At 44.3% G+C, this 45,872-nt stretch carries 37 protein-coding genes, 1 rRNA gene and 1 riboswitch (1 of these 39 only partly in view); of the genes, 27 read left to right on the top strand and 11 right to left on the bottom strand.

Annotation, left to right across the window (positions count from 1 at the left end; genetic code table 11):
• Nucleotides 1–164 precede the first annotated feature (164 nt).
• Both rrf and A3KS_RS0105955 read left to right on the top strand, forming a co-directional pair.
• Nucleotides 165–281, top strand: a 5S ribosomal RNA gene (rrf, locus tag A3KS_RS0105960).
• 438 nt (nt 282–719) lie between these two features.
• A complete protein-coding gene (locus A3KS_RS0105955) occupies nt 720–1,310 on the top strand; it encodes a hypothetical protein (protein ID WP_026394141.1) in 591 nt (196 codons plus the stop codon).
• Nucleotides 1,311–1,630: 320 nt separating this feature from the next.
• Here the strand turns inward: A3KS_RS0105955 and A3KS_RS0105950 are convergent, their stop codons facing one another.
• The 9 genes from A3KS_RS0105950 to A3KS_RS0105910 form a co-directional block, all read right to left on the bottom strand.
• A complete protein-coding gene (locus A3KS_RS0105950; RefSeq protein WP_026394140.1) occupies nt 1,631–4,057 on the bottom strand; it encodes a glycogen/starch/alpha-glucan phosphorylase in 2,427 nt (808 codons plus the stop codon).
• A gap of 148 nt (nt 4,058–4,205) precedes the next feature.
• The gene (locus tag A3KS_RS20255; RefSeq protein ID WP_035355433.1) at nt 4,206–6,089 is read right to left on the bottom strand and encodes a glycoside hydrolase family 13 protein; all 1,884 of its coding nucleotides are present in this window, start codon (nt 6,087–6,089) and stop codon (nt 4,206–4,208) included.
• Between the two features lie 7 nt (nt 6,090–6,096).
• The gene (glgA, locus tag A3KS_RS0105940) at nt 6,097–7,512 is read right to left on the bottom strand and encodes a glycogen synthase GlgA (RefSeq protein ID WP_026394139.1); all 1,416 of its coding nucleotides are present in this window, start codon (nt 7,510–7,512) and stop codon (nt 6,097–6,099) included.
• Nucleotides 7,513–8,625 (bottom strand): glucose-1-phosphate adenylyltransferase subunit GlgD, encoded by a 1,113-nt coding sequence (gene glgD / locus A3KS_RS0105935; RefSeq protein WP_026394138.1) that lies wholly within the window; start codon nt 8,623–8,625, stop codon nt 7,513–7,515.
• Nucleotides 8,626–8,640: 15 nt separating this feature from the next.
• On the bottom strand, nt 8,641–9,765 hold the full coding sequence (locus tag A3KS_RS20250; RefSeq protein WP_051355688.1) for a glucose-1-phosphate adenylyltransferase: 1,125 nt from the start codon (nt 9,763–9,765) through the stop codon (nt 8,641–8,643).
• Nucleotides 9,766–9,777: 12 nt separating this feature from the next.
• On the bottom strand, nt 9,778–12,204 hold the full coding sequence (locus tag A3KS_RS0105925) for a glycogen/starch/alpha-glucan phosphorylase (RefSeq protein ID WP_026394137.1): 2,427 nt from the start codon (nt 12,202–12,204) through the stop codon (nt 9,778–9,780).
• A 39-nt stretch (nt 12,205–12,243) separates the two neighbouring features.
• Complete coding sequence (gene glgB / locus A3KS_RS20245; protein ID WP_035355430.1) at nt 12,244–14,166, bottom strand: 1,4-alpha-glucan branching protein GlgB; 1,923 nt, start codon at nt 14,164–14,166, stop codon at nt 12,244–12,246.
• Between the two features lie 136 nt (nt 14,167–14,302).
• On the bottom strand, nt 14,303–15,157 hold the full coding sequence (locus A3KS_RS0105915) for a YihY/virulence factor BrkB family protein (RefSeq protein ID WP_026394136.1): 855 nt from the start codon (nt 15,155–15,157) through the stop codon (nt 14,303–14,305).
• The gene (locus A3KS_RS0105910; RefSeq protein WP_026394135.1) at nt 15,154–16,005 is read right to left on the bottom strand and encodes a YihY/virulence factor BrkB family protein; all 852 of its coding nucleotides are present in this window, start codon (nt 16,003–16,005) and stop codon (nt 15,154–15,156) included. Before A3KS_RS0105910 ends, A3KS_RS0105915 begins: the two co-directional genes overlap by 4 nt.
• A 210-nt stretch (nt 16,006–16,215) precedes the next feature.
• On the opposite strand from A3KS_RS0105910, the gene A3KS_RS0105905 reads away from it, so the two are divergent.
• Nucleotides 16,216–18,138 carry an aconitate hydratase gene (locus A3KS_RS0105905; protein ID WP_026394134.1) on the top strand — a complete coding sequence of 641 codons (1,923 nt, stop codon included), beginning with the start codon at nt 16,216–16,218 and terminating at the stop codon, nt 18,136–18,138.
• A gap of 89 nt (nt 18,139–18,227) precedes the next feature.
• Nucleotides 18,228–18,908: a TIGR00266 family protein gene (locus A3KS_RS0105900; protein ID WP_026394133.1), complete on the top strand. Its 681-nt coding sequence runs from the start codon at nt 18,228–18,230 to the stop codon at nt 18,906–18,908.
• Between the two features lie 91 nt (nt 18,909–18,999).
• Here the strand turns inward: A3KS_RS0105900 and A3KS_RS0105895 are convergent, their stop codons facing one another.
• Nucleotides 19,000–19,887 carry a DegV family protein gene (locus A3KS_RS0105895; RefSeq protein ID WP_026394132.1) on the bottom strand — a complete coding sequence of 296 codons (888 nt, stop codon included), beginning with the start codon at nt 19,885–19,887 and terminating at the stop codon, nt 19,000–19,002.
• Nucleotides 19,888–20,085: 198 nt separating this feature from the next.
• On the opposite strand from A3KS_RS0105895, the gene A3KS_RS0105890 reads away from it, so the two are divergent.
• The 16 genes from A3KS_RS0105890 to A3KS_RS0105815 all read left to right on the top strand — a co-directional run bounded on the left by A3KS_RS0105890 (nt 20,086) and on the right by A3KS_RS0105815 (nt 36,162).
• Nucleotides 20,086–22,227: a Tex family protein gene (locus A3KS_RS0105890; protein ID WP_026394131.1), complete on the top strand. Its 2,142-nt coding sequence runs from the start codon at nt 20,086–20,088 to the stop codon at nt 22,225–22,227.
• Between the two features lie 117 nt (nt 22,228–22,344).
• Nucleotides 22,345–22,830: a CarD family transcriptional regulator gene (locus A3KS_RS0105885; protein WP_026394130.1), complete on the top strand. Its 486-nt coding sequence runs from the start codon at nt 22,345–22,347 to the stop codon at nt 22,828–22,830.
• An 89-nt stretch (nt 22,831–22,919) separates the two neighbouring features.
• A complete protein-coding gene (locus tag A3KS_RS0105880; protein WP_026394129.1) occupies nt 22,920–24,032 on the top strand; it encodes a PIN/TRAM domain-containing protein in 1,113 nt (370 codons plus the stop codon).
• Nucleotides 24,033–24,386: 354 nt separating this feature from the next.
• Nucleotides 24,387–25,787, top strand: a complete 1,401-nt coding sequence (locus A3KS_RS0105875) for an RsmF rRNA methyltransferase first C-terminal domain-containing protein (protein ID WP_026394128.1) — start codon at nt 24,387–24,389, stop codon at nt 25,785–25,787.
• Nucleotides 25,788–25,798: 11 nt separating this feature from the next.
• Nucleotides 25,799–26,203 carry an LbetaH domain-containing protein gene (locus A3KS_RS0105870; protein ID WP_026394127.1) on the top strand — a complete coding sequence of 135 codons (405 nt, stop codon included), beginning with the start codon at nt 25,799–25,801 and terminating at the stop codon, nt 26,201–26,203.
• Nucleotides 26,204–26,226: 23 nt separating this feature from the next.
• Nucleotides 26,227–26,718 (top strand): 2-thiouracil desulfurase family protein, encoded by a 492-nt coding sequence (locus A3KS_RS0105865; RefSeq protein ID WP_051355687.1) that lies wholly within the window; start codon nt 26,227–26,229, stop codon nt 26,716–26,718.
• A 98-nt stretch (nt 26,719–26,816) separates the two neighbouring features.
• Nucleotides 26,817–27,866 (top strand): D-alanine--D-alanine ligase family protein, encoded by a 1,050-nt coding sequence (locus tag A3KS_RS0105860; protein ID WP_026394125.1) that lies wholly within the window; start codon nt 26,817–26,819, stop codon nt 27,864–27,866.
• Nucleotides 27,867–27,985: 119 nt separating this feature from the next.
• Complete coding sequence (locus tag A3KS_RS0105855) at nt 27,986–28,417, top strand: YwiB family protein (protein WP_026394124.1); 432 nt, start codon at nt 27,986–27,988, stop codon at nt 28,415–28,417.
• 127 nt (nt 28,418–28,544) lie between these two features.
• Nucleotides 28,545–30,221, top strand: coding sequence for an arginine--tRNA ligase (argS, locus tag A3KS_RS0105850; protein ID WP_026394123.1), 1,677 nt, complete (start codon nt 28,545–28,547; stop codon nt 30,219–30,221).
• Between the two features lie 2 nt (nt 30,222–30,223).
• Nucleotides 30,224–30,931 carry a tRNA threonylcarbamoyladenosine dehydratase gene (locus tag A3KS_RS0105845; RefSeq protein WP_026394122.1) on the top strand — a complete coding sequence of 236 codons (708 nt, stop codon included), beginning with the start codon at nt 30,224–30,226 and terminating at the stop codon, nt 30,929–30,931.
• 308 nt (nt 30,932–31,239) lie between these two features.
• Nucleotides 31,240–31,725 carry a 2-C-methyl-D-erythritol 2,4-cyclodiphosphate synthase gene (gene ispF, locus A3KS_RS0105840; protein WP_026394121.1) on the top strand — a complete coding sequence of 162 codons (486 nt, stop codon included), beginning with the start codon at nt 31,240–31,242 and terminating at the stop codon, nt 31,723–31,725.
• Complete coding sequence (locus tag A3KS_RS0105835) at nt 31,722–32,417, top strand: 5'-methylthioadenosine/adenosylhomocysteine nucleosidase (protein ID WP_026394120.1); 696 nt, start codon at nt 31,722–31,724, stop codon at nt 32,415–32,417. The genes ispF and A3KS_RS0105835 overlap by 4 nt, the downstream gene beginning before the upstream one ends.
• Nucleotides 32,414–33,601: an alanine racemase gene (alr, locus tag A3KS_RS0105830; protein ID WP_026394119.1), complete on the top strand. Its 1,188-nt coding sequence runs from the start codon at nt 32,414–32,416 to the stop codon at nt 33,599–33,601. Before A3KS_RS0105835 ends, alr begins: the two co-directional genes overlap by 4 nt.
• Nucleotides 33,602–33,614: 13 nt before the next feature.
• Nucleotides 33,615–34,424 (top strand): transketolase, encoded by an 810-nt coding sequence (locus tag A3KS_RS0105825; RefSeq protein WP_026394118.1) that lies wholly within the window; start codon nt 33,615–33,617, stop codon nt 34,422–34,424.
• Nucleotides 34,425–34,426: 2 nt separating this feature from the next.
• Nucleotides 34,427–35,365 (top strand): transketolase family protein, encoded by a 939-nt coding sequence (locus A3KS_RS0105820; protein ID WP_026394117.1) that lies wholly within the window; start codon nt 34,427–34,429, stop codon nt 35,363–35,365.
• Between the two features lie 197 nt (nt 35,366–35,562).
• Nucleotides 35,563–36,162 carry a nitroreductase family protein gene (locus tag A3KS_RS0105815; RefSeq protein WP_026394116.1) on the top strand — a complete coding sequence of 200 codons (600 nt, stop codon included), beginning with the start codon at nt 35,563–35,565 and terminating at the stop codon, nt 36,160–36,162.
• Nucleotides 36,163–36,345: 183 nt separating this feature from the next.
• Here A3KS_RS0105815 and A3KS_RS0105810 read toward each other — a convergent pair whose 3' ends face one another.
• Nucleotides 36,346–37,908: a DUF2284 domain-containing protein gene (locus A3KS_RS0105810; protein WP_026394115.1), complete on the bottom strand. Its 1,563-nt coding sequence runs from the start codon at nt 37,906–37,908 to the stop codon at nt 36,346–36,348.
• Nucleotides 37,909–38,278: 370 nt separating this feature from the next.
• Here A3KS_RS0105810 and A3KS_RS0105805 point away from each other — a divergent pair, with 370 nt between their 5' ends.
• The 7 genes from A3KS_RS0105805 to A3KS_RS0105775 form a co-directional block, all read left to right on the top strand.
• The gene (locus A3KS_RS0105805) at nt 38,279–39,133 is read left to right on the top strand and encodes a sce7726 family protein (RefSeq protein WP_026394114.1); all 855 of its coding nucleotides are present in this window, start codon (nt 38,279–38,281) and stop codon (nt 39,131–39,133) included.
• A gap of 4 nt (nt 39,134–39,137) precedes the next feature.
• Nucleotides 39,138–40,088, top strand: a complete 951-nt coding sequence (locus A3KS_RS0105800; RefSeq protein WP_026394113.1) for a sce7725 family protein — start codon at nt 39,138–39,140, stop codon at nt 40,086–40,088.
• Between the two features lies 1 nt (nt 40,089).
• Nucleotides 40,090–41,178 (top strand): RES family NAD+ phosphorylase, encoded by a 1,089-nt coding sequence (locus A3KS_RS0105795; RefSeq protein WP_026394112.1) that lies wholly within the window; start codon nt 40,090–40,092, stop codon nt 41,176–41,178.
• A gap of 102 nt (nt 41,179–41,280) precedes the next feature.
• Nucleotides 41,281–41,451, top strand: a riboswitch (cobalamin riboswitch).
• Nucleotides 41,452–41,543: 92 nt separating this feature from the next.
• The gene (locus A3KS_RS0105790) at nt 41,544–43,043 is read left to right on the top strand and encodes an ABC transporter ATP-binding protein (RefSeq protein ID WP_026394111.1); all 1,500 of its coding nucleotides are present in this window, start codon (nt 41,544–41,546) and stop codon (nt 43,041–43,043) included.
• Nucleotides 43,031–43,762: an energy-coupling factor transporter transmembrane component T family protein gene (locus A3KS_RS0105785; protein ID WP_026394110.1), complete on the top strand. Its 732-nt coding sequence runs from the start codon at nt 43,031–43,033 to the stop codon at nt 43,760–43,762. The genes A3KS_RS0105790 and A3KS_RS0105785 overlap by 13 nt, the downstream gene beginning before the upstream one ends.
• 55 nt (nt 43,763–43,817) lie before the next feature.
• Nucleotides 43,818–44,375 (top strand): hypothetical protein, encoded by a 558-nt coding sequence (locus A3KS_RS0105780; RefSeq protein WP_035355423.1) that lies wholly within the window; start codon nt 43,818–43,820, stop codon nt 44,373–44,375.
• Between the two features lie 237 nt (nt 44,376–44,612).
• On the top strand, nt 44,613–45,872 hold the 5' portion of the coding sequence (locus A3KS_RS0105775) for a UbiD family decarboxylase (RefSeq protein WP_026394108.1). It continues 102 nt past the right edge of the window; 1,260 of the gene's 1,362 nt are visible here — the first part of the coding sequence; the start codon lies at nt 44,613–44,615; its stop codon lies beyond the right edge, outside the window.

The following is a 45,872-nucleotide window of genomic DNA, read 5'->3' as shown; positions in this document are numbered from 1 at the left end:
CTGGATGTGGAAGTATGGTAACATATGGAGCTGACCAGTACTAATCGACCGAGGTCTTGATCCAAGATTTTATACACTGTGCTGTTTTGAATGATCACTGCGTGATCATAAAAGACACTTGATAAATGCAATCATAATTAAATAATATTAACTAGTTTATCTAGTTCCGTAATGATGGCGGAAGGGCCACACCTGTTCCCATACCGAACACAGAAGTAAAGTCTTCCAGCGCCGAAAGTACTTGGTGGGCAACTGCCTGGGAGGATAGGACATTGCGGGACTTTTATTTTTTTGCGTGAAACAACGAGCCATGCGGCGAAAAATATAAAAATAGAGACGAAAGAGCAAATTTTATTTGTTCTTTCGTCTCTATTTTTTATATTTTAGGAAGGAGCCATCTGGCGACTGACGCGACGCAGGCGCAGCGCAGCGAAGCCGAAGTGCCGCATGAGTGAGTGTAGACGGGATGATTCAAGTACACTTGAAAATCAATATTCATATATCTATTTTTTTATGGGGCGAAGCCCCAAACGTAGGCGTAGTGAAACGGAGCCGGAGTTGCACGGATTCATTAGACGGCAGTAAGCTTAAAATCAGTTATAAGTGTAAAAATCCAGCTGCATCAATTCAGTAAATATATTCACAGCCTACACAAAAACATCACACTGGTTTGTTATACTTTGGAGTTTAAAGTATAAATCAGTGGAGGAATCTAAATTATGAACAACAAACGAATTCAATTAATTGTACTGACAATGATCACCCTGAGCATTTTTGCTTTCGGTGGCTGTTCAAGCTCGAGCACAACCAGTGGAACAGCAAATGGCGCCGCAACGGCTTCAACAAGTGGTACAACTGTTTATGGAAAGGGCACTGGCATCAGCGGATCAGAGATTACCATTGCACTGGGGACAATGAATGAAGGTGGGGGTGAAAAACCAACTGGTGAAGCTCCAACGGGTGATCAGACAAGCGAAACTCAGAGTACAGCAGAAATACCGCCAGCTCAGCCGACAGATGGGACGACACCACCAGCAGGAACAATAGCAGGAGCTCCTGAAATGCTGACACTGACCGGAGAAAGTCAGACAATTACGCTTTCTGACACGATTACAATCACCAGACAGACCATGCCGGAACCGGGAACCCAATCATCCAGTACAAAAGCAAATAACGATGAATCCGCAAGTAGTGCTGACATTGCAGTGGGAAGTATGTTGATGATAGTCTATGCCGGAAGTTCAGAAGAGATTGCGTCGATCCAAATTATGGGAGGCGGCCAGCAAGGTGCTACCCCGACAGTAAATTAAAAAAAAGTTCTAAAACCACCTCGGTTTTAGAACTTTTTTAGTTCAGTCAAAGATTATCCCTTAAAACTAAAGTCTTTGCCGCCGCTTACACAAATGTTCAAGGAAAAAACTGAGAGATTCTATCGGCGATCGATCATTTTTATCTAAACATAAAGCTAGGAGGTTTCCGATTTAGCAATATTATTGTTTTTATTAGTAGTTGTTTGTATGCCGGTGAAATAAAAGCTGATAATTATTACAAATCAAACTGCGAAGGAAACCCAACCCGGGTTGTACTCAGGTTAGGCTTCCAAATAAAGGGGGAAAGGAGGGTGTTTAATCTACAGTGTCTTCCAAATATTCTTTTGATATTCCAGAATCGCGCGATCGCTGGAAAAAAGACCGGAGTAAGCCACGTTGCTGAGGGACATTTCAAACCATTTGTTTTTGTTTTTAAAGAGCTCATTGATATGATGCTGAGCTGTTGCATAAGAATCAAAGTCTTTTAGTACGAAGTAGGTATCATTATATAAAAGTAGGGAATCATAAACACTTTGGAAACTGGCTAAATGACCAAAGGTACCATCAATGAGCTGATGCATAATTTTCTGGATGCGATGATCATTTTCATAGATTTGTACGGAACTGTAACCTCCATGTTTTTCAAAATGCGAAACCTCATCAGAGGATAAGCCAAAGGTAAGGATGTTGTTATCACCGACTGCTTCATGAATTTCAATGTTGGCTCCGTCCATGGTGCCCAGCGTAATAGCACCATTCATCATAAATTTCATATTGCCAGTACCGGAGGCTTCTTTACCAGCAGTTGAGATCTGTTCGGAAATATTGGCAGCAGGATAGATGATCTCACCCAGAGTTACATTAAAATTAGCCAGAAAGACTACCTTAATCTGATCGCGGATATCTTTGTCATTATTGACAAGGTTGGCAATCGCGTTAATCAGCTTAATAACTTCCTTGGCAAAATAATATCCCGGCGCGGCTTTGCCGGCAAAGATAAAGGTCCGGGGTACTATTTCGATATGGGGGTTTGCTTTTAAATGATTATACAAGTGGAGTATCTGCAGGGCGTTTAAAAGCTGTCGTTTATATTCGTGAATGCGCTTGACTTGAATGTCAAAAATGGATTCCGGGTTTACCGAGATATGATTATGTGCGTTAATATAATTTGCCAAATGGATTTTATTGTCCAGTTTGATCCGATTAAAACGATCAAAAAACGGCGCATCATTTTTAAAGGTCATTAGCTTTTCAAGGTCAAAAAGATTGTTGAGCCAATCGGTACCGATGGATTCGGTGATCAAATCCCTTAGACCAGTATTACTGTTAATTAGGAAACGACGGGGAGTAACGCCGTTAGTAACCGAATGGAAACGTTCGGGAAATAGTTTGTAGTATCCATTGAAGGTTTCCTCTTTTAGAATTTTGCTGTGGAGCTCAGCAACACCATTAACAGAGTGGCAGCAGACGATAGCCAGATTAGCCATATTGATTTGCCCATCCTGAATGATCGATAATGAATTGATTTGTAATTCGTTAAGTCCGGATTTACTCCTCAATTCTTCTTGAAATTGGCGGTTAATTTCTTCGATAATCATGTAAATTCGCGGCAGTAGAAATTTCATCATATCCACTGGCCATTTTTCGAGCGCTTCTGGCAGAACGGTGTGATTGGTAAAGGTCAGCGAGTTAACGGTAATCTTCCAGGCATCATCCCAGCTTAAACCTTCTTCATCCATAAAAATCCGCATTATTTCCGGACCGCACAGAGCGGGGTGGGTATCATTGATGTGAATACATATTTTGTCGGCAAACTCATCGAGGCAATCATTGTTATAACGCTTAAAGCGTGTGATCATCCGTTTCAAACCGGCACAAACAAAAAAATACTCCTGCTTCAAACGCAGTTGCTTGCCGTCGAACTTATTATCGTTGGGATATAAAATTTGAGTAATTGCTTCAGCCTCTGATTTATGCCGGACGGCATCGAGAAACTGTCCCTCATTGAAACTGGGCAGATCAAATTCCTCAATCGGTTCGGCGCTCCATAGACGTAAGGAGTTCACGGTATTATTATGGTAACCTTTTAAGGGAATATCATAGGGTACTGCCAGTATCGGTTCATAGTCCTCATAAACAAAGGTCAGAACACCATTGATTTTCTCAGAATGGAGATTCCCATAGAATTTAACAATAACGGCTTCATTGGGCTTTCTTATTTCAAAGGGATAGCCGTGTCGCAGCCAGTTGTCGGCGACCTCAACCTGCTCACCATTGATAATTTTCTGTTCAAAAAGACCGTGTTTATAATGGATACCATTGCCATGGAAGGGTAAACCGAGGGTGGCCGAAGATTCTAAAAAACAGGCCATTAGCCGTCCCAGGCCGCCATTTCCTAAACCGGGATCGGTTTCCTGACTGAGAATGGTTTCATAATCCAGGCCCAATTCAGCCATGGCGGTTTTGACGGTTTCCTCCATATCCAGGCTGTTAACATAGGATTTTAGCAACCGTCCGATTAAAAATTCGATCGAAAACAGATAGACCCGTTTGTGTGGGATCTCATCGTATTGAGATCTTGTTTTAGCCCATTGGGAAGCTATTTTGTCCATGACAAGTTCAGCTAAAGCTTCATATTGATTCAAGAGGGATGACTCGGACAGATATTCACCGGAAACTTCTTCTATTTTTTTGATATAGGCAGATTTAAAATTTTCAATTTCTTCAAGATGTTCTGAGGGTTTCATAAGGTTTCCTTTCAATAAAGTAGTTTAAGAATCAGCGAAACAATTGCTGCTATTTTATCTTAATGAAGTATCTTAATTTAATTACCCCTTCTCAAAAGAATAAAACAAAAAAGATTGCGGATAACCGCAATCCTTTAAGAAGATGAGTCTAAATAATTTGACAGGTGTCAGGTGTTACCAACACAATAGCATATGAAAGGGGCTGTAGAACGATCGGGTTTAAAGAAATAGGTTCTCCAGAGATCAGATCGAAACCCTGACAGCCGGCAAAGTCCGGATGCTTAAACAAATGTACGGCCCGGGAATTGCGGTTAAACAGGCAAAAGCAGAGAGTGTCGTCGTTCCGTCGTTCAAAGACAAAAAGATCGTCGCTGGCTTCGTAGGGTTTCCAGGTACCATTCTGAAAGACCGAATGATCAGTTCGGAGTTTGGTGATCAATTGATACCAGGCAAGTAGATCCTGATCCTCATTGCCCCAGGGATAGGTGCGCCGATTGTAGGGATCTTCAAAACCCTGTACCCCGGCCTCGTCGCCGTAGTATAGGCAGGGAACGCCAGGGAAGGTGAACTGGATCAGGCTGAGCAGCTTTAATCGTTTTACGGCGAGTGCGTATTGGGTGTCATCCAGCCGATAGGTTTTATGGCTATGGTTTCCCAGATATTTATAGGCCTCGCCAAGGACGTTAAGGATCCGCCGTCGATCATGACTGCCAATCAGGTTCATATTGCCCATAAACTGATCTTTGGGATAATGTTCGTAAAGTGACATCATAATCCGGGCAGCCGAGCCGGAGCTTTTGTCACCAATAACAAAGTCGATGAAGGTTTCCCGGAAGGGGTAGTTCATTACGGCATCCAGTTCATAGCCTGAAAAATAGCTGCGCAGTTCTTCATAGGCGACTTTTCGGGAAGCATCTTCCCAGACTTCACCAATCAAAATACTGTCAGGATTTTCCTCGATCATGGCATCTTTCAGACCTTTGATAAAGGGATCTGGCAGTTCATCGGCTACATCCAGCCGCCAGCCCGAAGCTCCGGCTTTCATCCAGTGACGGATAACACTGTCCTTATTTTTATAGATAAAGGCCTGAAAATTGGGATGCATCTCATTGGTATTGGGCATGGCATCGACTCCCCACCAACAGGTGTAGGTTTTGGGATAGTTAGTGAAGGTGTACCAGGGATAGTATTCTGATTCTTGCGACTGATAGGCACCAAGACCGGCATAGTTCCCGTAACGATTAAAATAAAGACTGTCGTCACCAGTATGGCTGAAAACGCCGTCAAGAATAATCGAAATTCCGCGTTTTTTACATTCTGAGGCCAGGGTTTCAAAGCTTTCCTGAGTTCCCAGAACCGGATCGATGGTCATATAATCGCCAGTATCATAGCGGTGGTTACTGCGGGATTTAAAAATAGGATTCAGATATAGGATGGTGATGTTTAAACTCTGCAGGTAGTCCAGCTTTTCGGTAATGCCTGACAGGGTGCCGCCAAAAAAATCCCAGTATTTAATACCGCCGTCCTTTTCACGGAAATAGTGGGGGGTATCGTTCCAGTTGGGATGAAGGATGGCATCTCGATGGAAGTTGGTAAGATCAAAGTCGGTACCCCGATTAAAGCGGTCCGGGAAGATCTGGTACATGATTCCCTGGGAATACCAGGCTGGTGACTGCCGCTTGGGATCATAAACCGTAATTTGATAGGATGGTGGTTTTGATTCATAAATCCGGCCTTCACCGCCCAAGTGGTCGTGCTGGGTGCCATAGGCATAAGCTCGGCCCCGGGATTCAAAACTGAAATCATACCAGAGGATACCGGGCGCTTGAGGCATATCGAGGGTGATTTCCCAATAATTGGATTCCCGGGATTTGATCATTGAATGCATAACTTCCTGATCTTTAAAATAAGCCCGTAGTTTTAACTTCTCAATTTCAGTGGCATAGACCCGTAGCGTAACGGCACTGCCAATGGGCAGCGCTCCAAAGGGGGTGCGAAATACCGGTTCCCATGAATGATGACGAAATTCCATAATCTTATCACTCCATCAATTTATTATAATATGAAAGATAAATATCAGCAGATTGTTTCCAGTCAAAATGAGTGTTATAGGCATTTTTTACCAATTTTTTAAAGGCGGTCGGTGAATTGTGGTATAAGGCGACGGCATGTTGGATGGTGAAAAGCATGTCGTGGGCATTATAGGTTGCAAAGCTGAAACCATTGCCTTTTTTGGTCTTGGCGTTAAAATAACTGACGGTGTCCTTGAGTCCGCCGGTTTCCCGAACGATGGGAACGGCTCCATAACGCATGGCAATCATCTGGGAGAGGCCGCAGGGCTCGAATTTAGACGGCATCAGGAAAAAATCACTGGCCGCATAAATTTTGCGGGACAGCGCTTCATCAAAGTCGATGATGGTCACCATTTTATCCGGGTAGTTGTAGGCGATACTCCGGAACAGATTTTCATAAACTGAATCGCCGGTCCCCAGAATAACCAGCTGAAGATCCTGCTGTAAAATTTCGTGGATCACGTTGGACACCAGATCCAGCCCTTTTTGTTCAACCAACCGGGTAATCATTGATACCATCGGAACATCCCCGCGAACTGGCAGATCGAAATACTCCTGCAGCGCTTTTTTGTTATCCGCTTTCTTTTTCTCAGGATTGTCAAAGGGGAAAAATAGGGCGGGATCAGTTTTGGAATCATAAATCGACTCATCGATACCATTGAGAATCCCCACCACCTGATGGCTGAGATGGCGGATTACGCCATCCAGGCCTTCGCCATAATAGGGATCGGTCAATTCCTTAGCATAGGTAGGGCTGACCGTGGTAATCAAATCAGCGGCATAAAGAGCCCCTTTCATCAGATTGATTTTTCCGTAATACTCCAGGTCCGAGGGTAAGAATCCCAGATGGAGATAGGGACTGATATCGTGAAAACCATAAACCCCCTGATAGCGGATATTATGAATGGTAAACACCACCTTGGTATCGGGAAAAGCCCGGCGATACTGATGTTTGAGCAGATAGGGAACGGCAGCCGTCTGCCAGTCATTGCAGTGAATAATATCCGGGGTAAAATCCAGTAGTGGCATGGAGTCCAGCACCGCCCGACAAAAAAAGCTGAACCGTTCACCGTCATCAAAAAAGCCATAAAGCGAGGGGCGCTTGAAGAAAGCCTCATTGTCGATAAAATAAAAAGTGACGCCTTCATATTCGCAGGACAACAGGCCGCAATAATGGAGGGTGTCAGACATCCACATCTGAAAATGTTTAAGCGGCTTTATTTTTCGACGCAATTCTTCTGGAATGGTGCTGTAATAGGGAAGAATGACCCGGGCATCCACATCTTCGGGAAATGATTTCGGCAGGGCGCCAAGGACATCCCCCAATCCACCACTTTTTGAAAAGGGGTAAGCTTCCGAAGCGACAAATAGGACGTTTAACATTTAAATTACCGTGCCTTTCTTTAAAACAATGGGCGCATGGGGTTTGCCCACTAAGGTGGTGTGATCACTGATTTTGGTATCCTTGTCCATGACCACATAGTTCAAATTAACATTTCTCCCGATTTCGCACCGTTGCATGATAATGCTGTTTTGGATGTGGGAACCAACGTTCATCTGGGTGTCTCTGAAAATAATACTGTGATTAATGGTTCCATCAATGATGCAGCCGCTGCCGACAATGGAATTGGAAACCTGGGCCGGATCGTCATAAAGGGTGGGGTGATTATCTTTTATTTTGGTATGGATGGAATTTTTGCCGAGGAAAAGCTCCTGCATAATCTCATACTCCAGTAAATCCATACTTGTTTTCATATAATTTTCCAGGCAGTTTACCCGTTTAATATAACCGGTATGTTGGGCCCCGAAAACCCGGAGCGTATCGATATTATATTTGATCATATCCATTAAATCCCAGTCGCCGGTGCGTTCACTGAGATCCAACAATTCCTCCAGAATGGACTTTTTGACAAAAAACATCTCCGTAAAAAAATGTCCGGTGGTATGTTCCCGTTTATAGTGGAGACCACTGACCCGGTTCTTGGTAAATTCCAGATAGAGGTCATTGTCCTTGAGATGATACAGTGGATCATCTTTTTTAAAAATCAGGGTAATGTCACTGTCATTTTTTAAATGAATATCATAGGCATTTTTGAAATCAAAGGTGGTGACCAGGTTTGGTGTGGCAATCAGTATATGTTCGGCTCCGGTGGCGTCAAGAAAGCCCCGGTTATTCTGGAGATTACGCAGATTAACCTTGATCAGCCGGCCAATGTGGTAATTATTTGATCCTGAGAGGATCGAAAGATCCTGGGTTTTTCGACTCAGCGACCACTCCTTACCAGTCCCCAGATGATCGACGAGGGAACTGTATTTATGAGAGCCGATGACACCAATATGCGATAAACCGGAATTGACCATATTGGAGAGGGTGAAATCGATCAGTCGATAGCGCCCGCCAAAAGGCAGGGTGCTCAAGCTGCGATGTTGAAGAAAGTCTTTTAAGGAATCATCCTCTCCATCGACATTTAAGATAAGTCCAACAGCATTTTTCATTTGTTCTTACTCCTTTCAGTTATTAATGACATGTATTTCAGGAGTTGTGTCGGCGGGATCAGTAACATATCGGGCATCACCTTTAATTCTGGCCCGGGCTCCTACGATACAATTTTCTAAAATAGCCCCATCTTCGATGATGGCTCCGGTGTGAACGATCACATTTTTTAAACTGGTTTTTTTATGAATCACCACATCATGGGAAAGAATCGAATTCTCAACCTTGCCAAAAATAATACAACCATCACAGATCAGGCTGTTGCTGATCTTGGCCTGGGGGCCGATGAATTGGGGGTGACGGCTGGTATTGTTGGAAAAGACCCGAAAGTTCCGGTCGCTGAGATCAAAATCGCAGTCGGTATCCAGAAGATCCATGTTGGCATCGTAATAGCTCTGAACCGTTCCCACATCCCGCCAGTAGCCGGAATAAGGGTAGGCATAGATCCGCTTGCCGCTTTCGTGGAGCATGGGAATCACGTTGTGGCCAAAATCGTGTTCAGATTCCCGGTTTCCAGCATCGTCCAGCAACGCTTTTTTTAACTCTTTCCAGGTGAAAATATAAATACCCATGGATGCCTTGTTGCTTTTGGGGTGTTCCGGCTTTTCCTGAAATTCTTTAATGCAGTGTTCCTCATCGGTGTTAACGATGCCAAAGCGGTGGGCATCTTCCCAGGGAACATCCATCACTGCGATGGTCAGGTCGGCTTCTTTCTTTTTGTGAAAGGCCAGCATTTTAGAATAATCCATCTTATAAATATGATCCCCGGAAAGAATCAGCACATATTCCGGATCGAAGCGATCAATAAAATCCAGATTCTGGTAAATGGCATCGGCAGTTCCCGAATACCAGCGGCCCCCTTTCTGACCCATATAGGGCGGCAGGATATGAACCCCACCCTGGACCTGATCCAGCGCCCAGGCCGACCCATCACCAATATAATTATTCAGGATATAGGGGCGGTACTGGGTTAACACCCCCACCACATCAATATCCGAATTCATACAATTGCTGAGCGGAAAATCGATGATTCGATATTTCCCCCCAAATAAAACGGCCGGTTTGGCGTTATTAAAGGTCAGCGAGCCTAAACGGCTACCTTGACCTCCCGCCAGGAGCATTGCGACACATTCAGTATTCAAAGTGATACCTCCTTAAATGATTTTCCAGATTTCTCGTTGATAGTCGGCAATCGAACGATCGCTTGAGAAAATACCGGAGTTTGCTACGTTGCTGATGGACATTTTGGTCCAAATGGTCGGGTTGCGGAAGAGATGATCCACCTGATTTTGAGCATCGGCATAGGCATTAAAATCTTTCAGAACAAAGTAGCCATCGTTGTACAAAAGCAGTGAATCATAGATGGCCTGGAAGCTGAGTCCATATCCGAGGGTTCCGTCTATCAGTTGGTGAAGCACCTGCTGAATCCGGGGATCCTGTTCAAAAATATCGATCGATCGGTAGCCGCCGTATTTCTGATAATGATGGACTTCATCGGCAGACAGGCCAAAGCTGACGATATTGCTGGGTCCAACGGCGTCCAGAATTTCGATATTGGCACCGTCCATGGTGCCCAGGGTAATAGCCCCATTCATCATGAATTTCATATTTCCAGTTCCCGAGGCTTCTTTTCCCGCCGTTGAAATCTGTTCGGAAATATTGGCGGCCGGATAGATGATCTCCGCCAGGGAAACGTTGAAATTGGCCAGGAAAACCACCTTCAGCTTGTCATGCAGGGACGGGTCGTTGTTGACCAGCTCGGCAATGGCGGTAATCAGCTTGATCACCTCTTTAGCATAGTAATACCCTGGTGCTGCCTTACCGGCAAAGATAAAGGTTCGCGGCGCCATTTCCAGATTGGGGTTTTCTTTCAGCCGATTATACAGATAAAGGACATGGAGGGCGTTCAGCAATTGTCGTTTATACTCATGAATCCGCTTGACCTGGATGTCAAAAATTGAGTTGGGATCGACCGTTACATTATTGTAGCGGGCCATGTAATTGGCGAGTCGGACCTTATTTGACAGTTTGACCGCGTCGAACTTTTGATAAAAAACCGGATCATTAATGTAATTCAACAGTTTTTTCAGATCGAACAGGTTATGGTCCCAATCCGGTCCAATCGAATCATTAATCAGTGTTTTCAGCTCGGGATTACTGTTCATCAGAAAACGGCGTGGTGAAACCCCATTGGTGACCGAATAGAATCGCTTGGGGAAGACCTGGTAAAAGCCGTTAAAGGTTTCTTCTCTCAAGATTTTGCTGTGGAGGGTCGCCACGCCATTGATCGAATGGCTGGAGACAATGGCCAAGCTGGCCATATGGACATAGTTGTCACGGATGATTGAAAGGCTGTGGTTACGGTCCAGATCATGAGGAAATTCGTTATCCAGATCCAGCAGAAAACGGCGGTTGATTTCTTCAATAATCATGTAAATCCGGGGCAGTAAATCTTTCATCATATCGACTGGCCATTTTTCAAGTGCTTCCGGAAGGACGGTGTGATTAGTGAAGCTCATCGCTGCTACGGTAATCTTCCAGGATTCCTCCCAACCCAGACCTTCTTCATCCATCAGTACCCGCATCAGTTCGGGACCGCATAAAGCCGGGTGGGTATCATTAATGTGGATGCAAATTTTATCGCTGAAGCCGTCCATGGAATTATTGTTGGAGCGCTTAAAATCAACAATGATCCGTTTGATCCCGGCGCAGACAAAAAAGTACTCTTGTTTGAGCCGCAGAAGTTTGCCGTCGAAACCATTATCATTGGGATATAAGATCTGACTGATGGCTTCTGCTTCCGATTTATGACGGACCGCATTTAAAAAATGACCCTGATTAAAAGAGGGGAGATCAAAGGCTTCCAGCGGCTCGGCGCTCCACAGTCGCAATGAATTAACGGTTTCGTTGCGATAACCCTTAATCGGAATATCGTAAGGTACTGCCATAATGGCTTCATAATTTTCATGGACAAAGGTCAGGTTACCATTAATGTTTTCGGAATGAATCTGGCCGTAGTATTTAATGATGACCGACTTATCGGGATTACGGATCTCAAAGGGATAGCCGTTTTTAAGCCAGTTATCGGCTACTTCAATCTGCTCACCATTAATAATGCGCTGCTCAAACAGGCCGTATTTATAACGGATGCCATTGCCGTGGGCCGGCATCCCCATGGCCGAAGAGGAATCCAGATAGCAGGCCATTAATCGGCCCAGGCCACCGTTGCCCAAACCCGGGTCGGACTCCTGGGCAAGAATGGCTTCATAATCCAGCCCCATTTCCGCCGAGCATTCCTGAACAAGCTCTTCAACCCCCAAATTACTGAGGTAGGACTTCATCAGGCGTCCAATTAAGAATTCAATGGAAAAAAAGTAGACCTGTTTGGATTCGTTTTTGTTATAGAGGGTGTTGGTTTTAGCCCATTGGGAGGTGATGCTTTCCATTACCATTTCAGCCAAGGCCTGGTATTGTTTAAGCAGAGAGGCATCAGCCAGACAATTTCCCGAAACCTCTTCGATTTTTTTGGTAAAGGTAGCCTTATAGGCTGCTTTTATGTTTTCTCGTTCTGAAGAATTCATGGTAGTTCCTTTCAGCAAAGCTAGTTTTATAAAGTGTTTTTAATCGTGTGATTTATTTTTGGCTTTTGTTTTTTTAGCCGGTTCCGGTTTCGTATTGGCTTTTGCCCGGGGAACAATACCCTTCAAGACAATTACCGATGAGGGGGGAATATTGATTGAAACCGAATAGTCCTGCCCATGGAGGGGACTGGTTTGAGCCTTCATGGTTTTTTTCATAGTAAAACCGCTACCGCCATAGCTGCGGTCATCGGAATTGAAGGCCAGCCGGTAATTACCCGGGGCAGGAACGCCAATCTGATAATCATTATAGCTAAGCGGACAAAAGTTGATGATGGTAATCAGGGTATCCTTTTCCGTTGAACCAAGGCGTTTAAAAATCAGAATGCTCTGTTCGCTGTTATTTGGTTCCAGCCATTCAAAGCCGGCCCAGCTATGGTCATCGCTCCAGAGTGCTTTTTCTTTACGATAGAACTTATTGAGATCCTTGATATAAGTATGAATCTCCTGATGCTTTTGATAATTGAGCAAAAACCATTCCAGCGATTCGTCCACCCGCCATTCCAGGAAGGGGGCAAATTCATTTCCCATAAACGACAACTTTTTACCCGGGTGGGTCATTAAATACCCGAAGAGGATGCGAAACTGATCAAATTTCATATTATAATCCCCAAACATTTTGTCCAGGATGGTTCGTTTGCTGTGAACCACTTCGTCATGAGAAAGCGGCAGGATGAAATTTTCGTTGAAGGCATAGGCCATTGAAAAGGTTAACAGATTATGGAAGCGATTCCGAAACATCGGATCAGTTTTCATATAATCCAGGGTATCGTGCATCCAGCCCATGTCCCACTTCAAATTAAAGCCAAGTCCGCCCTTATCCACTGGCCAGGTGACCATCGGATAGGAGGTGGAATCTTCGGCTGACATGATGGCAAAGGGGAAATCTCGGAAAATAATCGTATTCAATTCCCGCAGAAAGGCCAGCGCTTCCAGGCGATCGGTACCCCCCTGAGTATTGTGAAAGGGTTCACCATCGAGGCCGTGGTTCAGCTCAATCATGCTGGCCACCCCATCGATGCGCAGGCCATCGATATGGTAGCAGTCAAACCAGAAGTGGGCATTGGAGATGAGAAAATCAAGGACTTCCGGTTTGCCATAATCAAAGACCATCGTGCCCCATTGCTGGTGTTCAGAAAACTCGTATTGACTGGTACCGTCAAAATGTCGTAGCCCCTGATCATCTTTACAGAAGTGACCGGGCACCCAATCCAGAATTACACCAATACCGGCCTGATGGCAGCAATCGATGAAATGCATCAGTCCCTGGGGATCACCGTAGCGGCTGGTGGCAGCGTAATAGCCGGTCAGCTGATAACCCCAGGAACCATCAAAGGGATGTTCCATGATCGGCATCAGTTCAATGTGGGTATAATGCATTTCCACCAGATAGGGTACCAGCTGATCGGCCAGTTCATGGTAGCTCAGGTAATCCCCTTGTTCATTGCGCTTCCAGCTGCCCAGATGGGCTTCATAAATATTTATCGGCATTTTTAGCCAATCGGTTTCGGTTCTTTTTTTGCACCAGTTTTCATCCTGCCAGTCATAGCCTTCAAGGGTCCAGATAATCGAAGCTGTTTTGGGCTTAACTTCGCTGTAAAAACCGTAGGGATCAGCCTTATAGGCTATTTCACCATCCTGCTGGCGAACCGCATATTTGTAAAGCTGGCCCTGCGATAGTGCCGGGATAAAAAGTTCCCAGATCCCATGGCGGCCTGAAACTGGACTCATGGGATGATCATGGATGTTCCAGCCATTGAAATCGCCGACAACGGCAACACCCAGAGCATTAGGCGCCCAGACCCGAAAAGTGACCCCTTTTTCATTGAGATGGGCACCAAAATATTGGTAACTGAGAAAACGCCTGTTATTGGCTAAATCTGTATGGTCATTGATTTTATTCATGATGGTCGTGTCCTTTCAATTTGGTTGGAATCGAGTGCTGATACACCTAACATTTTATCACAATCCTTTGATATTGATAGTGCATCTTTTTAAACAAAGTAAAATCTTTTTAACAATTTCATGCAAAGTGTAACACCTATAACTTAAATGAGAATTCTTTGTCCTGATATAGAGACCAATACAGATTGATCTTTCCGCCCAGATTTAAAATCACACAGATAAAGTAAATCGCCACCATCAGGGCAAAAAGTCCGCCCAGGCTACCATAAAGGGTGCTGTATTTTGTAGAATGATTAATAAATAAGGTGAAAATTCGAAAAGCAATATTAAGTCCCAGGGTTGCAAATAGCGCACCGGGAAGTCCACTTTTAAATTTTAACGGTTGAGCGGGTGCCATCACGTAGATCATATTAAAAATGAGGGTTGACACAATCCATGAAAAAGCAACCGCAAAAAAACTCAGGACGGGATAATAATATGTATATAGCCCGATTTTCTGAAAAATAACAGTACCGACATCAGCACTGAAAATATAGGCAACCGCAATTAATAAAATGGCCAGGGCAAACAGGATCGTAAACAGAAAAGAATAAAACCAGATTTCTCTCAGGGTCCGGCTTTCTTCACGACCATAAGTCTGGTTGATGCCAATCATAATGGCTCTGGTGGCCAGGGATGAAAAGAAAAAGGCGACCAGGATCAGACCGTAATTGGAACCGGAAACCTGACTGATGATGCTGTCCAATAAGCCAGTCACATATTCATAGGAAAGATTAGGCAAAAATGTTTTTAAAATATCGTAGAGATAGGTCTCAAAGGGTTTGATAAAATTCCCGATAAATGAAATCAGAAAGAGCAACAACGGAAAAAAAGCCAGTAACAGGTAAAAAGACATCTGGGTGCAGATTCCAGAAAAATCGGTTTCTTCAAAATCTTCCATCAAAAAGAAGAGCAGCTTGACAATTTTCAAATTCATTATCCGTTCAATCATTTTCCAGCCTCCCGGGGTTCTTTTTTCACTAGTGATTGCTCAGCTCCATAAAGATTGACGACGCCGCCCAGGGTGAGGGTAAAACAGATCAGATAGACCACGAAAAACAGCGAGAAGGGCCCTTGCAGATTAAAGAAAAAGGTGCTGAAATCCAGGGCCGCGTTGGCAAATAAGGCATATAGAAAAAGGATCATAAACCAGCTGATGCTGACAAAAGCACCACCCGGAAGGGCTTCAAAAAAACCAAGATGGTTCTTGGGGGCGTACATATAGATCAGGGTAAAAATAAGGGTGGGTACAATAATGATATAAAGTAGCGTAAAAAGAATGATGAAAATAGCAAAAAACTCGGATAAATTTAAGGCGCTAAAAATAAAGGCGAGCAGTTTCTCCCCGAACAGATAGAAAAAAACCGTAAAAAAGATAATCAGCAGAAACAAAAACAGATAAAGAATGGATTGGATCCAGAGCGCGATAATGCCCCGGGTTTCTTCCTGTCCGAAGATGCGGTTTAATGAAGTGATCAGCGAATGCATGGCGGAAACCGAGACATACAAAATAAAAAAACCAAGGATCAGATTGGTCCCCAATGAAAAAGAAATGGTATTGGCATTTTCCATCGCTAGATTAACGTAATCCATGATCGACTGAGGTAGTATTTTTGAAAGCACAAAAACCAACGTTTCATTCACACCGGCAGAAAACCAGTTGATGAAATTATAAAGCAACATCAAAAAAGGAATAAATGCTGACAGCGTCCGGTAGGACATCTGAGCTGAAAGATTGATGATGTTGTTTTTTCTTCCCTGAGCATATAAAAAGCGGCTGAAGCATTTTAGAAAAGTCATGATCCCCTCCACATCCACTTGCGACAATTGAGTTAATTGAGCCTCAGTATAACATAGTTTCGGTTTAAATTGAAGTGGAACCGCTAAAGTAAAAAAATGGAAAGTTGCGAAAAAAGATGGTATAATAAACCAATCATGATTTATAAGTATAATCAAATCACACCGAGAAAATCAGGAAAATAGCAGTATCGAAAGGAAATAGTAAATTAAATGGGAAAAACATTAACAGAGAAGATTATTGCGGCACACCTTGTAGTGGGAGAAATGGTCAAAGGCGAAGAAATTGGAATTCGCATCGATCAGACCCTGACCCAGGATTCCACCGGAACGATGGCCTATTTGCAGTTTGAAGCAATGGAGGTGCCGCGGGTTAAAACAAAGAAATCCCTGGCCTATATTGATCACAACATGCTTCAGGAAGGTCCGGAAAACATGGATGATCACCGCTATATCCAAAGCGTTGCCAAAAAACACGGCGTCTTTTATTCTAAACCGGGCAATGGCATTTGCCACCAGGTTCAGATTGAACGCTTTGGTGTGCCGGGTGATACCCTATTGGGATCAGACAGTCATACCCCTACCGGCGGCGGCATCGGTATGCTGGCTATTGGTGCCGGCGGTCTGGACGTGGCTGTAGCCATGGCCGGCGACCCGTACTATATCACCATGCCTAAAGTGGTTAAGGTTGAATTAACTGGCAAACTGCGCACTGGGGTATCCTCCAAGGATGTCATTCTGGAAGTGTTGCGCCAATGTACTGTCAAAGGCGGCGTCAACAAGGTTTTTGAATACACTGGCGAGGGGGTCAAAACCCTGACGGTTCCCGAACGGGCGACGATTACCAATATGGGTGCCGAGCTGGGGGCAACGACCTCGGTTTTTCCATCGGATGAAATGACGAGAGTATTTTTGGAAGCCCAGGGCAGAGGTACAGATTACATTGAACTGTCTGCCGATGCTGATGCTGTCTATGACGAAGTGGTTAAAGTTGATATGGATGTGTTGGAACCATTAACGGCCTGTCCCCACAGTCCCGACAAGGTGGTAAAAATTTCGGAGATCGAAGGTCTGGTCGTTAATCAGGTGGCCATTGGCAGCTGTACCAATTCATCGTGGTTGGATCTGATGAAGGTGGCCGCCATCGTTAAAGGCAAAACCGTGGCTGAAAATGTTTCCCTGGTGATTGCCCCAGGATCAAAACAGGTATTAACGATGCTCGCTGAAAATGGTGCTTTGGCTGATCTGCTAAACGCTGGCGCCCGGGTGCTGGAATGCGGCTGCGGTCCCTGTATCGGGATGGGTCAGGCGCCTTCCACCGATGCCGTGTCACTGCGAACCTTCAACCGGAACTTTTTTGGTCGTTCGGGAACGCCATCGGCCGATGTCTATCTGTTAAGCCCCGAAGCAGCAGCTATTTCTGCCCTGGCAGGGGTGCTGACCAATCCGTTAGGCAAGCTTGATCTGCCGGAAATTGTGATGCCGGATAACTTTTTACTCAACGACACGATGGTGATGGCCCCAGCCCCGGAAGGTACCACAGTGGAAGTTGTCAAAGGACCTAACATCAAACCTTTCCCGGCCACCAAACCACTGGAAAATACCGTCGCTGGCAAGGCACTGATTGTCGTCGAAGATAACATCACCACTGACCACATCATGCCTTCCAACGCCAAGCTACTGCCCTACCGTTCCAATATTCCCTACCTGTCAAACTATTGTCTGGCACCCTGTGATGCGGAATTCCCACAACGGGCCCTGGATAACGGCGGCGGCTTTATTGTTGGCGGATCCAACTATGGTCAGGGTTCCAGCCGTGAGCATGCGGCGCTGGCACCGGTTTATCTGGGTATCAAAGGGGTAGCGGTTAAATCCTTTGCCCGGATTCATAAGAATAATCTGATCAATAACGGGATTCTGCCACTGGTATTCGAAACTGAAGCCGATTATGACACCATCGAACTGAATGATGAACTGATTATCGAGAATGCTCTGGAAGCGGTTAAATCGGGTCAGGCTAAGCTGGTTAATAAGACCAAAGGCTTAACCTATACAATGCTACTGGAAGTATCTGAACGGCAAAAAGAAATGCTGTTGGCTGGTGGACTGATCAACCTGATCAAATTAAAAAAATAGTCAGATAAAACAAAATAAATCGCCAATTTTGGGGTAGATATCCATCAATTGGCGATTTTTGTATATCAACATAAAATGAGGAGGAGAAAATGAATTTTGAAATCAAGGGAGGCAATCTCCCGGTGGTGACGGTGACTCTGGATAATGGGGAATCGATGTTTACGGAATCTGGCGGGATGTCCTGGATGTCGGAATACATTCGCATGGAAACAAATACCAAGGGTGGAGTCCTCAAAGGTTTGAGACGTTCGCTGGCCGGCGATTCGCTGTTCATGACCACCTATACAGCTGAACGAGGGAACAGTCAAATTTCATTTTGTTCCAGCTATCCGGGTGAAATCAAAGCACTAACCTTACAAAAAGGACAGTCAATGATCTGTCAAAAGCATAGTTTTTTAGCTGGTGAATCGACCCTGGATGTGGATCTGTACTTTAAAAAGAATATCGGTGTTGGCTTTTTTGGTGGTGAAGGCTTTATTCTGCAAAAAATTTCAGGACCGGGAACGGCCTTTATTGAATTGGATGGATCGATTATGGAATACGATCTGGCAGCAGGGGAAGTATTGAAAATCGATCAGGGCCACATCGGGATGTTTGAAGAATCAGTGAGTTTTGACATTCAGGCGGTTAAAGGGATGAAAAACATCTTTTTAAGCGGTGAAGGTTTATTCCTGGCGACCTTAAAAGGACCAGGTAAGGTCTGGTTGCAGACCATGCCACTGAGCGGATTGGTGCAGCTGGTGGCTGCAAGCCTGCCGCCACGAGGGTAGAACGGATATAAAATACAATTGAAATAACAAAGCGTTTGGCCGGTTCATCGGCCAGACGCTTTATTTTATGACCGCTTAAAATAATCGGATTTTATGGGGTCACATTGACATAATTATCCGGCAGTTCATCAAAAAACATGATCCCCAGACAATTAGTACCGATGTGAACGGTTAGGGTGGAACCGGCTTTTTCAGGCAGCAGGAAGTTTTTGATGCCCAGTTCTTTTTCAAAATATTTCCGGGCCTTATCCTGGAGATCCAGAGCCGTACTCTGGATCATTCCAAGGACCTGATCCTTATTCGTCATTTTTTCTTCAACAATGGCGAACAGGGTTTTTAAGGCTTTTTTCTGACCACGGATTTTTTCATAGACCAGGATCTCGCCGTCTTTAAAGTATAGGATCGGCACGATTTTGAGCATATCGCCAAGCATCGCGGCATTTCGGCTGATCCGACCGCCCTGAGCCAGCCATTTGATATCGCCGACCAGAAAAAAGATCTGGGCGTGCTGGGCCAGAAAGGTCATCGTTTCGACAATTTCTTCATAGGGACGGTTAAGCTTGTTGAGCTTCAGTCCCTGATAAAGAATCAGGGCCGAACCAGTGGTAGCCGAAAGTGAATCGACGATGGATACCTTACGATCGGGGTATTTTTCCAGCAAATCCCGGGCCAGCAGCCGGGCGGTCTGGTAGGTGCCGGAAAGTTTTGAGGAAAGCACCAGATAAATAACATCGTCACCATTCTTAAGGTGTTTTTCAATCGTGTTGGTTATATCCAGAGGCTGGATCTGAGCGGTTTTGGGAAAGAGTTTACTGTTATTATTGACAAAATCCACGACCATTTCGGGGGTGATGTTAATGCCATCGAAGTAGGTTTTATTATCGAGGGTTACGGGAAAGGGTAATATATCAAAATCATAGCGATTCAGAATGTCACTGTTGGTATCACACATGGAATCCACAATAAATTTTATAGCCATTAAGGTGTTGCTCCTTTTCGTTTAGTACAGAATATTCTACCATGAACCGATTTTTTATACAATCAAACGGCGGCTGGTTTTGTATTACTCATTTGATTTTCAGGGATGGTTTGTGATTATATCAAAAAAATGTTAAACTAATCTTTGGAAATTAAAACCCCGACGCTCAATTTATTAAAGTAAGAAATGGAGAATTTTGTGGAACAGATAATCAATCAACTCGCTAAAGAATTTTCAATACGCCCGCAGCAGGTGGAAGATACCATCAATTTAATCGATGGCGGAAATACCATTCCCTTTATTGCCCGATACCGGAAAGAGGTTACCGGGAATTTAAGTGATGCCCTGTTACGGGATCTGGATGTGCGTTTAACATATTTAAGAAAACTGGAAAAACGAATCGAAGAGGTCACCGGTAGCATTGAGGAGCAGGGCAAACTGACCCCGGAATTAAAAAGCGCCATTTTAAAAAGCCAAACCCTGCAGGAAGTGGAAGACCTCTACCTGCCTTACAAACAGAAAAAGAAAACCCGGGCATCGGTGGCCCGGGAAAAAGGACTAGAGCCATTGGCGCTGAAAATTCTGGAGCAAAAACTGACTGAAGCCGAACTGGAGGAAGCAGCACTTCATTATATCGACGCCGAAAAAGAAGTCGACAGCGCCGCAGTAGCCCTGCAATTGGCGATGGATATTATTGCCGAAATCGTGTCGGACAATGGCAGTTATCGGGGCGTGATCCGAAAGTGCACCTATGATAAGGGACAAATCAAATCCACCGTGGTCAAGGGTAAAGAAGTGGAAAACCCGGAACTGGAAATGTACTTCGATCATAGCGAAGCGATTAAAACCATTAAGGATCACCGGATTTTAGCGCTTAATCGGGGTGAAAAGAAGAAAGCCCTGTCAGTAAAATTATTGGCCCCCAGCGAAGAAATTGAAGCCTATCTAAAAAAAGAATTGGTTAAAGCCGAGCCCTCCAGTTTTTTATTAAAAGCCATAGCAGACAGCTATACCCGGTTGATTGCACCAGCCATCGAGCGGGAAATCCGGACTGCTTTAAAAGAACGGGCGGAAGAAGGGGCCATTAAGATGTTTGCCCTTAACCTGAAAAAATTGCTGCTCCAACCGCCCTTTAAAGAAAAGGTCACGATGGGTTTTGACCCCGCCTTTCGAACCGGCTGCAAAATTGCCATTCTCGACAAGGTTGGAAAGGTGCTGGATTACACCACCATCTACCCCACCTTTGGTAAAGGTCAGGCCGAAAAAGCGGAAAAAGAATTTCTGGAATTGATTGAACGCCATCAGGTCGACATTATTGCCATCGGCAACGGCACCGCCTCCCGGGAGTCGGAACAGTTTGTTGCCGAAACTATCAAAAAAACCAAGCTGCCGGTGCAGTACATTGTGGTGAATGAGGCCGGGGCTTCGGTTTATTCGGCATCGGAACTGGGGACCGAAGAATACCCGGACATCAATGTTTCGATTCGGGGGGCTATTTCCATTGGCGGGCGGCTTCAGGATCCGCTGTCCGAGCTGGTGAAAATCGACCCCAAACACATTGGGGTCGGTCAGTATCAGCATGATGTCAATCAGAAAGAACTGGAGCGGGTCCTGGAAGCAACGGTCGAGGACGCCGTCAATAATGTTGGGGTTAACGTCAACCGGGCTTCGGTGGCGCTGCTCAAATACGTGGCCGGCGTCAATAAAACCATTGCCAATAATATAATGGATTATCGTAACAGCGTCGGCCCGATAAAAAGTCGAAAAGAACTGATGAAGGTCAAAGGTCTGGGCGCCAAAGCCTATGAGCAGTGCGCCGGATTTTTGCGGATCGATGACGGGGATAACATTCTCGATAATACCGGGGTTCACCCGGAGGCCTACAAAAGCGTGGAAAAACTCCTGAAGCTAAAAGGAATTAAGAAGGAAAAACTGGGCACTCGGGAACAGCAGGACTTGTTTAACGATCTGAACTATTCCGAAATGGCGGCTCAGCTGGAAATCGGCATCCCAACTCTTTATGATATTGTCAAAGAACTTAAAAAACCGGGACGTGATCCCCGGGAGAATGCCCCCAAGCCCCATCTGCGATCCGACGTGTTATCGATGAGCGATTTGGAAGTGGATATGGAGCTGATCGGCACGGTTCGGAATGTCATTGATTTTGGCGCTTTTGTTGATATCGGTGTCCATCAGGACGGGCTGGTGCATATTTCGCAAATTACCGATCGTTATATCAAACACCCGTCAGAAGCGGTGTCACTGGGGGATGTGGTAACCGTTAAGGTGCTGGCTGTCGATCAGAAACGAAAACGGATCAGTTTAACCATGATTATATAGAGATGAATAATTAAATAAATAAATATTGACACAGGGATAGGTTTTTTATAAAATAAAAGGCTTATTCCTTTTTTATATGTTATAATATAACGAGAATCGATGATAGGAGTGGTTGAAATGTATAAAATTGGGGATAAAATTGTTTATCCGATGCACGGAGCGGGTATCATTGAAGCAATCGAAGAACGAGAAATATTTGAAGAAACGAAACCTTACTACATCATGCAGATCGTATCCGAGGGTTTGCAAATTCTAATTCCCGTTGATAAAGTTGATGATATTGGGGTAAGAACTATCGTGTCCCAGTCAGTAATTGATGAGATGATCGAGTCACTGAAATTACCGATGGATGTGATGGAAAAAAACTGGAACCGGCGGTACCGGGAACACCTGGAACGCTTAAAAACCGGCGATATTTTTGAAGTAGCAAAGGTTGTTAAGAATCTTATCCTATTGGATCGATTAAAAGGCCTCTCAACCGGAGAAAAGAAAATGTTGAATAATGCCCGAAATTTCATCGTTAGCGAAATGGTCTTGATTCAAGATAAAGATAAAGAAGAAATCTTAGATTTGATCAATAGTTCAGTACATAGTGAGGCGTGAATTTCACGCCTTTTGTTGTATTTAATAGTGTAGTCTTAAGAATTGAGTGCTATAATTTCAAGGTATTAATATGAAAGGAGGTGAAGAAGATGATACAAAAGATACTTCGCGTGTCATTTGGAATTGTGGGAATTCTGGTTGGGATGGCTCTGGCCAATGTGTTGGTTACCAATGCGTGGATTTTGAGAAGTCTGAAGATTGACCTGACACCAGAATTGGAAGTTATTCTTTATGCGGCTCTGATTGTTCTATTTGGACTTATTTTTTTCATTCTATTTCCACTGATGCTTAAAGGCGTTAAAAAGCTGTCAAAAGTTGTTGAGACCAGTATGGAAAATGTTCGGCTCATTGACATTGGCCTCGGTATTGGTGGTTTGGTGATTGGTCTGGTGATTGCCATGTTGATCAGTTTCGCATTTTCGCAGATTCCCATTCCCTGGATCGGTGGTCTGCTGACGATCAGCATTTATATTGTGTTGGGTTATATTGGCTTTTCCTTGCCAATCAAAAAACGGGAAGATATTCTCCAGGCTTTTCAGAGCGCCAAGCGGGAAAAGGATGCCAATGTACCGGTTGGACAAAAGCGGCCCGCTAAAAAGAAAGGCGCGGCTATTCCCAAACTACTGGATACCAGCGTGATCATTGACGGACGGATTTTTGATATCTGTAAAACCGGCTTTATTGAAGGCCCCCTAGTGATCCCGGTATTTGTGCTTAATGAGCTTCAGCTGATTTCAGATTCATCCGATGAGCTGAAACGGAATCGCGGCCGTCGCGGTTTGGATATTTTAAACAAAATTCAGACTGATCTGGAAATTGAAGTTCAAATTACTGAAGAAGATTTTGAAGACACGCATGAGGTCGACTCGAAATTGGTAAAACTGGGGAAATCAACAAAAGGCAAGATTTTGACCAACGACTATAATCTTAACAAGGTTGCCACCGTTCAAGGGGTCGATGTGCTTAACATTAATGAGTTGGCCAATGCCGTCAAGCCAATTGTTCTGCCTGGGGAAGAGATGAAGGTTCTCCTGGTAAAAGGTGGTAAAGAGAACGGCCAGGCCGTTGCTTATTTGGACGACGGAACCATGATCGTTGTTGAAAATGGCAAGAAATACATCGGAACGACAACCGCGGTGATCGTTACCAGCATTCTGCAAACAGCAGCCGGACGGATGATTTTTGCAAAACCAAAGAAATAATGAACCAGCAATTATAAGTTCTCACAAAAACATCAACGCCTAAGTTGGTGTCAGACTGTCTAATAAAGCTAACCCAGTACCGACAATTGTTACATCATGTTGTACGCATCGGAGCGGACATGGCAAAGCCTGTCCGATTCCGCGGCGAACAACAGATTAACAATTGGTCGGTACGGTAGTTTATCGACAACCTCACACCAACGCTTGCGCTGGTGTTTTTATTTCGGCGTTTTTTGACAAATTTATTGTAATTAACATGGGCTTTACGTATAATGAAATAAGTATTGCTAACAATCGGTACAGTGCCGGAGACGGCTCTGCCGGAAATAAATTGGGATGAAAATGGGGATCATAATGGAATTACCTGAAGCGTTTAAAGAAAAAATGAAAAATCTGATGGGTGACGACTATGAAAGCCTACTGGACTCCTATGACCAGCCGGAAAGCAAAGGTATCCGAACGAATACCCTGAAGCTATCCCCAGCAGAGCTGGCCAATAAATTACCGTTTAAAACCCAGGGTGTGAACTGGTGTAAAGAAGGGTTTTATATTGATCATGAGGTGCGGCCGGGGAAAAATCCGCGTTATTATGCCGGGCTTTATTATGTCCAGGAACCGACGGCCATGGCAGCAGTCGAAGTACTGGACCCAAAACCTGGCGATTGGGTGCTGGATCTTTGTGCGGCACCCGGCGGTAAATCGACCCAAATCGGTGCTAAACTTCAGGGGGCAGGGGTACTGGTTGCCAATGAGTTGGTTAATTCCCGGGCCGGGATCCTATCCACCAATATCGAACGGATGGGAATTACCAATGCCATCGTCACTAATGAATTTCCGGAACGGCTGGTGGATTCCTTTTATGAAAGTTTTGATAGAATCCTGGTGGATGCGCCCTGTTCCGGCGAAGGCATGTTCCGAAAAGACCCGGGTGCTCTGGCTGACTGGAGTTTGGAACGGGTTGACCGTTGTATGGGCAAGCAGGAAAAAATATTGGAAACCGCCCATCGTCTGTTAAAACCCGGCGGGGTACTGGTCTATTCAACCTGCACCTTTTCGCCGGAAGAAAATGAACAGATGATCGAAGCCTTTATTAATAAATATCCCTATGTTCTGGAAACCATCACGTTACCCGGGATTACTGAGCATGGCCGGGTCGACTGGACCCGGAATCAGGCGGAAGCCATTGCTAAAACCCTGCGAATTATGCCCATGACCGTCAAAGGTGAAGGACATTTTATTGCCAGACTGATAAAATCGGAAGGTGTTGCCGAAGTCCTCGAGATCAAACAGGGATACGCTAAATCGCGGTTAAAAAAAGCAACCCGAATCGAGTTGCAAGATTATACCGATTTTGCCAAAAATAATCTGGAGCCGGATTTTTATCAAAAAATTGAAGACCGTCTTTATCTTTTAGGTGAACATCTCTATGCCATCCCGGCAGGGGTTGATCTCGAACGGATTGCCAATTTAAAACTCTTGCGTACGGGTCTTCATCTGGGGACTTTTAAAAAGAATCGCTTTGAACCCAGTTATGCCTTGGCAATGGCGCTTAAGTTATCCCAGGCTAAAAACATTTGTGATTTAGCGGATGAAGATTTGGCCTATCAGTATTTAAAGGGTGAGGCACTAAATCTGAAAGTGGCAAAAGGCTGGGTTCTGGTTGGCTATGATGGCTATGCGCTGGGGTTTGGAAAAGCCAGTGAGGGTTTAATCAAAAATCACTATCCCAAAGGTCTGAGAATCAGGAAAAAATAGGAGAATAACGGATGAGTAACCAGGCGAACCAAAAGAGGATTCACCCCAGTGCGGTGATTTCCGAAGATGTCATGATCGGCAGTGAAACCACCATCGGGGCCGGGGCCATCATCGGAGCAGGAACTGTTATCGGTGAGCAGTGTCAGGTTGGTACCGGAGTGATAATTGAAGCAAACAGCAGAATTGAAAACAGCTGTGTGTTGGAACCCGGGGTGATTATCGGCAAGGCGGTGACCCTTGGTAAAAACACTAAAATTGGGATTGGTGCCCGGGTTACTAATGGCGTGACCATTGCTCCCGATACGGTGATAAAAATTGGCGAAATTGTCTTAAAAGATATGATATATAAAATGGTTTTTAAACGAGGGGCCTGGATTTACCGGGAAGACAGTTTGAATTGTAAAAATGAGGATTAAAAACGAGGATTGAGGGGAAAGAAATGAATCAGAAAGATTTTACTTGTTTAAAAGAAGCTTTGGAAAAGAAAAAAAAGATTTTAGTATCCAGCTGTTTATTGGGAATGAAGATTAATTATGAAGGAAAGGCTCATCCAGTGGATGAATTGCGGCAGCTATTCCTTCAAGGTCAGGCCATTCCAATTTGTCCGGAGGTACTGGCAACGATGCCGATTCCCCGGGATCCGGCCGAAATAGTCGTGGTCAATGGGGAACGGAAAGTGTATAATAATAAAGAAATTGATGTGACCGAAGAATATCGCCTGGGAGCCCAGCGGACCCTGGATACCGCCCGGACATCCGGGGCGAAAATTGCGATCATGAAAAGCAACAGCCCTTCCTGTGGTTGTGGAAAAATATATGATGGGACCTTCAGTGGTAATTTAATTGACGGAGACGGCATTACTGTTGCTTTATTAAAAGAAAACGGCATTCGTGTCATCACCGCAGAAGATTTTCTGGAGTGTCTAAAATAATCAGGCATTTGCGAAGGGTTGATAAAGCTAGTGGTAGTTTGGTCATGACATAATAAAATAATAAAAGTGAGATCTCGAAAGAAAAGTGAGGAAGAGATATGAAAAATAAACTCAATATCGGCGTGGTTTTTGGAGGGCAGTCGGGAGAACATGAGGTTTCCAGAGTTTCGGCTTACAATGTTTTGGGTGTCATCGATCGGGATAAGTATAATATTGTAACCATTGGGATATCGAAACAGGGTAAATGGTTTTTATACTCTGGTGATGCCGAAAAAATTAAAGATGGTTCCTGGGAACAGGATCAGGCCAACTTGATCGCAGACTTTTCAATCTTCGCTCATCCGGAAATCGCTAAGATCGATGTTTTTTTTCCGGTTCTTCACGGACCAATGGGAGAAGATGGCACCATCCAGGGCGTTTTTGAAATGCTCAATAAACCCTATGTAGGATGTGGGGTATTAAGCTCGGCAGTAGGTATGGATAAGGTTTTTTCCAAGATCATGTTCCAAAGTGTCGGAATCCCCACCGGAAAATACATCTATTTCCGGGAGAATGACTGGAACAGAGATGCGGATGCTAAAATTGCCGAGATTGAACAGGATCTGGGTTACCCAATTTTTGTTAAGCCGGCTAACATGGGCTCCAGTGTGGGTATCACCAAAGCTCATGACCGAACTGAACTCGTCGCCGCCATCAAAGAAGCTTTTATTTATGACAATAAACTGATTTTGGAAGACTTTGTCAAAGGAAGAGAAATCGAATGTGCGGTGCTGGAAGTCGGTGATGTTATTCGGGCTTCGATTCCCGGAGAGGTCATTCCGTCAAAAGAGTTTTATGATTATGAGGCCAAGTACTCAGCCACTGAAGACTCCAAGGTAGTCATTCCGGCTGATCTGTCCCCGGAAGTCACCGAAAAAGTGAGAGATTACGCCATTAAGGCCTTTGAAGCCATTGAAGGCTCCGGCTTAACCCGGGTCGATTTCTTCGTCACTGATGATGAACGCATTTTAATCAATGAAGTAAACACTCTACCAGGATTTACAAATATTAGTATGTACCCAAAAATGTGGGAAGCCACCGGAATTGGGTATATAGAACTTGTAGACCTGATTATTGCGTCAGCAAAGCGGAAACGCACCACTAACTAGGGGTTCGATTTCTTTCTGATGCGTAATCCTAATAAAAACTTAAAAGGATAATTTTTCTTGATAAAAAAACGCATCAATGGTTTAATAGTGGGAGAAATTATACCTCTAGGAGGAGACCAATGACTGAAGAAAGAAAAAAAGTATGGCTATCCATTTCGGGAACCGTTAAAGATGAAGATGAAAAGGATACCCTGGAGTTCCTGACCGAAGGAGATTTATATAAAGAAGCCAATCGATCTTGTGTGACTTATAAAGAATCGGAAGTTTCCGGGATGGAAGGAACAATCACAACCGTTTGTGTTGATGCGCAAAAAGTGTCAGTCATTCGTTTAGGAACAACCAACTCCATTATGGAATTTGAACGTGGAAAGAGAAACTTGACCTGGTATTCCACCCCTTATGGGGATGTGACCATGGGGATTTTAACCAAGGATGTATTTGTAAATTATAATGAGGATAAAGAACCGACCAAGGTATCAATCGACTATAACATCGAAATCGAAGGCGTTACCAATTCTCAGAATATCCTGAACATCAAGATTACCCAATAAAAATGGCAGTAATGCCAATCACAGGAGAAGCGCCGGTCGCGCTTCTCCTTTAAATTTCACCTGACCGAGAATAAATAGAAATGTGCAATTAGCTGAGAATAAATAGAAGAGTGAGAGGAAATTAAGGATGTACATACGCGAAAAGATCACCGAACAAATTAAAAAAATTATTGGCGATGCCCTTGATCAAGCAATCGAATCGGGAGCATTGGCCGTCGAAACTAAGCCGGAACTTTTTCTGGAAATTCCCAGAGAAAAAGAACATGGTGAATATTCCACTAATATCGCCATGCAGCTCCCTAAACAGACGAGAAAGGCCCCCCGTTTTATTGCCGAAACCCTGGTGGCTAATATGAAAACCGCGGACAGCTACGTTGAGGCCATTGAAATAGCCGGACCGGGCTTTATTAATTTTAAACTGAAACCTTATTGGCAGTATGCGGTTTTAACCGAAGTGGCAGCCCAGAAAGCCGATTACGGTCGGAGCCAGAAAAATGCCGGGAAAAAATTCAATCTGGAATTTATTTCCGCCAATCCCACCGGACCAATGCACATGGGTAATGCCAGAGGTGGCGCTATTGGCGATATTTTAGCGGCAGTAGCCGACTGGACCGGTTATGCCGTCACCCGCGAATTCTATATCAATGATGCCGGAAACCAGATTGTCAAATTCGGCGATTCGCTGGATGCCCGTTACCGGCAATTGATGGGAGAAGATATTCCCTTCCCTGAGGACGGTTATCAGGGTGAAGATATTACCGAACATATGAAAGTTTTCATTGAAGCAAACGGTGATGTTCATCGATCGATGACCCCTGAAGAACGTAAGCCGATTCTGATTGATTATGCTTTAAATAAAAATCTCACCCAAATGAGAAGTGATCTCGAAGCCTATGGGATCCGTTATGATGTCTGGTTTTCGGAACAAAGTCTTTATGACAGCGGCGCCATTGAGAAGACCATTGAGTTGTTGGGAAAAGGCGGTTTCACTTATGAGCAGGAAGGCGCCTTATGGTTTAAAGCCACCGAATTCGGTTCCGATAAGGACGATGTTTTAATCCGCGCCAATGGACTGCCCACCTATTTTATGGCCGATATCGCCTATCATATGGATAAGTTCATTAACCGCGGCTTTAATCGTTGCATCAACGTCTGGGGCGCTGACCACCACGGCCATGTGGCCCGACTCAAAGGCGCGCTGACTGCCGTCGGAATTGATGCCGCTAATTTTGATGTAGTCATTATGCAACTGGTGCGACTGCTTCGAAACGGTGAAGTGGCAAGAATGTCCAAACGTCAGGGAAAAGCGATTGCCTTGACCGACCTGATCGACGAGGTGGGCGTCGATGCCACCCGCTTCTTCTTTAATCTGCGCTCGCCGGATAGTCATTTTGACTTTGATCTGGACCTGGCGATTGAGCAGTCCAATGATAATCCGGTCTTTTATGTGCAGTATGCCCACGCCCGAATCTGTAGTATTATTCGCCAGATGAGCGAAGAATTGGATCAGGCGATTCCTCTGGATTACAACCGCCTGGTCGAAAAAGAGGAATTGAATCTGATGGAAATTCTTTCTAATTTCCCGGATGAAATTCTGACCGCCGAAGATAAGCTGGACCCCAGCCGAATTACCCGCTATGCGATTGATCTGGCCTCGGCGTTCCATAGTTTTTATAATGCCTGCCACGTGCGGGTTTCCGACAAGGCCTTAATGAAAGCCCGAGTTGCACTAATTGAGGCAACTCAACAGGTTATTCAAAATGCTCTGGGTATTTTGGGAGTATCTGCTCCAGAAAGAATGTAAAGATGAAAACAGAATCAGGAATCTTTGACCGAACGGAGAAACTCATTGGGCAATCCGGTTTGGAGATTCTAAAAAATTCAAGAGTTATCCTGTTTGGAGTCGGTGGTGTTGGTTCATTTGTGGCCGAAGCCTTAATCCGCAGCGGAGTCGGTTTTTTAACCATCGTGGATAAGGACGTCATCGATCCCAGCAATCAGAATCGTCAGATTATGGCTAATGTCAAAACCGTGGGAAAGAAAAAAGTCGATGTCATGGCCAGAAGGCTGATTGCCATCAACCCGCTTTCCATCGTTCATCCGATGCATCGCTGTTATACCCCGGAAACATCCCAGGAATTTCACCTCCAGGACTACGATTATGTTATCGATGCGGTGGATATGGTAACGGCAAAAATTGATCTGGTCATCAAAAGTCAGGAAAACAAGGTTCCGATTATCAGTTGTATGGGAACCGGGAACAAGATGGATGCCAGCCGCTTTATTATTACCGATATTTACGAAACTTCAGTTTGTCCCTTGGCCAAAGTGATGCGCAAAGAATTACGGGAACGGGGCGTAAAATCCCTGAAAGTCCTTTATTCTACCGAAGAACCGGTTATCAGAGAAACTCCGCCGGGCAGCATTGCCTTTGTCCCATCGGTAGCGGGACTTCTGATTGCTGGTGAAGTCGTGCGGGATCTACTGAAAACGGGAAGTATCGACGAAAATTAATACAGGTACTCGCCATCAGATCAAATAGCTTAATAGCCTTTTAAGTTGAGGTTGTCGATAAACTACCGTACCGACCAATTGTTAATCTGTTGTTCGCCGCGGAATCGGACAGGCGTTGCCGTGTCCGCTCCGATGCGTACAACATGATGTAACAATTGTCGGTACTAGGTTATCTTTTTTGACAGTCAGAACTTAAAAACCTTTTAAGTTATCTATTTGGTGGCATTTTTTTGGATGTTTATGTTATAATTTATTGTCAAAGCAAGACACGGTTAAACTTAGTAAAAAGTAACTGAAGGAGCAAAATGATACGAGTAGGAATAGGGTATGACGTCCATCGTTTAGTTGAAGAGCGGCCACTCATTTTAGGCGGGGTAAAAATAGAACATCCGCTGGGACTGCTGGGACATTCGGATGCTGACGTGCTGGTGCATGCCATTATCGATGCGCTGTTGGGGGCATTGGCGTTGGGTGATATCGGTAAACACTTTCCTGATACGGAGGGAGCTTATAAAGATTGCGACAGTTTGCTGCTGCTTAAAAAAGTGGGACAGCTGGTGGCAGAAAAGGGGTATACCATCAATAATATCGACTCAACAATAATTGCCCAGGCCCCCAAGCTTGCGCCATATATTGAAATCATGCGGGAAAATATTAGAAGAACCCTGGATTTACCCGGGGATTGTGTCAGTGTAAAAGCCACGACCGAAGAAGGTCTGGGCTTTACCGGAAGTGAACAGGGGATCGCTGCCAACGCAGTGGTGAGTCTGTTGAAAGGAGAAATAAGCAAATGATTGGTATTATCGCAGCCATGGACAGTGAGGTTCGTGACATCAAGTCGGCAATGGAAGATGGAATCAAGATCCACCACGGAGGGATGACTTTTTTCAAGGGAAAACTTCAGCAAAAAGAGGTTATTGCGGTCAAAAGTGGTGTTGGAAAAGTCAATGCTGCCATGTGCACCCAGATATTGATTGATATTTTTAAGGTTAATACCCTCATCCATGTCGGTGTGGCTGGTGCGGTTCATCCGGATCTGGAGATTGGTGATATCGTTATTTCAGAAGACAGCTGTCAATATGATATGGACGCCCGGGCCTTTGGTCATCCCCGGGGTGAAATACCAAACATGGATATTACCTTTTTCAAAGCCGACCCGACCCTGATTAAATTGGCCGAAACCGCCGCTCAAGAGCTTGATGTAACCTATCGTGTTGGTCGCGTCATGACCGCTGATTTGGGCGTCGATTCTAACAAACTAAAAGAAGAACTGCGGGAAGAATTTGGCGGACTTTGTGTCGAAATGGAAGGGGCGGCAGTGGGACAGGTGGCGATGCTGAACCAGGTTCCCTATCTGGTGATTCGTTCCATGTCCGATAAGGCTGATTCTAATCTGACCGATGATTACAAGGCAAACCTGGAAGCCTCAATTAAGAATGGGGTTGCGATGGTGCTGAAAATGGTCCAGGGAATTACATTGGCATGAACGATTTGGCACTCCGCCCGACCTGGGCAGAAATAGACCTGGATGCCTTAACCAGCAATTATGAAGAAATCCGCCGCATTGTTGGGCCTAACGTTAAAATTCTGGGGGTTGTCAAAGCTGATGCTTATGGACATGGCAGTCTCGAATGTGCCCAAACCCTTTGTGATGCCGGTGTGGATATGCTGGCAGTGGCCTTTATTGATGAAGCCATTGCCCTGCGTCAGGGCGGTATTACCGAACAGATCTTACTGCTGGGCTTTACCGCCAAAGAGCATATCCCTGATCTGATCCGTTGGGATGTGATCCCCGGGGTTTATCAGATGGATTTTGCCCAGGCCTTGTCAGATCACTGTCTGGAAATTGGCATTTGCCATCCCATTCATATCAAAATCGATACCGGCATGGGGCGAATCGGGATTGGCTGGCGGGAGGCGGCCCAGATGATTGATGCGATGAACCAATTAGCGGGGATTGAACTTCAGGGTCTGTACACGCATTTTTCAACCGCCGACGCCGCCGATAAAACGCATACCCAGGAGCAGATCCGCCGTTATCAACAGGTTCTTACGGAACTGGCCGAAAAGAATATCGACATTCCCATCAAGCATATGGCCAACAGCGCCGGAATATTTGATGTGGAAGGGGTTCATTTTGATATGGTACGGCCGGGGATTATCCTTTACGGGCTTTATCCCTCGGCGGAAGTGGACCGCTCAAAAATCGGCTTGAAGCCGGTAATGACCCTGAAATCAACCATTGTTCACTTGAAAACTCTCCATCCTGGTGAGACGGTGAGCTATGGTAACCGTTTTGTCGCTAAGGAAGACCGGATCATTGGCACCTTGCCGATTGGCTATGCCGATGGCTACACCCGAATGCTAAACGGTCGGGCCAGGGTCTTTATTTCCGGCCAGCTGGTGCCGGTGGTCGGCAGCATCTGCATGGATCAATGCATGATCGATTTGACCGATGTGGAAGCGGTTTCCCTTTATGATGAGGTGGAACTTTTTGGCAACAACATTTCAGCCGATGTGTTGGCCGAGGCATTGGGAACCATTAATTATGAAATTACCTGTATGGTGAACAAACGGGTACCCCGGGTGTTCATTAAAGACGGGGTACCCCAGTCCATCAGACGTGACATTTTAGATCGACAAATAAACACGAACAGTGATATTTATTAAAGAGGAGAATTAAATGGCATTTTTAGAAGAAACCGTTAGGGGAATTCGCAAAGATATTGTAAAGATGATTGGTAAGGCAGCTTCAGGTCATCCCGGAGGGTCATTGTCATCAGCAGAAATTTTGACTCTGCTTTATTTTGAACAAATGAATGTGGATGAAAAAAATCCCCGCAAAGAAGATCGGGATCGGTTTGTCTTGTCAAAAGGACATGCCGCCCCGGTGCTTTATGCAACTTTGGCAGCAAAAGGCTTCTTCCCCAAAGCCGAGCTGGAAAACCTCAGACAACTGGGCTCGATGCTCCAGGGTCATCCAGACATGAACAAGGTTCCCGGGGTTGATATGTCAACCGGCTCTTTGGGACAGGGAATTTCAGTGGCTGCCGGGATGGCATTGGCCGGCAAAATGGACAACAAATCTCATAAGATCTATGCTCTGTTAGGTGACGGCGAGTTGCAGGAAGGCCTGGTTTGGGAAGCCGCCATGGCCGCCAGCCATTACCAGCTTAATAATCTGATTGCCTTTGTTGATAACAATAATCTTCAGATTGATGGTGCCATCTGCGAGGTCATGTCACCATTCCCCATCGATGCCAAGTTTGAAGCCTTTGGCTGGAATGTCATCACCGTGGAAGATGGTCATGATTTTGATGAACTGCGCACCGCCGTGGAAGCGGCCAAAAAATCAGAGGATAAACCAACCGTGATCATTTGTAAAACGGTCAAGGGTAAATGTGTCTCATTTATGGAAAACAATGCGGGATGGCATGGAAAAGGGCCGAATGCAGAAGAAGTGAAGCAAGCATTGGCAGAATTGGAGGCATAATCATGGCAGAAAAAAAATCAACACGACAGGCATACGGCGAATATTTAGTGAAGCTGGGCGAGAAAAACCAGAACCTGGTGGTTTTGGATGCGGATCTCTCGGGAGCAACCAAGACCAATATTTTTAAAAACGCCTGTCCCGAACGGCATTTTAATGTCGGGATTGCTGAAGCAAACCTGATGGGCATGGCCGCCGGTCTGGCGACCGCAGGGAAGGTTCCTTTTGCCAGCACCTTTGCCATTTTTGGTGCCGGGCGGGCCTATGAAATCATTCGTAACAGTATCTGCTACCCGAAATTGAATGTAAAAATCGCCTTAACCCATTCTGGGATCTCAGTTGGCGAAGATGGCGGTTCGCACCAGTCCATCGAAGATATTGCGCTGATGCGGGTTATTCCTAACATGACGGTTTTATCGCCGGCAGATGCCATTGAAACAGAAAAAATGATGGATGTCGCGATGGCAATCGACGGACCGGTTTATATTCGCCTGGGCCGCAGTGACGTGCCGGTGCTATTTGATGAAGATTATCAGTTTGAGGTCGGAAAAGCCGGTTTATTAAAAAGCGGTGATGATGTGACGTTGATTGCCACCGGTCTGATGGTGGGACCAGCGCTGGAAGCAGCGGAACTCTTAAAAGCGGACGGTATTTCGGCCCGAGTATTGAATATGGGTTCCATTAAACCCATCGATACAAATGCCATTACAGAGGCGGCCATTAATACCGGTGCCATCGTTACGGCTGAAGAGCACAGCATCATCGGCGGTCTGGGCAGTGCCGTGGCTGAAGTATTATGTGATGGTGTTCCAGTGCCGCTGGAACGGGTTGGCGTCAAGGATCTGTTTGGCCAATCCGGTAAAGTTGCGCCATTGATGGAAAAATACGGTTTAACTGCTAACGATATCGTGACAGCGGCAAAAAAAGCGATCGCCCGAAAATAGTTACGAGGAATAAAGAATAATGACAAGATAAATTGATTGGTGAAAACAGGGTCTTCAGGACCCTGTTTTTTTTTACAAATTTGGAGAACAACAAAGTAACCGCATTTTTATAACCGGTGGCTATTGATAATTAGAGAATAATCTGGTTTAATGGAAGCAAACGATTAAACATTCGAATATAAAAGGAGACCAACTAAATGGCAAAAGGTTATAAAGAAGCAATCGAAGATCGTCGTTCGATCTATGGCATATGCGATGAAAGTCCAATTACCGCTGAAGAAATACTTGAAATTATTGATCATTCGACTAAACATGTGCCTTCAGCTTTTAACAGTCAAAGTCAACGTGTTGCGGTTTTGTTTGGTGAACGTCATCTGGAGTTCTGGGGTATCGTGATGGAAACGCTCAGAAAAAGAATTCTGGCTGATGAATTTCGCCCGACTGAAAATCGCATCAATGGTTTTGCAGCAGGATGTGGGACGTTATTGTTTTATGATGATATGTCCGTCACTAAAGGACTGATGGAAAAGTTTTCACCCTATCGGGACAGTATCCCTGATTGGGCGGAACAGGCCAATGGAATGTTACAGTTTGCGATCTGGACCCAACTGGAAGCAGCTGGTCTGGGCGCCAGTCTGCAGCACTACAATCCAATCATTGACAATGAAGTAAGGAATGCCTTCACCATTCCATCGGATTGGCGGTTGATTGCACAGATGCCCTTTGGGGTTCCCACCGAGGATCCGATTGAGAAAAATTTTGAACCGATTGAACGGCGGGTTATTGTCATCGAATAGTCAAGAAATCAAAAAAGATAACCCAGTACCGACAATTGTTAGATCATGTTGTACGCATCGGAGCGGACACGGCAGAGCCTGTCCGATTCCGCGGCGAACAACAGATTAACAATTGGTCGGTACGGTAGTTTAGCGGCAACCTCAAACCATGGGCATCCATGGTTTTTTTGATCGGAAAGGCGCTTATTCAAGCAGCAATAAGCCATAATACTTAATAAATTCGTCTTTGGTTGCCAGGGTTTTGAGGGTTTCGCCATTATTACGCACGGTTTCAAAGACATCAATGCCGGAGCCTTCCATCGAAGGTCGACGATTTTTGGTATTGAGACAAGCTTTGTCTAAATCACAGCTGGCGCAGATATGACAAGGTCCGGCCCAGAAGGCAAAAGCCTTATGAAAGCCTCCGGTAAAGGCCAATCGTTCAGCTTCAAGGATCTTCCGTTGAAATTCTCCGGTTCCCGGGGTTCCTTTAATCAGAAAGGCCCGGGAGTAGCTGGCGAGCAGCCGGGCGGTTTCGTCAAAGGTGATCTCATTGGCCTGACAATGTTTGAGATTGGCCGAAGAACAACCAAAAGCGCACTTATTCTTGGCAAATTCCGTTACGACGACCGAATCGGTGGCGATCTCGATGACATCATCAAAGCCGATATTAAGGATCGGATGTTTTAAACGCTGGAGGGGCGTAAGCGACAGCGCATCGATAAAGACGGGTGATTTAGCGGCAAAAATAACGGCGGTATCGGTTTCCAGCGGAACCAGCGGAGAGACCATGAGCCCAGCTTCCTTCAAGCGGTTAATAATGGTCAGGCCAGAACAGACTTGACCGCCAAAATGGATCATCCGATTGATGCCGGACAGTCTGGCCATCAGGGTGGCATGCTCGTCAAAGGCATCGTGAATCATCAGGATGCCATCGGGTTTAAGCATCGGCAGATAGACTGATAATTGATCGTCAAGAAGTTGTGGGTTACGGTTGACAAAGAGGCCGGTAAGAATAATCAGGGAATAGTCATTGTCGGAATTTCCGGTAGCTGTTTCGAGATCCGTTTTTGTCGCCAGGTGAATCCGGGGAAAATCATTTATCGACATCAAAGACGGTGAGAAAACACTTTCATTGGTTAACAGAGTCACCGAAATATCGGGAAAGGTTTCAACAAAAGATTGTGCCATTGTTTCCGCACCAGGACCAATAATCAGGATTTTTCCCGCTAAGTCGGTGAAAAAACCCACACACTCAAGGGCTTTCATGCGAGTCAGTTGATTGACCGCCTTATTTTTCAGGGCGGTCATTTCTGGATTGGTTGCCGGATCTGATTGTTCGCTTAGACTAATGGATTTGTTTGCCATCAGCGCAGACTTCAAATGATGCCACTGGAGCGCCTGGGTTTCGCGGAAGCGAATGGCATCCCCCAGATAATCCGGGCTGGATGAGAGCAGATAGCGTTTGGTCAGGCTGGTATTGCTGTAGTTTTCCGCAAAGCAAAAAAGCAGCCCCAGGCTTTCCAGCAGCGCCAGATAGGGGGAGAGCGCAACGACCTCAGTGCCGAGCTTTTGGGAAAGCCGGGCAGCCGAAGCACCATCCATTCCAAAGGTCTCCAGGGTTTCAAAAAGATCCAAATCCAGAGCTGTGAATAAAGCCTCAGATACCCAGTTAGCTGAGGATATATTTTCCAGATATTGGCCGCCATGGGTATGGGGGTCGTAGCTTTTTAATGAGAAATGATTGTTGTTTTCTGAAATTTTCATAATGATGTCCTTTTTTTGAAATATTTAAGGGGGTGAAACGAATGTTTTTTATTTCCGCAAAGTTCACAGTAATGCGAATATAAGATAGAAATAAAAATCTTAAATGTAATGATGTTGTCATTATACAGCTGAAAAGAAAAATCAGCAAGTATTTAAACAGAGGTAGAGAAAATTAAGAAAAAGAGGTGGAGCCCTGATTAAAGAAAATAGAGAATACCACTTTACCGTTGAGGATGAAACTGAGCGGTGGTACTTACAGTGGTTGCAAGATACTACAAAAGACATTGTTTTACATAAATAGGCATTTTCGATAATTGTATTTCATGTTATAATAAAAATGTATAGTTATGTAATGAAATGGGGGAGTTTAATGGGAACGAATAATGTAGTATTAAATAGACTCTTTACCCAAAATGTTTTTCGCAAGCTTATTAATGATAACGAGAATATGACATTTGGTACAATCGTTCAACGATATGCCTCGGATTTTGGCGAAAAAAAAAATGGGGAGCTTATTAGTGAAATATATAATTTCATGTCTAAGTCTTACCGAAATGAATATTTCTTTCAAAATACACTTCTTAATAAGCTTCTTTTGGGTAGACATAGTGTTAATACAACGATAGCATTAACGCAGATACCTATAGGGAAATCAAAAGCGGATTTCATTCTTATTAATGGCAAAGCTGTGGTATATGAAATAAAATCTGAACTTGATAGTTTTGATAGATTGAATACACAAATAAAAGATTACTATAAGGCATTTAATCATGTATGTGTAGTAACATCTGAAAATAATTTTAATAGGTTGCTTAATATCTTGGATGGCACACCTGTGGGCATTTGTGTTCTAACAAAACGTGATACAATAAGCAAAACTTTAAAAAAAGACATGATCGAAGACAATTCAAAATTGGAGCATCAAGCTATCTTTAAAGTTCTGCATAAAGGTGAATATGAAGCAATTATTAAGCAGTTATTTGGGAAATTGCCGAAGGCATCACAAGTTTTTTATTACGATGAATGTTATTCTATGTTTTCACAAATACCAATTTTCGAAGCATATGCAATGTCTCTAAAACAGCTAAAAAATAGAAACCATATTTTGCGCAATAAAATAGAAAAAGTACCTTATGAGTTGAAGTCTTTAATGTATTTTTCAAATCCATCATCACAAGATTACGAAAATTTAGAAATTTTTTTACAAAATAAGTTCAGGGGGTAATAATGTGTATCTTCCATATATTCGGGGCAGACAATATGAGTTGTTGGCTCTACGTGAATTAGTAACGAATGATCTCTTGGGGGATTATGTGATTCCTATCATTGAGCCTGTCAAATTATCACCTACATTAATTAAAACTATCTCGGAATACATCCGTGTTGAACATCAGGTAGCGGTAATTAGAAATCCAATTGTAGGTTCTTTTAAGAAGGACATTAATGAAGCAAAGAATGATTCAAAGGAGGGTGTATATAAAAAAGAATTTCAGAAACTTTATGACGACAACATTGTTATAAAATCAATTATTTTACAGAAGAATGCACGATCATTGTTGAATTATTGGGACGATAATGGCGTACTGAAAAAAGATTTGTTAGTAATTAATACAGATCGTGATTTTTTGGATTTGTTTGAACAAGAGTTTTCAAATGAGAATCCTTGCTATGCTCTTATACCAGATGAAAGTGCATTTCGACGTAGGATTAAGCGAAATCGCGTTATTTTAGATGATAAGTTCGAGAAGCAGAGCCGAAATGCAGATTATCAAGATATAGAGGATGAGTTTTTTTCTGATGATCATTTGTACTTTAAAGATGATGGGCTTAAGGGTTTTGCTGACTATTCCGTTGTTGGTAATGACTATCAAGAAGGGGGGTTTGCCCCATATGCAGTAGCAATTCATATTGTGTATTTTGCTAAGGATAATAGCCTTAGAATTAAGCACTTTGTTTCTGACTCAAACGAAGATATTTCTAACCCGGCAAAAAAATTTTATGAAGCTGTTTCGAAATTAAATAATTGGTACCAGTCAGATCCTTTTCCCCCGACACTTGGTTTGACAACCTTATTATTACATTACAATAATCAAACTTACCCTGGGCTTGGAAGTGTAAAAAAGCTTTCCATTATGCATCATTTAGAACTTATGGGAAAGTATCTTAGTGAGGGAAAATAGAATGAACTGCTGTGTAAGATGTTTTAATGATGCTGAAATTATGGACATCATTAAGAACCATAAAACCAAAGGCAATTGCGACTTTTGCGGTAGTAAAAATGTTAATGTGTACTCATTAGAGAGTGACACAACATTAGCTGATAGGTTCAATGAGTTATTAGATGTATATACATCTGTATCTAGTTTACCGACAACCTTTCCAAAAGAAAAAACAGACGTACTTAAGAACATTTTTTATAGAAAATGGTCGATTTTTAACTTAGAACCTGATGACATTTATCAGCTACTTACTGCGATCTGCCATGAAAAATATGCTGAGCAACCAGAGCTGTTTGATTATCCAGTAGGAATTTTAGAAAGTCAAGATAAAGATTATTTAAATGAGTATTCAATTCTACGAGATTATCAATGGACAGATTTTGTTGGAGATATAAAACGTGTAAACCGATTCCACACAGATCATATTAATAAGGATATTTTGGATTTATTTATCCGGTGTGTTCGAAAAACTCACAAAGCAGGAAAAATTTTTTATCGTACCCGTATTTGTACGGACGAAGTTGGTTTTAAGAAATCAGAAATGGGAGCACCACCCACGCATCTAGCAACCTCGGGGCGCGTAAATCCTGCAGGTATTAGCATATTGTATTTATCGGATTCAGTCAAAACTACTTTGCATGAAACGCGCGCTGGAGTTTTCGATTATGTAACTGTTGGTTACTTCAAGCTAAAAAAAGATATAGTAGTAATTGATTTTGCTAATTTGGATAAAATAAGTCCTTTTATAGCGAATAGCACAATGGGAATAGAATATACCCAACATGCAATTAATATTGAGCATCTGAAATTAATTAGCCAAGAAATAGCAAAACCGCTAAGGCGACATGATAGTGAGCTGGATTATTTACCAACACAATATATAAGTGACTACATCAAAAGCCAAGGATTTGATGGTGTGGAATATGTAAGTACCATGCATGAGGGTGGTTTAAATTTAGCAGTTTTTGCTTGTAATAACTTATTAAGCTGCACAAAGACGACAGTATATCGAATAAAATCTATTTCATATTCCGAGGAAGCAATAGTATGACTATTCAATCAACAGTAGGAAATTTTTCTGTTGTTGGCTGAGAAGAAAGTTTTTGTAAACAGTTGACAATTGTCAATAAATTCGCTATGATTGACACAATAAAGTATTTACACGATTTATGGTGCCTTGTAAAAGGAGAATAGGGAATCAGGTGAGAATCCTGAACGAACCCATCACTGTAATGGTTTTGTTTCTGCACATGCCACTGGAAACGGGAAGGCGCAAAAACAGATAAACCAGAGTCAGGAGACCTGCCATTAAATTATAATAGTATGAAACGACGGTAAAGTTTCGGCTATCCTTAGGATTACCCTATCGATAGCTGAAATCTTACCGTTTTTTTTATAGAATCACGAGGCCATCCCATGAAACCCATTATCCAACTGGATATTAAAGCACTGACCTTTCCCGACGAAAGGGAACCGGCGCTTAAAAACATCAAACTGAATATCAATGCGGGCGAATTTATTGTCATTACTGGCGGAGCGGCTTCGGGGAAATCACTGCTGCTTCATGCCATTACCTCAGCGGCTCCGAAGTTTTATCCCTGTGCGCTTTCCGGGACGGTGAAGGTAGCTGACCAGGATGTGTCCCCTATTCCGCTCTGCCAAATGGCCGACTATCTGGGATATATGATGCAGGAACCACAAAATCAGATGGTTAACCGCCGGGTTGGCGATGAGCTGGCTTTTGGCGTGTCCAATCTGAATCTGAATCAGGAAGAAATTGCGAACCGGGTTAATGAGATTATGGACTTTCTCGGGATCCGGGCTTTCTCGGACCGAACGACGGATGCCCTTTCCGGCGGGCAGGCCCAAAAGGTGGTACTGGGGAGTATCCTGGCAATGAAAACCCCGATCTTGCTACTGGATCAGCCCACTGCCGAACTGGATCCCAAAACCAGTTCCGAGTTGTATCGGCACCTGGGGCAACTGAACCGGGAGAAAAAAGTCACCACCTTAGTGGTCATGGATAAATCCGGCGCAGTCTTAAAAGATGCCCATCGGGTGCTGGTTATGGAAGCCGGGATGGTCAAAGATTTTCTGCCGGTTGCTGAATATCAGCAAAAATATGGCGTCCGAAAAAACAGCCGCCAGGCAGAACCGATCCAAGTGGATGAAAATACCGACGTGATTAAGCTAACTGGTGCGTCGCATACCTATAAGGGTGGGGTAACCGGCTGCCAGCCGCTGAATTTCAGTCTGAAAAAAGGCGATTTTACGGCGGTCATCGGACAGAATGGATCAGGTAAATCGACCATGCTTAAGCTTATCGAAGGGTTGGTCAAACCAAGCACCGGCAGCGTCGAATTATTCGGGACCCCAATGACAAAGAAAAATGTCGGTGAACTGCGGCGTCAGATCGGATTTCTGTTTCAGAATCCTGATGATCAGATTTTTTGCAGTTCAGTCAAAGATGAAATCAGTTATGTTCTGAAAAATAAAAACCTGAATGAACAAGCGCAAGAGCAAAAAATTCAGGAAATTCTGGCCCTGATCGGACTCGAGGGGCTGGAGGAAATGCACCCCCAGCGTTTGAGTCGGGGACAGCGCCAATTACTGGCGCTGGGTTCGGTAGTCATCAATGATCCGGAGCTGATCATTGCCGATGAACCAACCTCAGGTTTAAACGCTTCCCAGAGTCAAGTGGTGATGGAAAAACTGGCCCGGCTCAGCCGTCAGGGCGTCAGCATTCTATTGGTGACGCACGATTTAGCTGAAGCCAGAGACTTTGCCAATCGGGTTGTAGTGATGCACAACCATCAGTTGGCCCTGGAATTTGAGGCAAAAAAAATGGATGATTATCTGGACGATTTAGTCCGGCTGGAACTCATGGAAGGAGGAGATGATAAATGTTTAGGCTGAATAAACTAGACCCGCGACTCAAGTTGACCTGGTGCCTATTTCTGGTGTTGACGGCGTTGATGTCAAGAAGTATCCTGCTCAATGGCATTTTGCTGGGGGTGATTCTCATTAGTGAACTGCTCTCAGAAAAAAGCTTAAAATCTTTTAAAATGCTGTCAGTCGTGTTGCTCATTATTGGTTCTCAAGTGTTGGTTATTAATCTGATCTTTGGAAGAGAAGGCGAGCTGCTTTATTCCTGGGGAATCCTTGAGATATACAGCGGCTTTGTTGCAACTGCGATCCTGGCTTTTTTAAGAATCGGCATTATCTCATTTTCGGCCTATCAGTTTGGCATCCATACGGACCCCATGGATATGGCTCAGATGCTCATTCACTGGCGGATTCCTTATCGCTATGCGATGCTGGTGCCGATGGTAGCCCGGTTTTTCCCGGTGATGATTGGGGAATACCAGTCCATTTGCAATAGCCAATCGGCTCGAGGGGTTCCCAATGATACCGTTGGTGAGAAAATTCGGAATCTGCCGGCCTCAATTCTACCCTTGATGTACCGGGCTATGCGGATATCCAATGATGCGGCGCTATCGGTGGAACTGCGCGGTTATGGTCGCCACGCATCGCGAAATTTCCAGAAAAAAATTAATCTTCATCCCCTGGAAGGTATGACCATCGTCTGCCTGATTATCGGGTTTGGTGGGGTCTTAATAAAAACGATTTTGTAAACAGTTGAAAAACTGTGTAAATAAAAAATAAATCTTTACAAAAAAGGAGCATAAAATGCAAAACGAACAAGCAATTGGAAAAAGAAGTATTTTTAAAACCGACACCAAATCTTTAATAGGTGCGGTTGTCATGGGGATCGTCTTTGTTATCGCCTGCCAGATTACCGGTCAGATCGATAACATGCTGCCCTGGGGAAAAATGGGAATGTTACTGATTAACGGAACCGTCTGGGCATTCTTTACCGGGATTCTGACGCTGCTTTACAAACAGCCCGGCGGATTGATTGCCGCCGAAGTGGAAGCCTTGATTTCAATCATGTATACGCCCCTTTGGCCAACCTTTATCTTTGCCAATGGCATTGCATCGATCTGGGTATCCTTCGTGGCGGTAAAATGCGACATGACCAAATGGTCGCATCACATTCTGGCTCAGGGTGGTGTTTGTGTTTTAGGAAATGCCATTGTGGGAGTGGGTCTGGTTTTCATTCTGGGTCTGCCAGTAGGTGTTGCGGCGGTATCCAGCCTGATCACCATCGCTGTAACCTGGCCATTGGCGACACTGGCTCAAAAGAAAGTTTATGATGCATTAATGAAATCAGGTATGGTAAAATAAGTCTCAATAGATTTTTAGGGTGGAGATGAACTACCGTACCGACCAATTGTTAATCTGTTGTTTGCTGCAGGATGTAACAATTATCGGTACTACGTTTGTGTTATGTCATCAAATTTAATGTGAGTAAAAAAATAAAGAAAAATCAAGTGCTTTGGTGTCTGTTTTAGAAAACAGGTGCCAAAGCAATTTGTAGTTTTATAAGTAGTTTATTCAATCACAATTAAGGAGAATTCGAATATGAGTCAAGATTTACGGGTGTTTTTAGAACAATTGGATAAAGATGGGGAAATCTGTCATGTGACGGAACCTGTTAAGCGGGAATATGAAATCAGCACTTTGATGATGGAGCTGGAAAAACAGCGAAAATATCCGGTAATGTGGTTTGATCAGGTAGACGACGGTGATATTCCAGTGGTGACCAACATTCTCGGCACCAAAGATCGGTTTGCCAGAGCGATGGGTGTTAAAACCGAAGATCTGCCGTTTGAGTTTGCTGAACGGATTAAAAATCGCTTTGATGATCTCAAAATCGTCGAAAATCCCCCCTGTAATGCCCATTTGCTTACTGGCGATGATGTCGATTTAACCAAGCTGCCGATCATCACCCATTTTCCCATTGATGCCGGTCCCTATATTACCTCAGGCCTGACGGTGGCCAAAGATCCCGAAACCGGAGTTGAAACGCTGGGTTTTCATCGACTTCAGTTAAAAGGTAAAAACAAGCTGGGGATTTCCTTCCATTCCCGCCAGCGGATGTGGGAATTTTTTAGAAAGAGTGAGGAACGGGGCGAAAACATGAAAGCCGCCATCTGTATCGGCGTCCATCCCAATATTGCCTTGGGTTCACAAGCCTCGGTTCCCTATCATCTGGGAAAATACGGTGCTATCGGCGGATTATTCGGGGAACCCCTGGAAGTATCACCCTGTGCTACCATCGACCTGAATGTACCCACCTATGCTGAAATTGTGCTGGAAGGGGAAGTCCTCTGCAATGTCCGGGAACCGGAAGGTCCTTTTGCGGAATACACCAATTACGCCTGCTTCCGCAGCACCGAAAATGTCTTCCAGGTCAATGCCATTCGCTATCGGGAAAAACCGATTTTCCACGACATTACCCCGGCAATGAGCAGTGAACACATTACCATCGTATCGATCCAGCGGGAAGGGGATATTACCAAGTTTTTAAAACAGAATCTGCCCAACATCAAGGCCGTTCATTCGCCCTTATCCTCCTGCGGTATTTTCCACTGCTATGTGTCGATGAAGAAAACCGCCGAAGGCCAGGCGCAACAGGTTATTTTAACCGCCTTGGGTATGGATCATCATATCAAAATGGTGATTGTCGTGGACGAGGACGTGGATGTTTTCAACGAACAGGAAGTGCTATGGGCGATGGCTACCCGGCTTCAGGCCGACAAGGGCGTGATGATCTTCCCAAATATGATGGGTGAAACCCTGGACCCTTCCACCGGTGACGATGGTCTCACGGCCAAAATG

This window comes from Acetobacterium malicum subsp. dehalogenans DSM 11527, assembly GCF_000472665.1.
Lineage (GTDB): Bacteria > Bacillota > Clostridia > Eubacteriales > Eubacteriaceae > Acetobacterium > Acetobacterium malicum.
Note: the sequence above shows the minus strand (reverse complement) of the source record. Positions and strands in the feature narration are given on the sequence as shown.

Coding starts and splice junctions, on each gene's coding strand:
- A3KS_RS0105955 (WP_026394141.1), top strand. CDS start 720: ATGAACAACAAACGAATTCAATTAATTGTACTGACAATGATCACCCTG.
- A3KS_RS0105950 (WP_026394140.1), bottom strand. CDS start 4,057: ATGAAACCCTCAGAACATCTTGAAGAAATTGAAAATTTTAAATCTGCC.
- A3KS_RS20255 (WP_035355433.1), bottom strand. CDS start 6,089: ATGGAATTTCGTCATCATTCATGGGAACCGGTATTTCGCACCCCCTTT.
- glgA (WP_026394139.1), bottom strand. CDS start 7,512: ATGTTAAACGTCCTATTTGTCGCTTCGGAAGCTTACCCCTTTTCAAAA.
- glgD (WP_026394138.1), bottom strand. CDS start 8,625: ATGAAAAATGCTGTTGGACTTATCTTAAATGTCGATGGAGAGGATGAT.
- A3KS_RS0105925 (WP_026394137.1), bottom strand. CDS start 12,204: ATGAATTCTTCAGAACGAGAAAACATAAAAGCAGCCTATAAGGCTACC.
- glgB (WP_035355430.1), bottom strand. CDS start 14,166: ATGAATAAAATCAATGACCATACAGATTTAGCCAATAACAGGCGTTTT.
- A3KS_RS0105915 (WP_026394136.1), bottom strand. CDS start 15,157: ATGATTGAACGGATAATGAATTTGAAAATTGTCAAGCTGCTCTTCTTT.
- A3KS_RS0105910 (WP_026394135.1), bottom strand. CDS start 16,005: ATGACTTTTCTAAAATGCTTCAGCCGCTTTTTATATGCTCAGGGAAGA.
- A3KS_RS0105905 (WP_026394134.1), top strand. CDS start 16,216: ATGGGAAAAACATTAACAGAGAAGATTATTGCGGCACACCTTGTAGTG.
- A3KS_RS0105900 (WP_026394133.1), top strand. CDS start 18,228: ATGAATTTTGAAATCAAGGGAGGCAATCTCCCGGTGGTGACGGTGACT.
- A3KS_RS0105895 (WP_026394132.1), bottom strand. CDS start 19,887: ATGGCTATAAAATTTATTGTGGATTCCATGTGTGATACCAACAGTGAC.
- A3KS_RS0105885 (WP_026394130.1), top strand. CDS start 22,345: ATGTATAAAATTGGGGATAAAATTGTTTATCCGATGCACGGAGCGGGT.
- A3KS_RS0105880 (WP_026394129.1), top strand. CDS start 22,920: ATGATACAAAAGATACTTCGCGTGTCATTTGGAATTGTGGGAATTCTG.
- A3KS_RS0105875 (WP_026394128.1), top strand. CDS start 24,387: ATGGAATTACCTGAAGCGTTTAAAGAAAAAATGAAAAATCTGATGGGT.
- A3KS_RS0105870 (WP_026394127.1), top strand. CDS start 25,799: ATGAGTAACCAGGCGAACCAAAAGAGGATTCACCCCAGTGCGGTGATT.
- A3KS_RS0105865 (WP_051355687.1), top strand. CDS start 26,227: ATGAATCAGAAAGATTTTACTTGTTTAAAAGAAGCTTTGGAAAAGAAA.
- A3KS_RS0105860 (WP_026394125.1), top strand. CDS start 26,817: ATGAAAAATAAACTCAATATCGGCGTGGTTTTTGGAGGGCAGTCGGGA.
- A3KS_RS0105855 (WP_026394124.1), top strand. CDS start 27,986: ATGACTGAAGAAAGAAAAAAAGTATGGCTATCCATTTCGGGAACCGTT.
- argS (WP_026394123.1), top strand. CDS start 28,545: ATGTACATACGCGAAAAGATCACCGAACAAATTAAAAAAATTATTGGC.
- A3KS_RS0105845 (WP_026394122.1), top strand. CDS start 30,224: ATGAAAACAGAATCAGGAATCTTTGACCGAACGGAGAAACTCATTGGG.
- A3KS_RS0105835 (WP_026394120.1), top strand. CDS start 31,722: ATGATTGGTATTATCGCAGCCATGGACAGTGAGGTTCGTGACATCAAG.
- alr (WP_026394119.1), top strand. CDS start 32,414: ATGAACGATTTGGCACTCCGCCCGACCTGGGCAGAAATAGACCTGGAT.
- A3KS_RS0105825 (WP_026394118.1), top strand. CDS start 33,615: ATGGCATTTTTAGAAGAAACCGTTAGGGGAATTCGCAAAGATATTGTA.
- A3KS_RS0105820 (WP_026394117.1), top strand. CDS start 34,427: ATGGCAGAAAAAAAATCAACACGACAGGCATACGGCGAATATTTAGTG.
- A3KS_RS0105815 (WP_026394116.1), top strand. CDS start 35,563: ATGGCAAAAGGTTATAAAGAAGCAATCGAAGATCGTCGTTCGATCTAT.
- A3KS_RS0105810 (WP_026394115.1), bottom strand. CDS start 37,908: ATGAAAATTTCAGAAAACAACAATCATTTCTCATTAAAAAGCTACGAC.
- A3KS_RS0105805 (WP_026394114.1), top strand. CDS start 38,279: ATGGGAACGAATAATGTAGTATTAAATAGACTCTTTACCCAAAATGTT.
- A3KS_RS0105795 (WP_026394112.1), top strand. CDS start 40,090: ATGAACTGCTGTGTAAGATGTTTTAATGATGCTGAAATTATGGACATC.
- A3KS_RS0105790 (WP_026394111.1), top strand. CDS start 41,544: ATGAAACCCATTATCCAACTGGATATTAAAGCACTGACCTTTCCCGAC.
- A3KS_RS0105785 (WP_026394110.1), top strand. CDS start 43,031: ATGTTTAGGCTGAATAAACTAGACCCGCGACTCAAGTTGACCTGGTGC.
- A3KS_RS0105780 (WP_035355423.1), top strand. CDS start 43,818: ATGCAAAACGAACAAGCAATTGGAAAAAGAAGTATTTTTAAAACCGAC.